Consider the following 52,735-nt stretch of genomic DNA (forward strand, 5'->3'; position numbering starts at 1 on the left):
CTCCTGGCGCGGCCGGAAACCAACGCTCCGGTCTTTTCGGCCGGCAGTGCCGGAGGCAGCGCCGCGTCCCGCCGATTGGCGCTTGCGTTCGATCTCGACGCCGACGCCGCCAGGGCCGAGCTCGAGCTTCTCCACCCTTACCGTGACACGCACGACACGCTGGTTCTCCAAGACGTGCGCTGCCACCTGCTCGGCCAAAGCCTCGCTGAGCTGGATATGTCCCCGCGCGACGATGGTGCGAATGCCGTCCATGATGATGTCATAAGAGAACACATGGCGCATGTCCTCGGGATGGTCGGTGATTTGCAGCACGTCGGCGGCCACATCAAAGCGCACTTTTTGAGTATGGCCATGCTCGAAGCTGTAGGCACCGATCTGGACCGGCAGAACAAAATCCCGCACAAAAATCCTGTCCGTGCCCAATGTCGGGTCGGTGTCCGGCGAATAGCCTCTCGCCGCCAACAGGCGATAGTCGATACTCGATTGATCGCCGGTCCCGGATTCCGCCGGGATCAACTCTCGAATCTGCGAGACCGCCTCGGCGCTGATCGAACTCGTGCGACCGGAATGGCCACACAGCGCCCCCCGAAAGCCGAGAAAATCGGGAGCGAAAGGCAATAGGCGCGGAATATCCGGAGCTTCCAGCGATCCACTCAGGCCGACCATCAGACCGAGCGATTTCGTTCGGTCGACGAATCCCGGAATACGCTCCGGCGGCAGATGATCGAGCAGCCGGCCCTTCCCCTTTTGCGCGGTATCGACCATCACGCCATGGAAGCGATACCTGGCGAATATCGGCAGAAGCTCGAAGTCCGGCGCCAGATCGGCAAACAGCACGGCAATCAGCTTCGTTCGTGCGGCGAGCGGTTCGAGCGCCTGTGCGCAGGCAGAGATATTCGCCGAAGGAAAAAATCCGATCTTCACATAGTCGACGCCGGTCGCCGCGATCTCTTCGGCCTTGATGCGGATCGTTTCGGGCTCCGTCGGTAGGTCGCCGCAGACCGCGCTGACCGGAGCCCGACCAGCGATGAACGAAATCGTTCGGCGCATGGTTTCCGTGGACACCGCGCCCAGAGCTCCCGCCTTCGGGTCCTTCAGGTCGACGATGTCGACACCTCCAGAAAGAGCGATCTCCGCCTCTTCGATGCCGGTGACGCTTGCCAGCATTCTGGTCATTTGAACAGTTTCTCCAGTTTGGAGGACAAGACGTTTTTTAAGAGGCAGTCGGTGTTGCCATGCGAATCGACGCCGGCGACCTTCCGCACCGTTCTGGCAGGCGCGAAAAGTCTTCCGATAGGGTTTGATAAATTTTGCGGGTCGGCTAAGTTGATCATGGGCACCTTGACTTGGCGCGGGTCCGGCAACCGTCGAACCTTTGCGCAAGAATGGGTAATTACTATCGATGACGAGCGCGGTGCCAGGCACTCTCGCTGCCTTTTTGTGCTTTTTTTCCCTGACCGTCAACGTTTCCGACGCGACAGGCCAGGAAACGGTGGCGAAGCCGGAAAAAAAGACAACCGAAATCAAGATAGGCTATTTGCGGGCCTACGCACCGCAATTGACGCTTTCCATGCTCGACCTGCCGCCACGTGACCAAGGTGTCGCCGGCGCCGAGGTGGCGATCGGCGACAACAATACGACCGGAAAGTTCACCAACCAGAAATTCAGCCTCGACGTGACCGAGATCAAGCCCGACGGCGACGCGGTTCAGGCATTCGAAGGCATGATCGCCAAGGGCGACCGCTATGTGGTCGCCGATCTTTCAGCCAAACAATTGCTGTCGATCGCCGACATCGCCCGCGACAAAGGCGTGCTGATCTTCAACGTCGGCGCCACCGACGACAGCCTTCGCGAGGAGGACTGCCGCATCAACGTTTTCCATATCGCGCCGACGCGCAGCATGCTGGCCGATGCGCTGGCGCAGTATCTCATGGTGAAGAAGTGGCCGAATTGGGTGCTGCTCTATGGATCGCATGAGCAGGATCGTCTCTACGCCGATGCGTTGCGCCGCGCGGCAACCCGCTTCGGCGGCCAGATCGTCGCCGAGAAGGAATTCAAGGATACCGGCACAGCCAGGCGCACCGACACCGGCGCCACGCAGATACAGCAGCAGATTTCCGTGTTCACGCAAGATCTCCCGGAGCATGACGTGGTGCTTGTCGCCGACGAAAGCGAGGTTTTCGGGACCTACGTGCCCTATCGCACCTGGACGCCGCGGCTGGTCGCCGGCACGGCCGGTCTGGTTGCATCGTCATGGCATCCCGCCAGCGAACAATGGGGCGGCATCCAGATGCAGAGCCGCTTCTTGAAGACGGCGAGCCGGCGGATGCTTTCAAAGGACATGTCGGCCTGGACGGCGGTGCGTGCCGTCGGCGAGGCCACCACGCGCACCAAGGGCGACGATGCGAAAAAGATCAGTGACTACATGCGCTCGGACGACTTTTCGGTTGCTGCTTTCAAGGGGCAGAAGCTGACCTTCCGCAAATGGAACCTCCAGCTTCGCCAGCCGATCTTGCTTGGCGATACCAAGTCCGTCGTCTCGACATCGCCACAAGAGGGCTATCTTCACCAAGTCTCCGAACTCGACACGCTCGGTGTCGATCAGCCGGAAACGAAATGCGCTCTCAAGTAGAGTCAATCGGGAGGAATTTGCGTGCAGAAACGAGCTTGCGCATTCGCCATTCTCGCGGCCGGCCTGACGGCCAGTCCGGCATCGGCCTATACGGCCTACGTTTCCAACGAGAAGGACAACACGATGACCGTCGTGGACACGGCGACGATGCAGGTGGTGAAGACAGTTGAAGTCGGCCAGAGACCTCGCGGCATCACCATCTCGCATGACGGCAAGTTCGTCTACCTATGCGCCAGCGATGACGATACGGTCCAGATCATCGATACCGCGACCCTTGAAATCGTCGGTACGCTGCCATCCGGCCCCGATCCCGAATTGTTCGTGCTCTCGCCGGACGGCAAGACGCTTTATGTCGCCAATGAGGACGATAATCTCGTCACCGCCATCGACGTCGAAAGCAAGCAGGTCCTGGCCGAGATTCCGGTCGGCGTGGAACCGGAAGGCATGGGTGTCAGCCCCGATGGCAAGACCATGGTCAACACCTCGGAAACCACCAGCATGGCGCATTTCATCGACACCGGCACGCATGAGGTGACCGACAACGTGCTGGTCGACACGCGCCCGCGCTTCGCCGACTTCAAGCCCGACGGCTCGCAGGTCTGGGTCAGCGCCGAGGTCGGTGGCACTGTCAGCGTCATCGACAACGCCAAACGCGAAGTGGTGAAGAAGATCCAGTTCGCGATTCAGGGACTGCGGGCCGAAACCATCCAGCCGGTAGGCATCGCCATCACCGCCGATGGTAAGAAAGCCTATGTCGCGCTCGGCCCGGCGAACCATGTCGCGGTGATCAATACCGACACCTACGAGGTGGAGAAATACATCCTCGTCGGCCAGCGCGTCTGGCATCTGGCCTTCACGCCCGACCAAAAAACGCTGATCACCACGAATGGCAATTCCAACGATATCACCTTCATCGACACGGCCACCGACGAGCCGGTCCAATCGCTCACCGTGGGCCAGCAGCCCTGGGGTGTGGTCATTTCGCCCAAATAGCAGACATTGATCATCGGGAGGCTCAAGACATGAAACTTTTCCGCAGGTTTTTCTTCGCCGCCCTCGCCGGATTCGTCCTTGCTCCGACCGGAGCAAGCGCCGACGACGCAACACCAAAACCGTCGCGTGCCAGCAAGAACCTGCCGGAACTGATTATTGGTTCGGCCGATTCCACTTACGCCGTCAATCAGAAGGATTTCGAGCTGATCGCCGGCCAGGGCTATCGCTGGAAGATCACCTCCAAGGGCGGTTTCGAGTACAAGTTCGTCACCGACCTCTTCCGCAATGTCTGGATGGACCAGATCGTCATCAACGATTTGGAAGTGCATATGGACGGCGGACCAGCCTGGCTGGAATTCGACGACGCGGGGACGATCCAGGTGCAGTTCCATACCGTTCGCCCGGGCGAATATACCTGGTCGGTTCCCGACCTTGCCGACAAGGGACTGAAGGGCAAGATTACGATCAAGTGAGACAAAAGGCGATCAAGGCGCCAGAAGCCAACGCGTCCTGAAGGAGCGGCCCGGCATGCAGCATATGAGGAAAAGCGGTCCGGGAGAAGAGGTGGCGGCGCTCGATGTCGGTGCCGTCAGCCATTCCTATGGCCAGAAGCGGGCGCTCAACGACGTCTCCTTCTCGATCGCGCCGGCGACTTTCACCGTTCTGCTCGGCCTCAACGGGGCCGGCAAGACAACGCTGTTCTCACTGATAAGCCACCTCTACGACACGCGTCACGGATCGATCCGCATCTTCGGCCATGACATCCGCCGCGCATCCGGCGGAGCACTCAGACGCGTCGGCATCGTGTTCCAGGCACGCACGCTCGACCTCGACCTCAGCGTCTACCAGAACCTCTCATACCACGCCTCGCTGCATGGCATTGGCGGACGCGAAGCTCGCCAGCGCATTGCCGCGCTGCTTGAAACGGTCGACATGCAGGGCCGCCAGCATGACAAAGCACGCAGCCTCTCCGGCGGTCAGATGCGGCGCATCGAAATCGCCCGGGCGCTGTTGCACCGCCCTTCCCTGCTCCTGCTTGACGAGGCGACCGTAGGCCTCGACATTGAGTCTCGCGCGGGCATCCTCGCCACCATCCGCAAGCTCGTCCAAGCCGAGGGCATCGGCGTGCTCTGGGCCACGCATCTGATCGACGAAGTCGAAGACGCCGACCATGTCGTCATACTGCGGCGGGGTGATCTGGTCGCGAGCGGCAAGGTGTCGGATGTGATCCGTGCGAATGGTGGAAATTCGATTCGCGAAACCTTTTCGAAGCTCAGCCGCGTCGATGCGGCGGGCATGGCGGAGACGTCGCCATGAGCGCTCCTGCGATGCCTGGAAAGCTCGCCGGCATCATGCCGGTGAGGTCTGAGCCATTCGGCCTGCGCCACTATCTCATTTGCCTGAAAGGTGTCGTCCTGCGCGAGTGCCTGCGCTTCCTGCACCAGCGCGAACGCTTCATTTCCTCGCTGGTCCGGCCGCTCATCTGGCTGTTCATCTTCGCCGCCGGCTTTCGCCAGGTGCTCGGCGTGTCGATCATCCCACCCTACAAGACGTATGTGCTCTACGAGGTCTATATCACGCCGGGCCTTTGCGGCATGATCCTGCTGTTTTCCGGCATGCAGTCTTCGCTGTCGATGGTCTACGACCGCGAGATGGGCAACATGCGCATCCTGCTGGTCAGCCCGTTTCCGCGCTGGTTCCTGCTGGTGTCGAAGATGCTCGCGGGCGTGGCCGTATCGATCGTGCAGGTCTACGCGTTCCTGATCGTTGCCTGGTTGTGGGGAGTCAAGGCGCCGCCACTCGGCTACCTCTATGTGCTGCCGGCACTGTTCCTGTCGGGCATGATGCTTTGCGCGCTCGGCATGCTCTTGTCTTCGCTGATCAAGCAGCTCGAAAACTTCGCCGGCATCATGAACTTCGTCATCTTTCCCGGCTATTTCGCGTCTCCGGCGCTCTATCCCTTGTGGCGCATCCAGGAGGCGAGCCCGCTGCTCTACAAGATCTGCCTCTGCAACCCGTTCACCTATGCCGTCGAACTGATCCGCTTTGCCTTTTACGGGCAGATCGAATGGCTGTCGCTGGGCATCGTGGCCGGCTGCACGCTGCTGTTTCTGGGCGGCGCCATCATCGCATACGACCCTTCGCGCGGTTTGGTGATCCGCAAGCAGGACATGGGAGGAAACGCCTGATGGCGCGAATGAGACTTGTTCACACTCTCGTTGTGGTCGCCACGCTTGCCTTCATGGGAGGCGCCGGCGCGGCAAACACCGATCCCGACTGGCCCTGCATACAGCGTAAGGTGCCACGGCTCTCGCTTGGCCAGATCTGGAATGGGCCGGAGCTTCCCGCGACCGCGAAAGATTGGGCGAAGGATGCCCGTGTGTCGGCGCTTGTCGAGGCGGTGGCAGCCCGGCGGACGCCGATTGCCGAAGCCCAGAAAGAGATCAAGGATTTCGCGACTTCCCTGCCGCCCGAACAGGTCGCACCAAAAATGACGATGCTGGTGCAGGGAATGTTCGACCATATGGACGCCGAGCGTTCGCACGTGATCTCCGGCATCTCCCGCTATGCGCACAAACAGCTCGAAATGGCGGCACAGTTGCGCAAGGAAGCATCCGAAGTCGACGCGCTGCGCGCCAAGGCCGATGCGGATCCGGACGAAGTCGAACGGCGAACCGACCAGCTGAATTTCGCGACGCGAATTTTCACCGAACGGGTCCAGTCGCTGACTTATGTCTGCGATGTGCCCACGATAATCGAGCAGCGGCTTTACCAGTTGTCGAAGACCGTCTCGGAAACACTCGTCGTCAAGAAATAGACCTTGGCCGCCTGCCTCATGACCCCCTGCCAGGCAGCACACGCCAGCGCTGCACGAAATAACCGGGATGCGTCTCGATCCACCGAGCCACCAGCGGCTGCGCCTGCATGAAGGCAGTCCCGGGATTCATCGCCAGACCGTCTACCATTTGTTCGCGTTGTTCGCAGGTCCGCGGTACATCCGTCAGACAGACCATCATAACGAGTGTGTAAAGCATTACCCCTTTTCCCCATCGAATTCCCGAACCCTACCCGGGAGGTTTCCGAACAGTCTGCAGGGGTTGCACATACAGATCGCTTACGGGTGTGAAAGGACGTGGCCCCCGCTCTTTCGCACTGCAACATAACATATCGCTTATATAACACCAACGATCGCGGGCGTTCTCCACCGGACTTTCATCCGTTGCGTTCGTAAAATGTCATCCCGCCTTGTCTGGATACAGCTTTCCGAAAAGGGGCAGGTACATCGCGCCCTTGCGCATCAGGAAATCGTTGAACGTGGCCATGGCCGGCGAGATTGCGTGATCGGTTCGCATCACCGAGAACCATTGCCGGCGGATCGGCATGCCGACAACGTCGAGGATGACAAGCCGGCCTGCTTCGGTTTCCGCAGCGATGGTGTGGGCAGAGATGAAGGCGATGCCCAGACCAGCCATCACCGCCTGCTTGATCGTTTCGTTCGAGGCCATCTCGACACCAAGGTCGTCGATGCGCCCAGGCACGTCGCTCAGGAATATTTCCAACGAGATGCGGGTTCCGGAGCCGGGCTCGCGAATAAGGAAATGCTCCTCCGCGATCCGCTCCTTGGAGATATCTCGCGCCGCGACCAACGGATGGTCGGGCGGCGCGATGATGACCAGCGGGTGATCGCCGAAGACCGAAGCACGCACCGGAACCTCTTTCGCCGGGCGCCCCATCAGCGCGATGTCGATGTCGTGGTTCCTGAGGTTGTCGATCGTCTGGGCGCGGTTGCCGATGGCAAGCCGCATGTCGATGTCGGGATGGTCCTTCATGAACGCAGCCATCAGCCGCGGCGCGAAATATTTGGCGGTGGAAACGACGCCGAGCCTCAAGCTGCCGGTGCGTACGCCCTTGATGGCATCCATCTTGTCTTCGAGCAAACCGAGATGCTCCTCGATAGCCTGCGCTGTCTCGACGAAAGCCCGACCTGCGGCAGTGGGACGCATGCCGTCCGACGTTCGGTCGAACAGAGCCAGCTGGAATTCTTCCTCCACTTGCCGCAACTGGATTGTCAGCGCTGGAGGAGACAGGCCTAACATCTTGGCCGCGCTGACAATTTTGCCGCACTTGATGATTGCCTGGACGGTCTTGAAATGCTTGAGCGTGAGGTTCCTCATGCCGCATACTAAATTATTTTTAGTGGCTAGGTAAAGTTATTGAATTTTACTTATCTCGCGACGTTTGTTTCCATTCCTCCAGTCCAGCCGCTCCGAGGAGATGCGGCCGGACCGGGAGGTTACGATGCCAGCGGCAACGCTCGACGCTTTTCTGAACTCCTATCTCGGCCAGCCTGACGAATTCCGCTCGGGAGTTGTGACGACCGTCCGTCAGTTGACACAGGCCGCCATCAAGGTCCGCAACACCATCAATCAAGGGGTGCTCGGCGCCGCCTTTGCCGAAACCCGTGGCGCCAATGCCGATGGCGACGTCCAGAAGGATCTCGACGTCTTCTCCGACGACATCTTCCTCGACGCCATGCGCCGCGCACCGGTCGCGCTTTACGCCTCCGAGGAACTGGAGCAGCCGGTCCTGCTCGACAGGCAAGCGCCACTCGCCATTGCGATCGATCCGCTCGACGGCTCGTCCAACATCGACACCAACGTGTCGATCGGAACGATCTTCTCGCTCCTGACCGCAACTGGCGCGCCGGACGCTGATCCGGCCGCCTCTTTCCTGCAGGCGGGCGTGAACCAGCTAGGCGCCGGTTTCTTCATCTATGGGCCGCAGCTGGCACTCGTCCTGTCGCTCGGCAGCGGCACACATGTCTTCGTCTTCTCGACAAGGCTCGGCACCTTCGTCCAGGCCTATGAAAGCCGGATCATTCCGCAACGCACTCAGGAGTTCGCCATCAACGCCGCCAACTACCGGCACTGGGACGAGGCCGTGCGGCTCTATGTCGACGACTGCCTGGAGGGCACCGAAGGACCGCGCGAGAAGGATTTCAACATGCGCTGGATCGCCTCTCTGGTTGCCGACTGTTACCGCATTTTGATGCGCGGCGGCGTCTTTCTCTACCCCGGCGATCGACGCAAGGGCTATGGTCAGGGACGGTTGCGCCTCGTCTACGAGGCCAACCCGATCGCCTATCTCATAGAACAGGCTGGTGGTGCCGCCACCGATGCGATCAACCGCATCCTGGAAATCGAACCCGAGAGCCTGCATCAGCGCGTGCCGATGATCTTCGGGTCGGCGCGGGAAGTCGCGCGCATCACCCGCTACCACACAGAGCCGAGCAACATCGGTGAGCGTGCGCCGCTGTTCAGCCGCCGCGGCCTGTTCAGAGCCTGAGCAGCACCATGTCAGCCAAGCACCCCATCATCACCATCACCGGGTCGTCGGGCGCCGGCACGACCTCGGTCAAGCGCATCTTCGATCTGATTTTCCGGCGCGAGAACATCGAGGCCGCTTTCATCGAAGGCGACGCCTTCCACCGCTACGATCGCGCGGCGATGAAGGCAAAGGTGGCCGAGGAGGAAAAGGCCGGCAACCCGAACTTCACCCATTTCAATGCCGCGGCCAACGAACTCGGAATTCTCGAAGAGGTGTTCGCGGAATATGGCCGCCGCGGAACGGGCAAGACCCGCACCTATATTCATGATGAGGAAGAGGAAAAGCAGCACGGCACGCCACCGGGAACCTTTACCGAATGGCGCGAATTCGCTCCCAGCGACCTGCTCTTCTACGAGGGGCTGCACGGCTGTGTCGTCACCGACACGATCAATTTGGCCAAGCATGCGGATCTCAAGATCGGCGTCGTGCCGGTCATCAATCTCGAATGGATCCAGAAGATCCATCGCGACCGTTCGACACGCGGCTATTCCACCGAGGCGGTGATGGACGTGATCCTGCGCCGGATGCCCGACTATGTCCGCAACATCGTCCCGCAATTCTCGCAGACCGCCATCAACTTCCAGCGCGTGCCGATCGTCGACACGTCCAACCCGTTCATCGCGCGCTGGATCCCGACGCCCGACGAATCGATGCTGGTTATCCGCTTCGCCAATCCGCGGGGCATCGATTTTCCGTATCTGCTGTCGATGATCCACGACTCGTTCATGTCGCGGCCAAATTCCATTGTGGTGCCAGGCAACAAGCTCGATCTTGCCATGCAGTTGATCCTGACGCCGCTCATCCTGCAATTGATTGAACGCAAGAGCCGTGTGTCGTGAGGAGGATGCAATGACCAGCCAAACAGCACTGAAGCCCGTCACCACAACCGCTCCCGTCTCGGAGCGCGACATGGCGAACGCCATTCGCGCGCTGGCGATGGACAGCGTTCAAAAGGCGAATTCGGGTCACCCTGGCATGCCGATGGGCATGGCCGACGTCGCAACGGTGCTGTTCAACCGCTTCATCGATATCGATCCGTCGAGGCCGGACTGGCCCGACCGTGACCGTTTCGTGCTTTCAGCCGGCCACGGCTCGATGCTGCAATACGCACTGCATCATCTGCTCGGCTATGAAGACATGCAGATCGAGGAATTGCAGCGATTTCGGCAGTTGGGCAGCCGCACCGCCGGACATCCGGAATACGGCCATGCGCTTGGCGTGGAGACCACCACCGGACCGCTCGGACAGGGCATTTCCACGGCGGTCGGCATGGCGCTGGCGGAACGTATGCTTGCCGCCCGCTACGGTGCCGATCTGGTCGATCATCATACCTATGTCATTGCGGGCGACGGCTGCCTTCAGGAGGGCATCAGTCACGAGGCGATAGACCTCGCTGGTCACCTGAAGCTTTCCCGCCTGATTGTTTTCTGGGACGACAATGCGATTTCCATTGACGGGCCGACCTCCCTCTCCACGTCGATGGACCAGCCGGCGCGCTTCAAGGCCGCCGGCTGGGATGTCCAAAGCGTCGCCGGCCACGACATGGAGGCAGTCGCCGCGGCAATCGAGGCGGCGCGGCGGTCGGATCGGCCATCGCTGATTGCCTGCCGCACAGTGATCGGCATGGGTGCCCCCAATCTCGGCGGTTCGGAAAAGACGCACGGCGCACCGCTGGGTGAAGCAGAGATCGCCGCGACACGCGAAAACATCGGCTGGGCCCACGCACCGTTCGATGTGCCAGATGATATCCTTTTCACCTGGCGCGAGATTGCCGGTCGCGGCGAAGCGATGCGGCGCGCCTGGGAGCAGCGGCTTGCCGCCTCGCCGCGGCGCGAGGCCTTCGAGAGCGCCGTCGCCGCCGAACTGCCCGACACGGTCTTCGAAGCGCTCGACGCCTTTCGTCGCGAACATGTCGAGAAGGCAACCAAGGTGGCGACGCGAAAAGCCTCCGAAATGGCGCTGGAGGCCATCAATGGCGCAACGGAGTTGACCGTCGGCGGCTCGGCCGATCTGACGCATTCGAATCTGACGATCACCAAGGACATGAACCGCATTGCACCGGGTGACTATGCCGGCCGCTATATTCACTACGGCATTCGTGAGCACGGCATGGCGGCCGCCATGAACGGCATCGCGCTGCATGGCGGTTTCGTGCCCTATGGCGGGACGTTCCTGTGCTTCGCCGATTATGCGCGCGGCGCGATGCGGCTCTCGGCGCTCATGGGCCAGCGCGTCATCTATGTGATGACACACGATTCCATCGGCCTCGGCGAGGACGGCCCGACGCACCAGCCGGTCGAGCACCTTGCGATGCTGCGTGCCACGCCTAATCTCAACGTCTTCCGCCCGGCGGATGTCATCGAAACGGCGGAGTGCTGGGAACTCGCGCTAAAGAGCAAGGATCGGCCGAGCGTCCTGGTGCTGTCGCGCCAGAACCTGCCGATGCTGCGTCGGTCGCACAGCGACGAGAACCGCTCCTGCCAGGGCGCTTACATCCTGCGGGAGCCGGCAAGGCACCGCGCCGTCACCCTGATCGCCACCGGCTCGGAGGTCGAGATCGCGGTTGCTGCCGCCGAAAGGCTGGAGACTGAGCATGGCGTCGCCGCCGCCGTCGTGTCGATGCCGTGCTGGGAGCTTTTCGAGGAGCAGGAAAGCGCCACCCGCAAGGCCGTCCTCGGCTCGGCGCCGCGCGTCGCGGTCGAAGCAGCAGCCCGGCTGGGCTGGGACCGCTGGATCGGCGAGACCGGTGCTTTCGTCGGCATGACCGGCTTCGGCGCCAGCGCCCCTGCCCCCGACCTCTACCGGCATTTCAACATAACGTCCGAAGCGGTTGCTGCAGCGGCACTGAAGCTCATCATCTAGGAGGATTCACAATGGCTCGCATCACCCTTCGCCAGCTTCTCGACCATGCCGCCGAGCACGGCTACGGCGTACCGGCATTCAACATCAACAACATGGAACAGGGCCTCGCCATCATGGAAGCGGCCAAGGCCTGCGACGCGCCTGTCATCATCCAGGCTTCGCGTGGCGCCCGATCCTATGCCAACGACATCATGCTGGCCAAGATGATGGAGGCGCTGACCGAAATCCACCCGACCATCCCGCTATGCATCCATCAAGACCACGGCAACAGCGAGGCCACCTGCCTTTCCGCGATCCGCCACGGCTTCACCTCGGTGATGATGGACGGATCCTTGATGGCGGACGCCAAGACGCCGGCCAGCTACGACTACAACGTCGCCATAACCGAACGCGTCGCACGCATGGCGCATTGGGTCGGCGCTTCCGTCGAAGGCGAACTGGGTGTGCTCGGCTCGCTGGAAACCGGTCAAAGCGAGGCAGAGGATGGCCACGGCGCCGAAGGCGCGCTTTCCCACGACCAGTTGTTGACCGATCCCGATCAGGCGGTCGACTTTGTGACCGCAACCCAGGTCGACGCGCTGGCGATCGCCTGCGGCACCTCGCACGGCGCCTACAAATTCACCCGCAAGCCGGACGGCGATATCCTGGCCATGCAGGTGATCGAGGCGATCCACGAAAAGCTGCCCAACACGCATCTGGTCATGCACGGCTCGTCCTCGGTGCCGCAGGAGCTGCAGGACATTATCAACAGATACGGCGGCGAGATGCCCCAGACCTTTGGCGTTCCGGTCGAGGAGATCGAGCGCGGCATCCGCTACGGCGTGCGCAAGGTCAACATCGACACCGATTGCCGCATGGCCATGGCCGGGCAGTTCCGCCGCGTCGCGACGGAAGACCCGCGCGAGTTCGATCCCCGTAAATTCCTGAAACCCGCCATGGACGCCTTGCGCGACCTTTGCCGGGACCGGTTCGAGCGTTTCGGCACGGCGTCCAACGCCTCGAAGATCAAGGTCATCGCCATGGACGAGATGGCGAAACGTTACGCCGCGGGAAAACTCGATCCCCATATCGCAATCGCGAAAGCCGCCTGAGCAACAAACAGGAGACCTGTCATGAACAAGATCGACATACTGCCAGCGGGGACGCTCAAGGAAGGCAAGGAACGCTACAAGTCAGGGGTCATCCCCTACAAGAAGATGGGTTACTGGGAGCCGGACTACAGGCCCAAGGAGACCGATCTGATCGCCATGTTCCGGATCACGCCGCAGCCGGGCGTCGACCACGAGGAGGCGGCCGCGGCCATCGCCGGCGAATCCTCCACCGCGACGTGGACCGTGGTGTGGACCGACCGACTGACGGCTTGCGAGCTCTATCGCGCCAAGGCGTTCAGATCCGAGCCGGTGCCGAACACCGGTCCCGGAACCAAGACCGAGCAACAGTACTTCGCCTACATCGCCTACGACCTCGACCTGTTCGAGCCGGGCTCGATCGCCAATCTGACCGCATCGATCATCGGCAATGTGTTCGGCTTCAAGGCAGTCAAGGCGCTGCGGCTGGAAGACATGCGTATCCCGGTGGCGTACCTCAAAACCTTCCAGGGGCCGGCGACCGGTATCGTGGTGGAGCGTGAGCGGCTCGACAAGTTCGGCCGGCCGCTGCTCGGCGCGACGACGAAGCCGAAGCTCGGCCTGTCGGGACGCAATTACGGGCGCGTCGTTTACGAAGCGCTGAAGGGCGGCCTCGACTTCGTCAAGGACGACGAGAACATTAACTCGCAGCCCTTCATGCACTGGCGCGACCGCTTCCTCTACTGCATGGAGGCCGTGAACAAGGCGTCGGCCGCCACCGGCGAGGTCAAAGGACATTATCTCAACGTCACCGCCGGCACGATGGAGGAGATGTACGAGCGCGCCGAATTCGCCAAGCAGCTTGGCTCCTGCATCGTCATGATCGACCTCGTTATCGGCTACACGGCGATCCAGTCGATGGCCAAGTGGGCGCGCCGCAACGACATGATCCTGCACCTGCACCGTGCCGGCAACTCGACCTATTCGCGCCAGAAGAACCACGGCATGAATTTCCGCGTCATCTGCAAATGGATGCGTATGGCCGGCGTCGACCACATCCATGCCGGCACGGTGGTCGGCAAGCTGGAAGGCGACCCGCTCATGATCAAGGGGTTTTATGACACGCTGCGCGAGGAGCGCACGCCGCAGAACCTCGAAACCGGGCTGTTCTTCGATCAGGAATGGGCCTCGCTCAACAAGGTGATGCCCGTCGCCTCGGGCGGTATCCATGCCGGCCAGATGCACCAGTTGATCCACTATCTCGGCGAGGATGTCATCCTGCAGTTCGGCGGTGGCACGATCGGCCATCCGGACGGTATCCAGGCAGGCGCGACGGCCAATCGCGTCGCCTTGGAAGCGATGATCCTGGCCCGCAACGAGGGGCGCGATTATTTGCGCGAAGGAACCAAGATCCTCGAACAGGCGGCCAGATGGTGCACGCCGCTGAAGGCTGCCCTGGAGACCTGGAAGGACGTCACCTTCAACTACGAGTCGACCGACACGGCCGACTTCGTGCCAACCGCAACGCCCAGCTTCTAGACGAAAGGAACCGTCGTCATGATGACCAATCCGGGAAACAAGGTCACGCAGGGACAGTTCTCGTTCCTGCCCGACCTAACCGATGAGCAGATTTCGGCGCAGATCAAATACGCGCTGAAGAACCATTGGGCGGTCAGCGTCGAGTACACGGACGATCCGCATCCGCGAAACACCTATTGGGAAATGTACGGCAACCCGATGTTCGACTTGAAAGATCCGGCGGGCATACTGCTTGAGGTCAACGCTTGCCGGAAAGCCTGTCCGAACATGTATGTGCGGGTAACCGCCTTCGATTCGACCAAGGGCTGGGAAGCCCCGCGCATGTCGTTCATTGTCAACCGGCCGCCCAGCGAACCCGGCTTCCGGCTGCTGCGCCAGGAGCGCGACGGCCGCAGCCAGGGTTATTCGATCGTGCCTTATGCGACCGACAGGCCCGAGGGCGAGCGGAGCTAGCTGAACCATGCTGAACGCGATGACCAAGGACGCTGCCGCACAGGACGCGACGGTTGATCTGCAGGCCGAGTTCGAGGCGTCCAACATCGACGAGGTCATGGACAAGCTCGACCGTGAACTCGTTGGCCTGAAGCCGGTCAAGACCCGCATCCGCGAGATCGCCGCTCTCCTCCTGGTCGACCGGCTTCGCCGCAAGTTCGGGCTGACCTCGGGCGCCCCGACGCTGCACATGAACTTTACGGGAAATCCCGGCACCGGAAAGACCACCGTGGCGCTGAGGATGGCCGAAATCCTGCATCGTCTCGGCTATGTCCGCGAAGGCCACATGGTCGCCGTGACGCGCGACGATCTCGTCGGCCAGTATGTGGGCCACACCGCGCCCAAGACCCGCGAGGTGATCAAGCGTGCCATGGGCGGCGTGCTTTTCATCGACGAGGCCTACTATCTCTACAAGCCCGAGAACGAACGCGACTACGGCCAGGAATCGATCGAAATCCTGCTGCAGTGCATGGAGAACAACCGTGACGATCTGGTTGTGATCCTTGCCGGCTACAAGAACAAGATGGACCGCTTCTTCGACAGCAATCCCGGCATGCGTTCGCGCATCGCCCATCACCTCGATTTCCCCGACTATGGCGTCAGCGAACTGAAATCGATCGCCGAGATTATGCTCGCGGAGCAGAATTATCGCCTCAGCGAGGCGGCGTCCCGTGCGCTCGAAGAGTATCTTCCGATCCGCATGAGGCTGCCGCATTTCTCCAACGCGCGTTCGGTCCGCAATGGGCTCGACCGGGCGCGGCTGCGGCAGGCCAACCGGCTTTTCGCATCGCGCAGCCGGGTGTTGACCAAAGCCGATCTTATCACCATCGAGGAATCCGACATCCGCGGCAGCCGCGTGTTCGCGGAAGGGAAACTCGAAGGCGAACCGGAGACGAAGATGCGCTGACGGGATGGAGCCGGCTGGCGCAGCGACCAACACCCGCAGACAGAATTGGAGACGACGACCATGGTCACCAGGACAATCATCGCACCCTCCGTGCTTTCCGCGGATTTCTCGCGGCTCGGCGACGAGGTCGAAGCTGTCGTGCGAGCGGGTGCCGACTGGATCCATCTCGACGTGATGGACGGCCATTTCGTGCCCAACATCACCTTCGGTCCGCCGGTGATCAAGGCGATCCGCGACCGAACGGACAAAATTTTCGACTGCCATCTGATGATCGCGCCGGCCGACCCCTATCTGGCCGCCTTCGCCGACGCGGGCTGCGACATCATCACGGTGCACGCCGAGGCCGGGCCGCATCTCGATCGTTCCCTGCAGGCGATCAAAAATCTCGGCAAGAAGGCCGGCGTATCGCTGAATCCTTCGACGCCGGAGAGCGCCATCGAATATGTGCTCGACAGGCTCGACCTGGTGCTTCTGATGACGGTCAATCCAGGCTTTGGCGGCCAGGCCTTCATTTCCGCGGTCATCGAGAAGATCAGGCGAATCAAGGCACTGGTTGGCCACCGCCCGATTGACATCGAAATCGATGGCGGCGTCACGGCCGAAACCGCCCCGCTGGTTGCCGCGGCCGGCGCCAATGTGCTGGTCGCCGGGTCGGCCGTGTTCAAGGGGGGCACCGAGGCAGCCTATCGCGCCAACATTGGAGCCATCCGACAGACGGCCGACGGTGCGATCCGGAAAGCCGCATAACCATTCCATCGGAGGCAAGCATGGCGGCCGTCCCCCCTGTGTGCGATTTCGGCTGGCGCGCCATCGATGCCGTTTTGCCTGGCGTCGACGGCAGGTCGCATTCGATCTTCAGCCAGGCCGGCCCGAACGGCCTGGTCGTGGCCTTCATCTGCAATCACTGCCCTTATGTGAAGGCGGTGATTTCACGTATCGTGTGCGATGCCAACGATCTTAAGGCCGAAGGTATCGGCTTTGTCGCGATCAACTCAAACGATGCCGACACCTACCCGGAGGATTCCTTCGACCAAATGAAGCTCTTCGCCACGACGAACGGCTTTAGCTTCCCTTACCTGCACGACCACCGCCAAACTGTGGCGCGCGATTACGCAGCCGTGTGCACTCCCGATTTCTTCGGGTTCAACAGCGAGTTGGGACTGCAATATCGCGGTCGGCTGGACGCCTCGCGACGAGAAGCCGGAGCGCCCGGGCTGAGACGCGACCTGTTCGAGGCGATGAAGCAGGTTGCCCGAACCGGCGACGGGCCGCTAGACCAGATCGCCTCGATCGGCTGCTCGATCAAGTGGAAGGATGCCGCATGAACGTCGGTGCAGGTAGGCCGCTTCGATCGCCGAAGGCGATCCTGTTCGATCTCGACGGCACGCTGGTCGACTCGGCACCGGACATAGCGGCCGCCGTCAACGAACTGCTGGCCAGTCGCGGTCTGCCGCCGCTGCGCCTGGATCAGGTCACGGCCATGATCGGCGGCGGCGTCAGGAAATTGATCGAGCGAGCCTTCGCGGCGTCGGGAGCGCCACTGCTCGGCAACGCTCTCGATGAGGCCAACCGCGTCATGGCGCCTATCTACCGCCGGCATCTGACCGGCCTGACAAGGCTGATGCCTGGCGTCAGGGAGGCTCTCACCCACTTTCATTTGGGCGGAGTAAGCATGGGGGTGGCAACCAACAAACCGCAGTTGGCGACCCGCGAAATCCTGCTTCATTTCGGATTGACGGAATATTTCGGCGCAATCGTTGGCGGAGACGCGGTGACATTCCTGAAACCGGCGCCCGATGCCCTGCTGCTGGCGTTGGCACAGCTTGGGGTCGACCCCGGTGACGCGCTGCTGGTCGGAGACAGTGGCGCCGACCTGGGTGCCGCACGCGCCGCCGGCATGCCCGTCATTCTGTTGCGCGGCGGCTACAGCCACATTCCGGTGGAAGAGCTTGGCGCCGACCTCGTTTGCGACAGCCTTTTCGATCTGCCTTCGGCCATGCAGAGGCTGCAAGCCGATGCGTGATCAAGGCGTCCGCCGGCCGAACGCAAATTCGAACGGCCGGCTGCGCTCTATTTCGAGAATTGCTTCAGATAGGCAATGACATTGGCGATGTCTTCGTCCTGCTTCAGGCCGACAAACGCCATCTTTGTTCCTTTGACCATGGCCTTGGGATCGTGAAGATAGGTCTTCAGCGTGGGTTCATCCCATTTGACGCCGGACTTGCCTGCCGCGACCATCGCCTGAGAATAGCTGAACCCCGGGTGCGTGCCGGCCGTTCGGCCGATGACGCCGTTCAACGACGGGCCGACCTTGTTCTTGTCCTGGTCGGCGGTATGGCAGACCTTGCATTTGGCGAAGACCTTCTCACCAGCCGCCGCATCCTGTGCCTGGGATTGGCTCGCGATGAAGGGCACAACGGACATGACTGCGAAAAATGCGATTGCGCGCATGGTATTTCCTCATTGATCGTCTGGGTGCCCTGGACGATTTGCGCATGCCGATCCTTTGATCCGTCGGTATGCGCCTTACGCGGTGGAGTGGAAATTCCGCTTCTCCCGTGAAGCCGCGCCGCGTGACTCGGAAGCTAATTGGCATGTTGTGAAAGTCAATCGTACAAAGGTTTAGGGGCCTGCGAGCTCAAGAGACCTTTCCATTCGTCTTTGTTGACGGCTATCGGGCGAGCGCGTAGCTTGACCTCAATCCGGTTTCTCCATTGGCACCTCGGGAAATCCGGCAAGTGGCGGTTTGTCCTGGCTCCTGGTTGGGCTGGACTCGCCGAGATGGGCGTTTGGGAACGCGCAAGAGGTGCTGAATGGACATGGTCGATCTCATATTGACGGTTTGCCTCAGCGCCAATCCGAGCAATTGCCGAGACGAACATCTCTATTTCGAGAGCCGCGGCACTCTGTTCCAATGCATGATCCTTGCCCCCAGCGAAATCGCGAAATGGTCTCAAGAACACCCGAACCTCAAGGTCATGCGCTGGAAATGCGCATTTCCGAGCAAGGAACGAGCCATCTGATTTGGCAGCGCGGAACCCTGGGGAGGAGGTGTCATGATGGTTTCACGGCGCATGACGCTGCGTCTGGCGGTTCTCGGGACAGCCGCTGTTCTTGCTACCAGGCCGGTCGTTGCGGCAGCCAGGATTCGCCTCGGTGTGCTGAAGTTCGGAACCGTGAGTTGGGAACTCGATACGCTAAGGCGGCACAAATTCGATGCCGCCAACGGGATCGATCTGGAGATCATCGACTTCGCCGGCGAGGATGCAACCAACGTCGCGCTGCTGGCTGGCGCGATCGACATGATCGTCTCCGACTGGCTGTGGGTCTCGCGCCAGCGCTCCGAAGGCGGCGACCTCACATTGACCCCCTATTCGACCTCCGTGGGGGCGATCATGGTGAAGGAGGATTCGCCGATCCGGACGGTCGCCGATCTCGAGGACAAGAAAATCGGCGTCGCCGGCGGCCCGCTCGACAAGAGTTGGCTGCTTATACAAGCGCTGAGCAGACGCGATCTCGGCGTCGACCTGTCGGCAGCCAGCGACATCGTCTTCGGCGCGCCGCCGCTGATTTCGGAAAAGGCGATACAGGGCGAACTCGATGCGGTGCTGAATTTCTGGCATTTTTGCGCCCGTCTCGAGGCCAATGGCTTCCGTCGACTGATCGGCGTGAACGACGCGGCAAAGGCGCTCGGGGCTCTGGGACCCGTTTCGGCCCTCGGTTACGTCTTCCATGACCAATGGGCAAACGAGAACCCGGATGCCGTCAGGGGTTTCGTGAGGGCGTCCACGCAAGCCAAGGACTTGCTGGCCAGATCCGATGACGAATGGCTGCGCCTGGCGCCGATCATTCGCGCGGAAGGCAAGGAACTGGAAAAGCTGCGCGATCGCTACCGCCAAGGCATTCCCAGACGGTCGGTCGCCGAGGAAGCGGCCGACGCCGGCAGGCTATACCATGTGCTGGCGGCGATCGCCGGCGCGAAACTTGTCGGCAGCGCGCCGGAGATGGCGCCCGGCACGTTCTGGCCGGGACCCGAGAAATGACCGCATTGGGAACCGACGGCACGCGTGACGCCCCGCCGAGCATGTCCGGCCGACGCAGCCTGGCGACGGCACTGGTGCCCGCGCTGACCGTAGCGGTTTCCCTGCTCGCGCTTTGCCTGCTGTGGAACCTTGCGGCAAGCGTCTGGCCAAGCCGTGCCTTTCCAGGACCTGCGCAGGTCTGGCAGGTGCTTCTCAGGGAGGCTGCGGGCGGCGACCTCTTTTACCATCTCGGCGTGACTCTCGGCCGGGTCGCCGCGGCATATATCGTCGCCATGATCATCGGATCCGTCATCGGCGTTTTGCTCGGCAGCCATCGTCGCGTCGACCGTTTTTTCAACCCGTGGGTGATCCTGTTCCTCAACATCCCGGCGCTGGTGGTCATCGTCCTCGGCTACATCTGGTTCGGCCTCAACGAGGCGGCGGCGATCGGCGCGGTGGCGGTGAACAAGATCCCGAATGTCGTGGTGACGATGCGCGAAGGCGCTAGGGCGCTTGATCCAAGTTACGCCGAAATGGCCACCGTCTATCGCTTCGGCCGCCTTGAACGCATCCGCCATATCCTGCTGCCGCAATTGCAGCCCTATCTTGCCGCCGCATCGCGATCCGGCATTGCCCTCATCTGGAAGATCGTCCTGGTCGTCGAACTGCTCGGCCGCTCGAACGGTGTCGGCTTCCAGATCCATCTCTATTTCCAGCTCTTCGATGTCGCCGCCATCCTTGCCTACACGCTGGCTTTCGTGGCGGTGATGCTTGTCATTGAACTTCTCCTGGTGCAGCCCGTTGAACGACATGCAACCCGTTGGCGCCGTCGTCCCGCTTAAGGTCGACATCGCCGAAAAGACCTTCAGGTCCACGCGAGGCGTCTCGATCACGGCGCTTCAGGACCTTTCCTTCGAGGTCCGGCAAGGCGAATTCGCCTGCTTGCTGGGACCGTCGGGCTGCGGCAAAACCACGACGCTGCGTATCCTGCTTGGCTTGGACCAAGACTTTTCCGGCTCCTTTCAGTTGCCGCAAGGAGGTTCGAACCGCATCGCCGCCGTATTCCAGGAACCGACCCTGCTGCCGTGGCGAACGGTGGAACAGAATGTCAGGCTGGCGTTGCCGAAAAGCTTGAGAGCGAAAAATCTGGACGGGCTGTTCGACACGCTCGGCCTCGCCGGCATGCGCTCGCTCTATCCTGCCGAACTGTCGCTCGGCCTTGCGCGCAGGGCAGCACTTGCCAGGGCTTTCGCCACCGAGCCGGCGGTGCTTTTCCTGGACGAACCTTTTGTCTCGCTCGACGAACAGACCGCCGAGCGGCTTCGGCATCTGCTTTTGACCGTGTGGTCGGCACGGCCAACGACCGCCTTGATGGTGACGCATAATCTACGCGAGGCACTGATGCTGTCGGACCGCATCATCGTGCTCGCGCCACGGCCAACCCATGTGCTCGGCGTGTTCGACGTACGGCTGCCACGGCAACATCGCAATTCGCAGGTGATGAGCGACCTCCTGCGGTCGTTCCATCAAAGATTTCCGGACGTCACCTGATCGCCTGCAGGCGAGATGCATATCGGAGACCTTCATGTCGATCGATCGGCTAAGACGCAGGCTTGTGAGTGGCTTCACCTGCACCGCTGCCAGCGCCGCCTTGCTGCCATGCTGCCTCGGACGAGCCGTTCTGGCCGCAGGCGGCAGCTTGCGGTTCTCGACCAGGCAAATCGCCGACGGCGTCTTCGCCTTCCAGGGCGCGGATGAATTGATGACCGCCGCCAACAACGGTGCGATCTGCAATCTGGGCGCCGTCATCGGCACCGATGCGGTTGCCGTCATCGACAGCGGTGGCAGCCTGATCGAGGCGCACGCCTTTCTCGCCGCGATCGGAAAGCTGACAGCAAAGCCGGTTCGCTTCCTGGTCAACACCCACATGCATCCCGACCATATCTTCGGCAATGCGGCATTCCGGAAGATCGGCGCGACCATCGTCGGTCACCGCAATCTGCCGCGTGCTCTCGAGGCGCGTGGAGCGTTCTATCTGCACAACTATCGCGAACAGCTTGGCGAGGCGTTGATGGAGGGGATCGAGATCGTGCCGCCGACCATGCTGGTCGACGATCGCCTGCAACTCGACCTCGGCGGGCGCATGATCGAACTGCGGGCATGGAAGGCGGCGCACACCGACAACGACCTGACCGTATTCGATACCGCGACGAGAACGCTCTTTGCCGGCGATCTCGTGTTCATGGGCTCCTTGCCGACGCTCGACGGATCACTGCTTGGATGGCTCCGCCAGATGGATGCGCTCACCGCGATCGACGCCGCGCGCGTCGTTCCAGGTCATGGTCCTGTAACGGCCGACTGGCCACAAGCGCTGGCGGGGGAGCGACGCTATTTCGAGATTCTGGCGCGCGATATCCGCAAGGCGATCGCCGACGGAACGCCGCTGCGCGAAGCAGTCAAAACCGCTGGCGAAACCGAACGGGATAATTGGCACCTGTTCGACGATTACAACGAGCGCAACGCAACGGCCGCATTTGCCGAACTCGAGTGGGAATAGACGATGCCGACATGCGTCCAGCACCTGTAAGGCACGGCGATTTGCCAAGGCGTCGCCAAAGGCTTATCCTCAACGCCAGCCTGGGCACCACCTCTCTGCATTGGTGGAGGCATCGAAATGCAAAATCACGCTTACTCGAGCCGGCAGCTCGCTTTGCCGCTCGCATCCGTTTTTGTCGCGATCATCTTGGCCATCGGCACGCTGCTCGGCTCCTCGGGAACCGCCAGCGCACAGCAAACAACCGCGTCCTCGGACAGAATCTGGCATGACTTGAAGGGCGACGTGTTCGGCGATCGGGCAATTCTGGTCGATACCGGCGTCGTCAGGATCGAAGCGCCGAAGCGGGCGCAGGATGCCGCCATCGTGCCCGTCGACATCCATCTCGATCCAGCCAAGGCGCCGGACGGCATCAAATCCGTTACCTTGATCATCGATGCCAACCCTGCACCGGTGGCGGCAACGTTCCAGCTCGGCAAGGATGCCGGCGTGACGCATCTGTCGACGCGCGTGCGCGTCAACGACTATTCCTATCTGCGTGCCATCGCTGAGACGCAGAGCGGCCAGCTCCATATGATGCAGACCTTCGTCAAGGCATCAGGCGGATGCTCCGCCCCTGCGGTCAAGAACCAGGACGAGGCCAACGCGACGATGGGTCAGATGAAGCTGCGCCAGTTCCCGCCCAAAGAGACGATGACCAAGACTGAGGAACTGCAGTTGATGATCCGGCATCCTAACAATTCGGGCCTGCAGCGGGATCCGCTGACCCAGTATTTCATACCGGCGCATTTTGTTCAGAAACTGTCGATCTCGCAAGCCGGCCGGCCGATCCTCTCCATGGAAGGTGGAATATCGATTTCGGAAGACCCCAATTTCCGGTTCGATTTCACCGTGCATGGCAACGGCGAAATCCAGGTGGAAGCGACCGACACGGATGGCAAAACATTCCGCAATCAGTGGCCCCTGGAGACAGCAGGTCTCTGAAGTATCCCTCTTGCGCCGTAATGCCGGATGCTTGCCAGCTCGATCCCCGAAGTGAAGCTCATTTCGGGAGGATCATGTCCAGGCAAAGGATGGAACTCCATCCGGCTTGCGGAGGGAGCAGGCTCTAAAAGCAGCGCACGTCGGCTTCCGACTGCGCGCGCTTCAATTCGGTACGGGCGGCCTTCGCCGGTGCGCTTTCGCGAAACAGCCCAGCGTTTTCGCCTGTGGTCAAAGACATACTCTTGAAAGTCTCGGCCCTCTCATAGTGGTCGTACGGAAGGATCGAGGCGATGACGTCGATCGAGCAGGAACAGCTTTCCAGCGCCTTACGTGTCTGGCCGTTCGTCTGCATGCAGCCGAGCACGTAATCGGCAATCGTTGCTGTCGGGTAATCTCCCGCGGCGCCCGCCGGGTTTGCGAAGGCCAGCGGCGCGGCCAGGAGCAGCGGCAAGGTCGAAAATCCAACATATCTGATCATGGGAAAACCTCCGGTTAGCCTGGGCGCGATGTGCCAAGTCGGGATCACCGTGGCAGTTGGCAACGAGCCGCAGAGTCAGTCAAGCGCCCATGGCTTCCGTATACGACCAAAGGAGGAATGCGGTACTCATCGACCGTGGTTCCGCATGGCGGCCTGATGGCCCGCTCCACACCCCAACTCCAACGATCATCTCATGCTTGGCCCACTATCGATTCCCCATGCAGCACGTAGATGGCTAGGTCGGGACCTCGAAGTGAATACCGCTAAATAAAATCCTTGCTTAGGTGAAATGTAAAACTCAAAAAATAATCAAATTTTATGCGGCCAACCGTTACTTAGCTAGTAGAAATACTTTATATAACAAATACCGTCCTAGTTATTTCCTTATATTGCACCGCATCATTTACGATATTGCGGTGCAAAAAGACACCCAGGCTTTTTTGCTTGCCTAGCGTTTTGCGATGACATAGCCTCACCCTGTTTCCGGCTTCAAGGGCGTCACCGTCATTAGGGAGCGGCGACAGTCTTTCGTAGGCCAAGGTGAGGTGGGCAGTAACGGTGCCCTCTGCACATCTGGCTTAGGTCGTGACACGCTGCCGGAAATATTTCCCCCCCGTGAATCGCTTGGGCAAGCCCTTGTGGGCTCAGCAAATGATTCATCACTATGAACCTCGGGAGGAATTCGGATGCGTGTACTTACGAAAGCTACCTATATTCTAACCACTGCGGCGTTTCTGTCGCTCGGCGCGGCCTATACGGCGTCGGCTAACGAGGACCTTGCAAAGCTGGCTTCGGATTCGAAGAACTGGGCAATGCAGACGGGTGACTACGCCAACACCCGCTATTCCAAACTCAACCAGATTACTGCGGACAATGTGAAGAACCTGCAGGTCAAGTGGACCTTTTCCACCGGCGTGCTGCGAGGCCACGAGGGTGGACCGCTTATCATCGGCGATGTGATGTATGTCCACACGCCTTTCCCGAACAATGTCTTTGCGCTCGACCTCAAGAATGACGGGAAGATCCTCTGGAAATACGAACCCAAGCAGGATCCCAACGTCATTCCGATCATGTGTTGCGATACGGTCAATCGCGGTGTTGCCTATGGTGACGGCAAGATCATTCTCAATCAGGCCGACACCACGGTCGTCGCCCTCGACGCGAAGACCGGCAAGGTCGTCTGGTCGGTCAAGAACGGTGACCAGACCGATGGCGGCAAAGGCGAATCCGGTACGGCTGCCCCCGTCGTCGTCAAGGACAAGGTGCTCATCGGCGTCTCCGGCGCCGAATTCGGCGTTCGCGGCTGGCTGGCCGCCTACAATCTGAAAGATGGCAAACTCGCCTGGAAAGCCTATTCGGAAGGTCCGGACGCAGACACCCTGATCGATCCCGAAAAGACCACGCATCTCGGCAAGCCGGTGGGCAAGGACTCCGGCACGAACACCTGGGAAGGCGAGCAGTGGAAGACAGGCGGCGGCACGACATGGGGATGGTATTCCTATGATCCCAAGCTGAACCTGGTCTACTATGGCACCGGCAATCCCTCGACGTGGAACCCCGTACAACGCCCCGGCGACAATCGCTGGTCGATGACGATCATGGCCCGCGATGCGGACACGGGTGTTGCCAAATGGCTCTACCAGATGACCCCGCATGACGAATGGGACTATGACGGCATCAACGAGATGATCCTCGTCGATGGCATGGACGTCAACGGCGCCAAGCACGACGTGCTGGTGCATTTCGATCGCAATGGCTTTGCCTACACCATGGATCGCGCCAGCGGCGAACTTCTCGTCGCCAAAAAATACGATCCGGCTGTGAACTGGGCGACCGAAGTCAACATGGACCCAAAGAGCGATCAGTATGGCCGCCCGCAGGTCGTGGCGAAATATTCGACCCAGCAAAACGGCGAAGACACCAACTCGACCGGCATCTGCCCGGCCGCGCTTGGAACCAAAGACCAGCAGCCGGCCGCCTACTCGCCGAAGACTGGGCTGTTCTATGTCCCGACCAACCATGTCTGCATGGACTATGAGCCTTACAAGGTAAGCTACACCGCCGGTCAGCCCTATGTTGGCGCCACCGTGTCGATGTACCCGGCCCCTGGCGGCGACGGCAACATGGGCAACTTCATTGCCTGGGATGCAGCCAAGGGTGAGATCGTCTGGTCGAAGCCCGAGATGTTCTCGGTGTGGTCTGGCGCGTTGGCCACGGATGGCGACGTCGTCTTCTACGGCACGCTCGAAGGCTACATCAAGGCGGTCGATAAGGACGGCAAGGAACTCTACAAGTTCAAGACCCCGTCCGGCATCATCGGCAACATCACGACCTACGAGCAGGGCGGCAAGCAGTACATCGCCGTTCTGTCGGGTGTTGGCGGTTGGGCAGGTATTGGCCTGGCAGGCGGCCTGCTTTCGCCTGATAACGCCGCTGCCTGGCATGGCGCCGTCGATCAGGGCCGTGCCCAAGGCGATGAGGCCGCCGTCGTTGGCACCGCTGGTCTTGGTGCCGTCGGTGGCTACGCGGCACTTGCCGACTACACGACGCTGGGCGGTCAGCTCACCGTCTTCGGTCTCCCGGATTGATGCGCTGGGAACCTTGAGAACGCCTCAGGTCTTGTGAGACCAAAGGCTTGAAGAACGAGAGCCCGGATCATCCGGAAGCCATGGCCGGGCTCTCGATTCGGTTACGCACCCAAAACACCGATCAATGCCGGTCGCGCCAGCAAAACCGTGTCCATTGGCAAATGAAGGAAGTTTGAATGTCCGTTCGCATTGTAATTTCGGCTTTGGTCCTGGCTCTGCTGCCTCTGGCAAGCTCAGGCGTCGCCCAGGCCGACGACAGCATGGAAAAAGCCAAGGCGGTGAAGGAAGAAGGCGGCAAGTATTTGGATGCGGATGGAAATCCGACCTACAAGATCGAAAACGGAACCGTCGATTGGTACACGTTCAGCGGCTACCGCCGGTATCACTCCGATTGCCATGTCTGCCACGGACAGGATGCAACAGGTTCGAGCTATGCGCCGGCTTTGGTCAACAGCCTGAAAAACATGGATTACGGCACGTTCCTCTCGATCGTCGCCGAGGGCCGCAAGAATGTCGGCGGCGGCAAGGAAAACGTCATGCCTGCCTTTGGCGACAACAAGAATGTCTATTGCTACATGGACGACCTCTACATCTACCTGCGCGCGCGCGCAGATGGCGCGGCGCCCCGCGGACGGCCGCCCAAGCACGAAGACAAGGCCCAGGCGGCGAAGGATGCCGAAGCATCCTGCATGGGTGGGTGACATGATTGGCCGCGATGCATTGAAGCTGCGCGTCGTTCTGCCGATCCTCGGCACGCTCGCCTTGCTGCCGTCGAATGCGCATGCGCAAAGCGCCGGCCTTGGTGCGGCGGGAGAACTGGTCGACCCCGACATCTTGCGCGTCTGCGCCGATCCCTCGAATATGCCCTTCACCGACAAGAGCGGCGAAGGATTCGAAAACAAGCTGGCAGAGCTGGTTGCCGCGAAAACCGGGCGCAAGTCCGTCTCCTACACCTGGTTTCCCACGATCACCGGCTTCGTGCGCAATACGTTGGGGGCCAACCGATGCGACATCATCATGGGCTATGCCCAGGGCGATGAGCTGGTGCAGAACACCAACGCCTACTATCGCTCCGCCTATGTGCTGGTGCATCCGAAAAGCAAAGATATGGAAGGCGTGGAAACGATCGAGGATTCCAGACTCACGGGCAAGACGATCGGCGTCGTTGAAAGCACGCCGCCAACCGCCAACATGGCCGCCAACAAGCTCCTGCGGACCGCCAAGATCTATCCGCTTGCGGTGGATACGCGCGTCACCCCATCCATGGGGGAGGTCATGATCAAGGACATGCTGGCACACAAGATCGATGCGGCGGTGCTGTGGGGACCGATGGCAGGTTACTATGCCAAGGAACTCGGAGCTGATGTGACGATCGTTCCACTGGTGAAGGAAAAAACCGGCTCGCGCATGTCTTACCGCATTACCATGGGCGTACGTCCGTCCGACCAGGAATGGAAGCGGACGCTCAACCGGGTGATCAGGGAAAACCAGGCGGAGATCACCAGGATCCTGCTGAGCTATAACGTGCCGCTGATCGACGAACACGACAACCTGATTACCCAATGAATGGAAGGGAGACTATTTTCTTGCTGGTCGCCGCGAGCCTTCTGGGTCTGACCGAGCCGACATGGGCTGGCGATGTCGCCGAACCCAGCGGTTTCCGGATGGACGACTATCGGGCGCCGGTGCCGCGGACGCTGCAAGGCGCGAGGGTGGTGACGACGGTGGAAGCGGAAGCGCTGTGGCGGGCGAAAAAGGCGATCTTCTTCGACGTGATGCCGGACACGCCCAAACCGACCAATTTGCCGGCAGGGACCATATGGAGGGACAAGGTCAGAAAGGACATCCCCGGCAGCATATGGCTGGCCAATGTGGGATACGGCGCTATTTCGCAGGAGACCGCCAGCTATTTTCGCCAAGGCCTCGAGGCCAAAGCCGGGACGGACAAGTCGCGCGCGATTCTGTTCTACTGCATGACGAATTGCTGGATGTCGTGGAATGCGGCGAAACGGGCCGTCGAGTGGGGCTACAGTTCGGTAATCTGGTATCCGCTAGGCGCTGATGGGTGGGAAGATGCAAACCTTCCACTGGAGGAGAAAAAACCCTACACAACGAACAATTAAAGTAAGGACTGCAATTATTCTCGATAGTTTGTTTTCAACTTTTCAAAACCTATTGTTTCATTTGTCCATTTTGAGACTTGATGGACGAGCCATTGCGTCGGTGCCCTGCAATGGTTGGCTAACGACAGGATCGGTCCCTTCGGGCTGGTATAAGAGGAGAAATGTCATGAAGAAGAACTGGAAAAAACCGACCATGTGTCAGGTTGCCGCTGGCTTCGAAATTTCACGGTATCTGCCTGCTGAAATTACTCCCAAGAAGTAGGCCGCAGAGGTGCGCGTCCCTGGCGACAGGGGCGCGCATCCCCTCGCCCCATGGATTTTCGTGAAAGATTTTGACGCACGCAAAGCGCGCGAAGCGTTTTTTGTGACTGCAAATTGCCTGCAGGTCAGAGAAGCCGGCGCGCGGGCATTTTCATGCATTTGAGGATCATCGGATCGGCGGCGGGCGGCGGCTTTCCGCAATGGAACTGCAACTACAGTCTGAGTCGTGCGGCTCGCACCGGCATGGCCGGCGTGCATTCACGAACCCAGTCAAGTGTCGCCGCCTCGGCGGACGGGTTCGGCTGGGTTCTTTTCAATGCCTCGCCCGACATTCGCCAGCAAATCGCTGCAACACCTGAACTGCAGCCTGCGGGCGATGCGCCGCTGCGCTCGACGCCTATTCGCGCGGTGGTGCTGACCAACGCCGATGTCGATCATATCGCCGGACTGCTCAGCCTGCGCGAGCGGCAGCCTTTCGCCATCTATGCAACGGCGCAGGTTCTGGCGACGCTGGAGGCGAATTCGATTTTCAACGTTCTCGATCCAGCGCTTGTGCCGCGGCGCATCCTGCCGCCGGCGAAAGAATTGGCCATTTGCGACGCAGAAGGCCGCGAGACCGGCGTAATGATCGAGCCCTTTCCAGTGCCCGGGAAGATAGCACTCTATCTGGAGGATAGAGACCATCCGGATGCCAATTTCAGCTCCGACGCAGGTAATACGATCGGAGTCCGAATTGCCGGCGTCGGCAGCCGCGGCTCCGTCTTCTATATCCCAGGCTGCGCGCGCATCGATGCGGCCTTGCGCGCGCGTCTCGCCGATGCCGCCTGTCTTCTGTTCGACGGCACGGTCTATACCGACGACGAGATGATCGTTGCCGGCGTCGGTCAGAAAACCGGCGCGCGCATGGGGCATCTGGCAATCTCGGGAGAATCGGGTTCGATCGCCGGCTTGGCCGATGTGAAGGTCGGCCGCCGTGTCTTCGTCCACATCAACAACACCAACCCCATCCTTGACGAGAACTCCGCCGAGCACGCGGCGGTCAAGGCGGCAGGCTGGGAAATCGCAAGCGACGGTATTGAGGTGGAATTTTGAGCGACTTCCGCGATGCAGCCAAAGGCGGACTCTCCACGAACGCTCTCGAAGCCGTGCTGAGGCAGGTTGGCGCCGAGCGCTATCACAATCGCCATCCCTTTCACCACAGGATGACCAGCGGCGCATTGTCGAAGGCCGAGATGAAGGCCTGGGCGCTGAACCGCTATTGCTATCAGGCGGTCATCCCCCGCAAGGATGCCATGATCCTCGTGCATGCCGAGGATCCAGCGTTTCGCGCCGCGTGGCGCAAGCGGATCGAGGATCATGACGGCGAGGACGGCTGGAGCGGCGGCATCGCGCGCTGGCTGCATCTGGCAACTTCGCTCGGCCTGGACGCCGAGGCCGTGAAGAGCGAAAGGCTGGCACTGCCGGCGACGCGCTTCGCGGTGGGCGCTTACCTTTCCTTTTGCACAAACCGGACGTTGTTCGAGGCGGTCGCGTCCTCGCTGACCGAGATGTTCTCGCCACTCATCATCGGCGAGCGGGTGCCGGCAATGCTGGCCAAATACGACTACATCACCGAGGATACACTGGCCTATTTCAGGCAACGGCCCGAACAGGCCTCGCGTGACGCCGACTTCGCCCTCGCCTACGTGCTCAGCCATGCCGATACGGCGGAGCGCCAGCAGCAGGCAATCGATGCACTGGTGTTCAAATGCGATATACTCTGGGCCATGCTTGATGCGCTTCAACACGCCTATGGCGAGCAGGGAAACATACCGCCCGGCGCCTTCCAGCCCGAGGCAGCCCTATGATGGCGCTGCGCGAAAGAGCCGTGGTGTCGCTGCAGTCGATACCTTCGCTGCCGAAGCACGTGCGCATACAGTACGATTCCGTGCGGCAGGCATTCGCCGTGCTTTCACCCGAAAAGATATTCTGGCCGAACGATGTCAGTCTCGATATTTTGCGCCGCTGCGATGGACGGTCAACGGCAGGCGATATCATTGCTGGCCTTGCCGCGGATTATGAGGCCGAACAGGAGGCCGTGGCGACCGACGTCATCGCCTTCCTGCAGGAATGGTCGGACAAGCTGCTGGTGAGGCTATGAGCACGCCCCTCCTCCCTCCAATCGGCATGCTGGCGGAACTGACGCATCGCTGCCCGCTGCAATGCCCTTATTGCTCCAATCCGCTGGAACTGCTGAAGGCCAATCGCGAACTCGACACAGAGACCTGGCTCGCCCTGTTCTCGGAGGCCGCCGATCTGGGAGTGCTCCAGGTGCATCTGTCCGGTGGCGAGCCGACACTGCGCCGCGACCTCGAGCAATTGATCGCAGGGCTTGCGGGGCGCGGCGTCTACACCAATCTGATTACCGCGGGCGTTGGCATCGTCGAGGGCCGTATCGAGGCATTTGCCGAAGCCGGCCTCGACCATCTGCAACTGAGCTTTCAGGGCGCGCGGCCGGCGACCACCGATCGCATCGGCAACCACAAGGGCGCTCACGAAAAGAAGCTGGAAACGGCACGCCGCGCACGCGCTGCCGGTCTGCCTCTTACCATCAACGCACCGATCCATCGCCATAACATCGAGGAAGTGCCGGAATTCATCGATCTCGCCCTTTCGCTGGGCGCGGAGAGGCTCGAGATCGCCAATGTGCAGTATGCCGGCTGGGCGTTGACCAATCGCGACCAACTGATGCCCGAGCGTGAAGCGGTCGACAGGCAGGCGGAGATCGTTGCGGAGGCACAGGAGCGACTGGCCGGCATCATCAACATCGATTTTGTGACGCCGGACTATTTCGCGATCTATCCCAAGCCGTGCATGGGCGGCTGGGCGCGGGACGCCTTCATGGTGACGCCTGACGGCACCGTACTGCCCTGCCATGCCGCACAGACGATCCCGTCGCTCAGCTTCGAGCGTTTCGAACCACGCAGGCTGTCCTCGATCTGGGCCGATTCACCGGGGTTCAATGCCTTTCGCGGCACGGACTGGATGCAGGAACCCTGTCGCGGCTGTGAGCGGCGCGAGATCGACTGGGGCGGCTGCCGCTGCCAGGCGATGGCGATCGCCGGCGATGCCGCTGCAACGGACCCGGCTTGCGCGAAATCGCCGGTCCATGCTCGCATGGCAATGCTGATCGACGAAGCCAAGCGCATTGCCACAGCCCCTTCGAGAGAAGAACCATTCGTCTACCGGCGGATCGGCGCCATGACCGAATCCGCCTGACCTGGCGAGAAAGCGCGTCTCACCCCCTCCGCAAAACGCGAAGCGTCTGCTCGTCAAACAATGGCTCGTCCTGGCCGATGCGCACAAACAGCAGGCTGTGCCCCTCATCCGCCGGCACCTCGAAATACTGGACGCCGTCAGGCATTTCGCCCCAGACGCCGCAGGGCGGCTCCGGAATCTCGTTGGGATCGGCAAGTGCTTTCAGCTCTTTCGCATAGGCGGCGTCGGGGCTGAATGTGTAGCGTTTGACGCCGGCGGGTACTGTGCTCTCGGTGTAAGGCGTCAGCACGCAGCGGGCGCTGACAGTCTTGTCGGTTTTTTCCAGGAACAGGCGGCGCAATGCAGCCTCGGCAGTTTCACCTGATATGATGTCGAACAGTTCGACGAGAGGATCGGCCGCGCCGCCGTCGCTGTATTTGATGGCAAGCGCGTTGTCGGCGAATTCGAAATGGATCTGGCGGAAGCCGAAGTCGCAGCGTTGCGCCCAGGCGGCCAGCCCGATATCAGACAACCTTTCCCAGACGCATTTGTCGATCGGCGGGCGCGACGGTGCCGGTTCGTCTGCCATCGCGGACATTGTCGCGGATGCAAGCAGGGCGCTGGCCCAGATGATCGATCTCATGGCGCTATTCATCGCTGCATCCTGTTTAGGTAAAGGCATCCCATGAGGAGCCGTCTGGATTGGCATTGGGGAAGTCGGCTGGCACGCTCAAACCAGCCCGAGCAGAAAGGCCGCGCCACCGAGAAAGCCTGCCGAGCAGAGCCATAGCAGCCAAAGCCCCCGGACCCGGCATTCGAGCACCGCCGAGCCGGGGTTGGCGGGGTCATAGTGCACGTCGACCTTGCTGCCTTCGACATACTGCCGTGCCTGGCCGCCGACGAGGCCCGGCAGCGAGGCAGTCACGGTGGCGCCGAAGGCCACACGATCGGCGCTGTAGCGCTGGCCGGCGACGCCATAGGAGTAGACGATTCGGGATTTGAAGACGGTGCGCCAGCGGCCATAGCCTGAATGGTTTCGGAGCGCCTGCAGACCTGAAGTGTCGATGCAGCCAACCACGATCGGCCATTTTGCCGCCTGCTCGGCCAACGCTTTCTGGGCGAAACCCATGCTCAGGATGAACAAGCCCATAAAAAGCAGCAACGCCGCGGCACCGAGATTCTGCGGCTTGGGCAAATGCGGCCCGATCGCTTCCAGAACACCGCCGACGGAAAACACCAGCACAACCGCGCCGAACACTAGGCCGGCCGAGAGTTGGACCATGAACTTGAAGGCGCCGTCCGGCAGGGTGCGCTCGATCACCGCTTTGCTCGGATCGGCCGGATTGTAGAAGACAGTCACCTCCGCGCCGCGGGGAAACTGGGCAAGGGTTTCAGCGACTTCGAAATTCCCCAAATTCTCTTTCACGCTGTAGCGCGAGCTTTGAAATTTCTTGCCGCCGACCTTGTATTCGAAGGTTATCGCCGGAAAATTGCGCATTTCGGTGGTGTCAGTGCTGTCCGAACCAACGCCCGAGTTTCTGACCTCACGTGCCTCGACGCGCGACGAGATGATCTTTCCCGGCGTCGGCAGCCAGCGGCTGAGCGCTTTCACCTCTCGCCATTTCATGAAGGTGATGAACGACAGCGCGCCCGCGACCACGCACGCAAAGCCGACAAGCATGATCTTGAGTTCCAACTCGTCTCCCCCCAGGAGTGCAGGAACTCGCACATAGACAGCATGGCGGCGGCAATGTCTTGTATTTTCGCAAATCTGAAAAGGCTGAGCAGCGCAAACGGCAACAGCCCACGCCGCGTCATGCAGGCTTCACGGCCAGGAACGTGTTCCATTCTTCGCTATCGCGGCCGACGTTGAAATCGTCCCTGATGAGGACGAGCCCGGCGCCTTCGAGACGGGCCGCGAAGTCGTCCCTGCACCAGTAGACCGTATGATATTCGCCTGATGTCTCGCCGTCGCCATTGCGCATCGAGACGAGGAAGGCGCCGCCCGGGCGCAGCGACCCGGCTATCTTGGCAAGCACCTGGTCGGTCTCAACGCGAGGCACATGGATGAGGACGCACAGGGCCAGGACCGCGTCGTAGGGGCCGCCGAGATCATCGGTGATGAGATCGAGCAACTCGCCATGCTTGCCACGCGCGGCCTGCAGTTCCAGAAACCGCTTGGTCGCGTCGGTGCGCCGGACTTTGACACCCAAAGTCTCCAGAAAATCCGCGTCGTATCCGGCTCCGGACCCGACTTCCAGAATCCGGCCGCCTGTACCGGCGATTGCCACCAGGCGCTTGAGCGATGCCTGCTCCCTCTCGTTGGGAGCATGGCGCACGATGGCATCATATTGTTCCGCATAATCCTCGTAAGCGCTGATCGTTTGACGGCTCTGTGCCAGAGCCTCCGATGACACACCCATCTTTTCCTCCCATGCGTCCATGTCGGTCAAAGAGCCGGACACTTTCCTCAGCCAATGCTGCCGGCGGAAGCGTGTCCATCGAGCAGCCCGATGTCGCGTTGCCCAGACCGCGGACATCAGGCAGAGCGAAGTGCGCCGGGACTGACGACTGTCTCAGTTGGCGTCGGCTACCGTCTGCCGGCCGCCGGCCCAGGCGCGCCATTGCCGTTCGTCGCCATGGAAGACATTGAGGTCTATGCGGCCGGTGACGCCGTGCGACAGGCCGGAGCCGGAATACTGCCAGAACAGCCATTTGCGGCCGGGATAGACCTTTGACGGATGCTGGGCCACGGCACGCAGCCAGAACGGATAGTCGAGGAATTCGCCTCTGAGATTGTCGCGGTAGAAATCGGGCGCGGTGTAGATGATGGGCCGCTGGCCGTAATGCCGCTCCAGCTTGTCCATGAACACCTGCATCTTTTCCAGCACCTTTTCGCGCGACGGCCGCCGCTTGCAGCTGGACTCGCCGTTCCACTCGACGTCGATCACCGGCGGTAGCGCGCCTTCGACCCTGGGCACGTTGCGGATGAACCAGTCCGCCTGCTCGCCGGCCGTGCGGCACCAGTAGAAGAAATGATAGGCGCCGCGCTTCAAGCCGGCGGCGTCGGCGCTGCGCCAGTTTTTCATGAACATCGGATCGAGGTGGTCACCTCCGTCGGTCGCCTTGATGTAGGCGAAGTTGGCGCCCTGGGCCCGCAATTTGTCCCAGTTGACGTTGCCTTGCCAACGCGAGACGTCGACGCCGTGCACTGCAAGGCGGCGAGGCGAACCCTTGCCGAAATTGATCGGCTTGGCGTCGCGAAATCCGTAACGGGTGAGCGGCCCGGCCAGCATGGCCGGTGCCGCGCGGGTCAACAGCTTGGGCGGCGACACCAAGGCTGCCGGCTCGACCGGCAGCCCGCCGACATCAGGCACTTGGGGATCAGGCACGTCGGGCGCGGCAAACACCCCCGTCTCTTCCTCCTCCGCCAAGCCGAACGGGCGCGTTTTTTCCCCCGGACCGTTGTCAGACATGGGAGCCAATCCGGCCCTTGCCGCCCTGTTGCCCCTTGCCGCCGGAGCAGCGGCGATCGGTGCCGGCGGCCGGATCACGGAACTGGTGGTCTCGTTGGACGGTTTCTGCAAATCCAGCGCATCGACGCCGGCCGTTGACGAGCAGCCGGCAAGGCATAGCGATGCGACCAAAAAACTGACGACGCCCGGAATCCGCATCTGGACCTGTACTCAAAACACAACAGACCGAGGGCAAAACGACAGCCGACGGACAAACCAGATCAGTTATGAATGAGAAATTACCAATAAAGTTTGAATCAAGTTTTTTTCGCCCATACCGCGTGCGGGCAAGCGCGATGGAAACCGGCTAGGATTTTTTGAAAACGCCGATCATCGGCCCGAGATTCCAATAGTCGTCTTTGCGGCCGATGGCAGGCGCAAACAAGCTTGATATCGTGCCGTCGAGGAACAGCGCGTTGTCGCAGCCGAGCGCATCGCGGAACAGACGGGCGAAGGCATGGAAGGTCACCGAGCCATTCGAAATCGCAAAAACCGCGACGCCGTCCTTTCGCACCCCGACACCGTCGCGGGTTTTCCGTGAAGTGCCGTCAGCCTGGAATTTTGGATGCAGCTTGCCGTCGATCACCAGCATCGGCCCCGATTGCGTCGCATAGTCGACTGTCGGGCGCCTTTTCACGAAATCCCTGGTGGCACGGACTGCGGCCTTGCCGTTTCGCATGTAGAAAATGCCGTTCGGCTGCAGGGAAAAATTGCCGCTTCCCGATCCCGTTTTCACCGAGGCCATCTCCTGGCCACGCTCGACATAGAGGCCGACCGGCGCGAGGTTCGGGTGATACATACCGGCATTGATGCCGAACAGCATGGTGCGCCCTGCCGCCTGTTGCGTGGCATGCAGATTGTGCAGCGACTGAAACGGCTTGCCCGCCGCATCCTTCCAGAACAGCTCGAGCTGATATCGTTTTGGATCGACCTCGCAAACGAGATAGCTGGTCGCCTCGAAGGTGAAGTCCCGGCATGGCGGCAGTGAAGCGGTCCACTGGCCAAATCCCATGCCAAATGCCGCCACCGACGGCAGTGCGCCCTTGGCCAATGCCAGCAGCAACGGCAATGATTGCAGGAGGGTCAGGAAATCCATGCGCTTACCGGAATCGAAGTTCGTGGTCCGGTACGGATATAACCTGTTTCAAGCGAGACTGTGAAAGGCTCTGGACTTAGGCAAGCCATCCCATGGCGACGCTCAACAACAAGACGATGCCGAGCAGGCCGCGATAGATGACGAACGGCCAAGCCGAGAAACGCTCCAGCACGTGCATCAGCCCCCATATGGCGAAGAAGGCGGAGATCGACGCAACGACCAGCCCGACAGCAAGCACCGACCAGCCATGGGCGTCGAGATGGACCTTGTGCAGTTCCCAGAGTTCCTTGAGGCCGGCGAGCGCGATGGCAGGCAGCCCGAGCAGGAATGAGAAGCGCGCCGCCTCGGCCCGCTTGAAGCCGAGCCCCAATGCCGCCGTCAGGGTCGAGCCCGAGCGCGACACGCCGGGAACAAGCGCGCCGATCTGGGCAACACCGACGAGCAGCGCATCGGTCAGCGACGCGCCCCCCATGCTGCGCCGGTGACGAGCAAAGATCTCGGCCAGCGCCAGCAGGATCGCCATTGCGATGCAGGCCCAGCCGATCACCGTCAGGCTGCGTAGCGGCGAATTGCAGGCGTTGAGCACGCCAGACAGCGCCACGCCGGCGATGACGATCGGGATCGTCGCCAGCACGATCCAGAGCGCCAGCTTGAAATGCCGGTCGGCGAAATCGCGTCGCGCCAGAGCGTTGAAAGAACCAAACAGGATATTCCTGACATCACTCCAGAAATAGCTGACCACCGCGGCAAGAGCCGCGAGTTGCATGGCGGCGGAGAAGGCGGAGCCGGGATCCTGCCAGCCGAGCACGGCCGGCACGATGCGCATATGGGCGGTCGAGGAAATCGGCAACAGTTCGGTGATGCCTTGCACCACGCCGAGGAACGCCACCTTGGCGAACCCCAGGCCGACGAAGCCCGTATCCAGGCCTTGTGTGCAGATATCGGCCAAAATCGAATTCCGTGCATGAGAGATCGGAGTTGCGTGGACCGACCATCGGTCAATCCTGGGCAAGCCTTATCGTCATGGGCCGGATAATCAATTTACGGATTTGTAAGCTGGCGTGCCGAAGTGCACGCCGTTCGAAACCGGCCCACCTTGGAGCCGGCTTGAGATACACAGCGAAAATCGCAAAGCGACTACGGGCAGAGCCAGAGTTTCTGGCATGTCCTGGCGATCACATGCGCCGGCGGCACTTCGGGCTCATCGGTCGAAGGCCGGCGAGCCCGTTCGAGCAGCATGCGCACCTGTTCGGGGCGCACACGATCGCGCTCCATCACAAGCAGGACCATCGGATCGCTCAAAAGCTCGTCCAGGGTGCTGATGCTGTCGTTCATCCGTCGTCTCCTCGAATGCCGTACCCGCGACCCATAAATAGGGAGACAATGATGGCCCGCCAATGACGCTTTGCCGGCTATCTCGTGTCGATTTGGATTAAATTTTGGCCATGCTTGCGCTCTCCCCTGGCCCTTGGCGCTGCGCGTCGATCCACTCCTTCCACAACAAGGGGAGAAGGGAAAAATCAGCCTGGCGGAGGGGCGCCTTCGTATTTCGGCAGGCTGTCATCGAGCACCACCCAGGGCTGCTTCGAGCCCGTGAAAATATGCATTTGCGGCTTGAAAACCGTGGGATCGTCGAGCCATGCGAGTGGGGGTGAAGCCATGACGCCGAAAGCCGTCATGGCAGCCACGGAAAGCGGCTGCCCGCTAACAGCCGGCGGCCTTGGCGTTCACTCCGTTTCGCCGACGACCTCGTCCCAGGTTTTGACCTTGGTCTGGCCGTTGAGGAACGGCAGCGCGGCGGCCGTCAGTTCGGGGGCGAAGAAAGTGTCGTAGTGGGTGCGGTTGGGCAGGATCGCCAGGCGGTTTTGCGACAGGTTCTCGCGCATCCAGCCGGCATCCTTCAGCCCGCCGCCGAGCATCTGATAGAACTTGATCTCGTGTTCGGGCTTGTACATATCGCTGTCGCCATAGACCAGCATGACCGGCATCTTCAGCTTGGCGACGTCGGCCGCGTAGTCGCGGTTCTGACGCATGAAGCCGCCCAGCGCATCGAGGAGCTTCGGGAACTCCTCAGGATGCGGCGCCACGGCGACGTAGGATTTGTACATCGGCGTCTCCTTCATGAACTCAGCCGCGGCCGCGCTCACCTGTGCCTGCTGGGGACGCATCTCGTCATAGAAGCCGTCCGTGGCGTAGCCGGTCGATACCAGGACGAGGCGGCGCACCGCTTCGGGATTCTGGACGGCCATGCGGAAGGCGACGCCGCCGCCCAGCGAATAGCCCATGACATCGACCTGATCGTAACCGAGCGCCTTGACGATGGCGGCCATGTCGTCGCCCATCGCCTCCACGGTGAATGGGCGGTCGCCCAGCGCGGTGCGACCGTGACCCTGCAGGTCGACGCCGATGACGGTGCGGTTTTCGGCAAGTTTCGGCAGGATCGGCGCGAACATATCCGTGGTGCCGAGACCGCCATGCAGCAGAAGCAGCGGCTCGCCCTTACCATAGATGGCATAATAATAATTCAGGCCGTTGATCGGCAGCAGGCCGGACTTTTCCGGCTTCGGCAGTGCGTTCGTCTCAGTCGTCATGGCGGGTTTTGTCTCCTCCGCATTGGTGGTGCCTGGGCAGCCAACGAGCGCTGCAACCGAAGCAAGAATGGCGAAAAACAGGGTTTTGGACATATCGATCTCCTCTCGTCATGCCGGTATCAGAGCGTCATGCGGATCAAAGCGTTTTGGCGAGTTCTTCGAGCTGGTCGGCGCACTGTCCCCAACCCTCGTGGAAACCCATCTTCTCATGCTGTTCGCGGTCGGCGACGCTCCAGTGCCTGACCCGAGCGATGTAGCGGGTCTTGCCATTGCCCTCGTCCTCGAAGGTCAGCGCGACGGTCATGAACGGCTTTTCCGAAGGCTGCCAAGCCTCTGTGTAGGCGTCGGTGAGGACGATCTTCCTGCCGGGAACGACTTCGAGGAAGACTCCCGGGTTGGGGAATTCGTTGCCGTCCGGGCTAGCCATGACGACAAGGCTCGAGCCGCCGGTGCGCACATCCATCTCGGCGCGAGGCGTCGTCCACGGCTTTGGCGAGAACCAGCGCGTAATCAGTTTCGGGTCAGTCCAGCAGCGATAGACGTTTTCGCGCGGTGCATCGATGATGCGGGCGAGAACCAGTTCACGGTCGTTGGTGGGGGCGATGTCGAGCTTGATGGTCATGATGGCATCCTGCGTTTGATCTGGCTTCCGTCCCAAGGACGAGCCGATGAACCGCAAACCGACATCGCCCGCAAAGAAAATGTCGACACCGTCTCGATGGGCCGAGACGTCACCCACCTTCGTCATCAATGGGCGAAGCAGGAGCGCAGCGACGCAGCGCAGACCCGAGGATGACGAAGCGATAAAAACCTCTGCGCCGAGAAACCGGACGTGTCAGTGGCGTTTGGCTTGCACCAGATAAGCCTCGATCTCGGTCTCGCCGAGCCACCTTGCCGCCTCCAGCCGGTGCAGGCCTTCGACGAGGATGTGGCGCTTGCCGTCATGGCGGACCTGGATCGGCGTCTTCATGCCGTTTTCCAGGATGTCCTCGGCCAGATGGCGGACGGTCTCGGGATGCAGCGTCTTCTTGCGCGCCGTCGGCACGTAGATCTCGTCGACCTTGACCTTTTGCACTCTGAGCATTCCGACCCCCGTGGCGGAAACGCCGCCTCCCCTGAGATAGTCCGTTTGATGGAGGCGGCCAAGGGTGCGGCTAACGAATGCTGGCCCGATCGTTTCTATTTGACGCGTGACCGGCAGATCGCCGAAATGGCGGCCCTCGACCTTTTCAGGTGTTCATGACCCATCTGCCGACCGAATTCCCCGATTTCGGACTGACACCGGAGCAGCGCCGCCACGCGGTGCGTGGCCATTATTACGAATGGCCGGGGATGGATGGCGAGCGCGGCGAGATCTGGTGCTACAGCGACCGGTTTTCCTATCGCGCCGGAGAGACTGTGGCCTTGCATGTCAGCTCGACAGCTGCGACGTTCGGCATGACAATCATCCGGGATGGCGGCAGCGAAACCAAAGTGTTCGAGAAATCGGGCATCGCAGCACGCTGGCAGGAAAGTCCGGAACAATGTTCGGCTGAAGGCTGCGGCTGGGACGCTTCGCTCGAATTCCGTGTCGAGAACGACTGGCCGTCCGGAGCCTATCGGGTCACGCTGACCGCAGACGGGCGCGACGGCAAGCCGATCCAATACCACCATATTTTCATCGTCAGCCCGCAGCCGGGCCGTAAACCCGGCCGTGTGCTGCAGGTGGCGGCGACGGGCACCTGGCTGGCCTACAACACCTGGGGCGGCTCCAACCACTACCAGGGCATCACCGGGCCGGACCGCAACCAGTATTCGCCCATCGTGTCGACGCAACGCCCCTGGTGCCGCGGCTTCGTCGTGCTGCCGAAAGATGCGCCGCGTGTGCCGCTGGAAGTCGCCGTGCCGCCGAAGACGGTGCCGCGTTATCCGCATATGGAATGGGCGCTCGCCACCGGCCATTCGAAAAAGTACGCCTCGTCGGGCTGGGCGAGCTACGATAGCCACTTCTTCCGCTTTGCCGAGCGGGCCGGCTATCAAGTCGATCTCGCCAGCCAGCATGATCTCCATTTTTCGCCCGAAATTCTCGACGGCTACGACTGCGCCGTCTTCGTCGGCCATGATGAATACTGGACCTGGGAAATGCGCGACGCCGTCGACGCCTATGTCGAGCGCGGCGGCCATGCGGCGCGCTTTGCCGGCAATTTCATGTGGCAGACGCGGCTGGAAGACGAGGCCCGCCGGCAGGTCTGCTACAAATATCGCTCGCGTGCCGAAGACCCCGCCTATCTCCCAGGCGGCGACGTCACCCGCGCCACCAATTCCTGGGAAGCGCCGGAAATCGGCCGGCCGGGTTCGGCGACCTTCGGGCTCAACGCGACGCGCGGGGTCTATACCGGTTGGGGCGGCTGCGCGCCGCGCGGCGTGCGTGGTTTTCCGGTCTATAGGCCCGAGCATTGGGCCTTTGCCGGCACCGGCATCTACTATGGTGACCTGCTGGGCGCCGACAGCCATGTCTATGGCTATGAGGTCGACGGGCTCGACTTCGAGATACGCGGCGGCCTGCCCTACCCGACCGCTACCAGCGGCGCGCCAGACGGCTTGCAGGTTCTCGCCGTCGCCATGGCGAGCCAGGTCGAGGAAAGCGCCGATATCCCGATCGAGGACCAGTTTCTCACCGACGAAGACGGCCGCTTCACCGCCGAGACGCTGTTCGGCGAGGCGAGCGACGCCAATCTGGAAAAGGTCAAACGCGGCAACGGCATGATCGTCAATTTCCCGCGCGGCAAGGGCGAGGTGTTCCACGCCGGAACCTGCGAATGGGTCGCCGGCCTGCTAAGACAGGACCCGATGGTCGAACGCGTCACAAAAAATGTCCTCGATCGTTATCTCGGAAAGTCCTGACATGTCGAAAGTCCAGACCGCCACGCAAGCCACTGACGCCCGGCGAGACTCGCATCTGTTCTATCTGTCCAGCCTGCGCCGGCCGCTGATCGACCGTGCCGAGGGCATCTATATGTGGACGCAGGATGGCCGCCGCTTCATCGACGGCTCGAGCGGCCCGATGGTTGCCAATATCGGCCATTCAAACCGCAATGTGCTGGATGCCATGAAGCGGCAGATGGACCGCGCCACCTTTGCCTATCGGCTGCATTTCGAGAACGAGCCGGCCGAGGAGTTGGCACGCGAACTGGCCGGCAAGCTGCCGGAAGGCATGGACCGAATCTTCTTCGTCTCGGGCGGCTCGGAAGCGACCGAATCCTGCATCAAGCTGGCGCGGCAATGGGCCGTCGCCACCGGCCAGGTCAGCCGCTGGAAGGTGATCACCCGCTTCCCCTCCTATCATGGCGGCACGCTGGGTTCGCTCTCGGTCACCGGCGACGATGCGCTGGCCGAAACGTTCGAGCCGATGATGCGGGCGATGCCGACCGTGCCGGCGCCGAATGCCTGGCGCGACCGCGACAACCTCTCGATGGACCAGCGCGGCATCCGCTATGCCGACATGCTGGAGGAGAAGATTCTTGCGGAAGGTCCAGACAGCGTGGTCGCTTTCATCATGGAGCCGATCGGCGGTGCGGCGACCGCGGCACTGGTCGCGCCGGACAGCTATTACCCGCGCATCCGCGAGATCTGCGACCGCTACGGCATCCTGCTCATCCACGACGAGGTGATGAGCGGCGCCGGCCGCACCGGCAAATTCCTCGGCGGCGACCACTGGAACTGCAAGCCCGACATCGTCGCGCTGTCGAAGGGGCTGGGTTCGGGCTATGCGCCGCTTGGCGCGCTCGCCGCCCCGATGCGGCTGGTGCAGCCGCTGCTTGACTCCGGCGGCTTCCAGCACGGCCACACCTATGCCGGCAATCCGCTGGCCTGCGCCGCCGGGCTTGCCGTGCTCGGTGAAATGGACCGGCTTGGCCTGATCGCCAATGCGGCCGCCATGGGCGACGTGCTGATGGACGAGCTGAAGGGGCTGGCGAAGCGGTTTCCGTTCATCGCCGACGTGCGCGGCAAGGGCCTGCTCACCGGCGCCCAGATGGTTGCTGATCCAGAGACGCTGAGGCCGATCGACCAGACCAAGAAAGCCACGCAGCGGCTGCTCGACCTCGCCTATGAGCGCGGGCTGATCATCTATGGCCGCAGGGTCAAGGGCGGCGTCGACGGCGACAATTTCATGGTCGCGCCGCCGATGATCGTCACCAGCGAACAGGTCGGCGAGATCGTTTCCATCATCGGCGACTCGCTGGAGTCGCTGGCTGCCGAACTCGACCTGCCGGTCGAAGGCTGAGGCGACAAAGATGGCGCCTAGAAAAGTCATCATCACCTGCGCCGTCACCGGCTCGGTGCACACGCCGTCGATGTCGCCCTATCTGCCGGTGACGCCGGACCAGATTGCCACTGAGGCGATCGCCGCTGCGGAAGCCGGGGCCTCGATCCTGCATCTGCACGCCCGCGACCCGAGGGATGGCCGCCCGACCGCCGATCCGGACGTCTACATGCAGTTTTTGCCGCGCATCAAGCAGGCGACCGATGCGGTGATCAACATCACCACCGGTGGCTCGTCGCTGATGACGCTCGATCAGCGGCTGGCAGCCCCTTTGCGGGCCGAACCCGAAATGTGCTCGCTCAACATGGGCTCGATGAATTTCGCGCTGTTCCCGATGCTCGACAGGCCGAGGGAATGGCAGCACGAATGGGAGCCGAAGCTGCTCGAAGCGACGCGCGACACCATCTTCAAGAACACGTTTGCCGATATGGAGGGCGTGCTGGAGAGGCTGGGCAAGGGCTGCGGCACGCGCTTCGAATTCGAATGCTACGATGTTGGCCATCTCTACTCGCTGGCGCATTTCCGCGACCGAGGGCTGGTGTCTGGCCCATTGTTCATCCAGTTCGTGCTGGGCATTCTGGGCGGCATCGGCGCCGATCCCGACAATCTCGTCCATATGAAGCGGATCGCCGACAAATTGTTCGGCGACAGCTACCAGTTCTCCGTGCTGGCCGCCGGCCGTCAGCAGATGCCGCTGATCTCGATCGCGGCGGCCATGGGCGGCAATGTCCGTGTCGGGCTGGAGGACAGTCTCTATGACGGCCGCCAGCTGGCGAAATCCAATGCCGATCAGGTGCGCCGCATCCGTGGCATTCTCGACGGGCTGTCGCTGGAGGTTGCAACGCCAACCGAAGCACGCGACATGCTGGCGCTCAAGGGCGGCTACCGGGTGGCGTTTTGAGAGACGACCGTGATCAATCCAACATCCAATGACGTCCTCTTACGCCCCGGCCGGATCGAAGACGTCGAAACCATCCACGCGGCGATCCTGAAGCTCGGCACGCATATCGGTGCGCCGGAGGAAATCATCTCCACACCCGACGATCTCAGAATGTACGGCTTTGGCGAAAAACCCGCCTTTTCGACCCTGATCGCCGAAGTCGGCGGGGAATTTGCCGGGCTTTGCCTGCATTTTCCGATCTTTTCAACCTGGATGGGGCGGCCTGGAGTCTATGTGCAGGACCTCTATGTCGAGGATCGTTTTCGCGGCCGCAAGATCGGCGAGCGGCTGCTGCGGCACGTTGCGGCGCAGTGCCGGAACGAAGGCGGCGTTTATCTCCGACTGTCGGTCGACACCGACAATGAAGGTGCCAAGACCTTCTATGAAAGGCTGGGCATCGCCTGGTCGAGCTATGAGCAGACCCAAAAAATCATCGGCGAGGCGTTCTTTGCCTTCGCCGATGCGCCCCAAAACGAGGATCCGGAATGAAAGCCTTCTATGCCGAGGAACAGAAGCGTCACGACCCCAAGGCCTTTCTGTCAAGCGGTGCGGCACAGCCCAATCCGGAAAAGCCGGAGCGCGTGGAGAGATTGTTAGCCGGCGCAAAATATGCTGGCTGCACGATCGAGCGGCCTCGGGATCATGGGCTCGGCCCGGTCGCAGCTGTGCATACGCCCGAATACCTTGATTTCCTCGAGCATATCTACACGCGCTGGCAGCGCATCGAGGGCGCTTCGGCCGAAGTGATCCCCAACATCCATCCGATCGCGCGCAACGGCTCCTACCCGGCCTCGGCAGTCGGCCAGGCCGGCTACCACATGGCCGATACTGCTTGCCCGATCTCGGGCGAGACTTGGCAAAGCGCGCTGTGGAGCGCCTGGAGCGCGGTCGACGCGGCCGAGGCGGTGATGTCAGGCGCGCCGGCCGCCTATGCGCTATGCCGCCCGCCCGGCCACCACGCCTTTGCCGATGTCGCCGGCGGCTTCTGTTTCATCAACAACTCGGCCGTCGCGGCGCAGGTTCTGCGTAAGCAGGCCGCACGGGTGGCGATCCTCGATGTCGACCTGCATCACGGCAACGGCACGCAAGGCATCTTCTACGCACGGCCGGATGTGCTGACCGTCTCGCTGCATGCCGATCCGGTGCGCTTCTATCCGTTCTTCTGGGGTCATGCCGACGAGCGCGGCGAAGGCCCCGGCCTCGGCTACAATTTCAACCTGCCGCTGCCGCGCAAATCCGCCGACGCGGCGTTTCTCGAGGCGCTCGAGGTGGCGTTCCAGCGCATCCGGGCCTTTTCGCCGGACGCGCTGGTCGTTGCGCTCGGCCTCGACGCGTTCGAGGGCGATCCGTTCGGCGGACTTTCGGTGACGACGCCTGGCTTCTCGCGCATCGGCGAGGCTATCGCCAAGCTCGATCTGCCGACGGTCATCGTCCAGGAAGGCGGCTATCTCTGCGACGAACTCGGCGACAATCTGACTGCGTTCCTCACCGGCTTCGGCGGCAAGACGCGGTGAATGCTCAAGCCAGCGTCAGGAGCGCTGCTGCCTGAGCATGGCGATCACACGGTGTACGCTCTCCAGCGTCTCGTCGATTTCGGCTGCAGTGTTGTAGTGGGCGATGCCGATACGCACGACGCCATGCTCGGCTGGAATGCCGAGCTGGTGGACGATCTCCCAGGCGTAGTTATGGCCGGACCACAGGAAGATGTTTTCGGCATTCATCTGCCGCACGATCGTTTCGGGCACGATGCCATCGACGGTGAAGGAAACCGTCGGCACGCGCTCGCCGAGCCGCTTCGGATCGGTAATGCCCCGGATGGTCAGGCCCTCGATATCGGACAGGCCATCGATCAGCTGTTGCGCCAGCGGGTTTTCATAGGCGATCGAAACCGCAAACGCCTTGGCAATCTTCTGCCTTCTTGAACCGCCCTCGCCCGCCGCCGCGCCAAGGTCGGCAAAGTAATCGACCGCGGCCGTGAGGCCGGCCATCAGCTCGATCTGCGGCGTGCCGAGTTCGAACCGCTCCGGCAAGCCGTTGGACGAGCAGCGGCATTTGTATGGCTGCAGGTCGTCGATGACGTCGCGCCGGCCCCACAATATGCCCATATGGGGGCCGAAGAATTTGTAGGCCGAACAGATCAGGAAATCGCAGCCGAGTTCCTGCACGTCGATCAGGCCATGCGGCGCGAACTGGACGGCGTCGACATAGACAAGGGCCCCGGCATTCCTGGCTATGGCGGTCAGCGCCTTCACCCGGTTGATCGAGCCGGTCAAATTGCTGGCGTAGTTCAACGCGACCAGCCGTGTCTTCTCGGAAAGCAGACCAGCCAGCGTCGCCTCTTCGACCTGCCAGCTCTTTTCGTCGAACGGCAGCCAGCGCACGACGAGCCCGAGATCCTCGGCCAGCTGCAGCCAGGGCGACACATTGCCCTCATGGTCCATGCGGGTGAGGATGATCTCGTCGCCGGGCTGCATCGTGCGGCCGAGCGTGCGCGACATGTGATAGGTCAGCGTCGTCATGTTGGCGCCGATGATGATTTCCTCAGGGCTCGCCGAGCCAAGGAAATCGGCCATGGCCTGGTGCGCTTCATCAACGACCTGCTGTGCGGCAAGCGTCGTTTCGAAATAGCCGCCAAGGTTGGCATTGGTGGTCAAAAGGCAGCGCGACACGGCGTCCGCGACCGCCTGTGGCACCTGCGTGCCGGCAGGGTTATCGAGATAGATGCGGCGGCGGCCCTTGTCGGTCAGGAAGAGAGCCGGAAATTTTTCACGCACTGCCTCGACTGGAAAATTCATTGCTGCCCGCTCCCATTGTGCTCATTCAATATTCGGAGACTGACGACCTGTTCAAGGACAGGGATTGCCGACCCGCTGGTGGATCGCGTCCACCGCCTTCTGCATTTCTTCGGTCCAGGTGACGTCGACGGAAGACAGCGCCATGTCGAGCTGCGAAAGCGTCGTTGCGCCGACGATGTTGGAGGCTACGAACGGCCGGCTCGAGACATAGGCATTGGCAAACAGTGCCGGCTCCAGGCCAAAGGAGCGCGCCAGCTCATTGTACTCAAGTTGCGCTTCAGCGGCACCTGGCGTCTCGTAGCGCTGGCCGCGATTGAACAGCTGCGAGCGGGACCCCTGCGGTCGCGCGCCATGGTCGTATTTGCCGGTGAGATAGCCCTGGGCCAGCGGCGAATAGGGCAGCAACGACACTTGCTCGCGCTCACAGACCTCGGCGAGGTTTACCTCGAAAGTGCGGTTGACGAGATTGTAAGCGTTCTGGATCGACGCGACGCGCGGGCCGATGCCCTTGTCGGCTTCGGCAAGGAACCGCATCACGCCCCAGGAACTCTCGTTCGACAGCCCGAAATGGCGGATCTTTCCAGCCTTCACCAGTTCGTCGAAGACGCCAAGCGTCTCGGCGATCGGTGTTTCGTCGGCCGGTGCGCCGACGGAATCGGCGCGCGGCGACACGGCGCCGACGCGCGTCGGATTGGCACCCCAGGGGATATCCCGCTCCGGCCAGTGGATCTGATAGAGGTCGATATAGTCGGTGCCGAGCTTGGCCAGCGACTTGTCGATGGCGTCAAAGATATCGGCGCGCACCAGTTGCGACGGCCTGTCGCCGCGAAACCATGCGTTGGCCGTGCGGCCGACGACCTTCGAGGCCAGGATCACCTTGTCGCGGTTGCCCTTGGCCTTCATCCAGCTGCCGATGATCCTTTCGGTCCGTCCCTGCGTCTCCGCCTTGGGCGGGATCGGATAGAGCTCAGCGGTGTCGATGAAATTGACGCCACGCGAGAAAGCCAGGTCCATCTGGGCGTGGCCTTCGGCCTCGGTGTTCTGCTGGCCCCAGGTCATGGAGCCCAGGCAGATCTGGGTCACAAGAAGATCGGTCCGACCGAGACGGCGTTTGTGCATGAAATTCGGCTCCGGAGGAAGGCTGGCGCGACTGCGCGGAGGAAGCCGCATCTATAGGCAAAGCAGAGCCGCTCTCCAAGCCTCGCCAGACCGACTTTTGCGTGAACCAGCCGGGTTAGCGGCGAGCACCGGCTAGTGCACGGCGCTTGGCCTCGTCGATCAGCATGTTGGCCACTTGCATTCGGATCATGGCGCGCTGGCGCAAATGCGGGGCGACACGGTCGGGATGGTTGGCAAAGGCAAAGCGGCGGCGCATGCGGCTGAAGTCGGCGATTTGCTCGGGCTGATCGAGGCCAAGTTCGACGGCGATGGCTTCGGGATCGATCGGCGGCAGCTTTTCCTCGGGCTTTGGCTCTTCGCCGGCGAGAGCCAGCTTGGCATGATCGAGCAAGGCGGCGAATTCCGTCGCCAGATCCGCGCCCGCCTCGCGATATTCGGCAGCGGAAACCTTGATGCGGCCGGAATGGAGTTCATCGGCCACCGAAAGATAGTCAAACGGGATGGATGGACGAGCGCCGGCCTCTTCGCCCTCGCCATTCTTGTCGGGGGCGATGAAGAGGTCGTCGAGCAACGAAGCGAAATCCCGCTTGGCGCCAGTAGCGATGTCAGCCTCCCCCTCGCCCGACCATTCGGGTATCAAAGCATAGAACCGGCTCGTTAAAAATGCATGGCACCGATCTTAACGAATTTAGCCTTCGCCTCGTCTACCGCTTCACCCACCGCAATCCCAAAAACAAAAGCCGGACTGCATTTTCACGCAGTCCGGAATTCGCCAGGAGTGGCGAGGAAAAACCGGCCATGTAGCCAGCATTCGAGGCTACGATACGCACCGGCCAAAAGTTTCGCCGGGTTGCAGAAAATGGCGAAAAAATTCGCCAAGACAAAAATTCGCCAAGACATGGCAGGTATGCAAATGCTGCACTGCACAATTGTCACGATTCACCTATATTGGCTGGCGTGGAGGACCAATTTGGGGCTTGAATCATGGGTTTCTTCACTGAAATGTTCGCCCGGCCGCGGCCGCAGGAGCATCTGAGATACCGCTCGGCGCTCGCGCTGCTTCATTCGATGAGCAATGCCGACCGTGCCGACATCGGTATCACGCCGGCCGACTTCCCCCGCATCGCCCGCGAAATGTCCGTTCGCTAGGTACTTCCGGAGATGTCCCGGATCGATCCGGGACATCTCCAAAAAACTCAATTCCCTAGCGCGATCCCAGGAACGTCGCCTTGCCCAACGGCACGCCATTGTGGCGAAGAATGTCGTAGGCCGTGGTGAGGTGGAAATAGAAGTTGGGCATGGCCACATGCAGCAGATACTGCAGGCCGGGCATCGAACTTTCCCGTCCGCCAAGCTTCAGCTCGATGATCTTGTCGTCGGAGCCGTCGAACTCGGCAGCCGAAAAAGTCGCCAGAAGGTCGAGCGTCTTCGTGATGCGAGCCTGGACATCGGCAAAACTCGCCTCGTTGTCCTCATATTTCGGCACTTCGCGGCCGGCGAGCCGTGACGGCGCGCCCTTGGCATGATCGGTGGCGATCTGCACCTGCCTGGTCAAGGCGAACATGTCTGGCGCGAGCCGCGCCGTCAGAAACACCTGCGGGTCGATCTTGCGGTCAAGCGCATTCTGTTCGGCGGTCGCCAGCACATCGGAAAGCGCTTTCAGCCTGGCCGAAAACACCGGCACGGACGCCTCATACATCGATATCGTCACGTCAAATCTCCTGTCCGGCCGAACGCCGGCGGACGCGACGTAGCGCCTTCGCGCGCGATTCTTCAAGTCCGTCGAGCCTGCGTCACCACGTTGCCGCAATCGCCGTCGTAGAATCCTCTATCGAGCGGAGGTTCCCGATGAGACGCGCCCTTTTCGCAGCGACTGCCTTTCTCTCCCTGGCACCGATCGGCCAGACGGTATTGGCTGCCGACGATGCCCCCGAAGCACCCTATATCGACGATCGGTCGAGCGCCGACGCGGTTGTCCGTTCGCTGTACAGCGCCATCAGCCGGCACGAATTCGCCCGCGCATGGGGGTATTTCGGCGATACAAAGCCGGCAAAGGATTTCGATAGTTTCGTCAAGGGCTATGATGGGACGGACAAGGTCGAAGTCCAGACCGGGACGGTTTCCGACGAAGGCGCGGCTGGCAGCATTTTTTACAACGTCCCCGTCGCCATCCGCGCGACGGACAAGGCTGGCGGCGAAAAGGTCTTTGCCGGGTGCTATACGCTGCGCCAGGTGAATGCCCAGATCCAGGCGGGGCCGCCCTTCGATCCAATCCATATCGAAAAAGGCGCGCTAAAACCCTCCACCGCCGATTTCGAAGAGGCGATGCCACCAAGCTGCGGCGACGGGCCGCCACCGCCAAAGAAAGACACCGCACTGGAGCAGGCCAAGAAGGCCTTTCTGGCAACCTATGGCGACCAGTGCGACAAGCAGTTCCTTGCCAATGAGCCGACCGTTTTTTCGATTAAATACAAGGACAAGGATGCGCAGCCCGGCGATCCCGACAAGGAGACGCGGCTGTTCCATTTTTCCTGCTCGGCCGCGGCCTACAATGAAAGCTCGATCTACTACATGACCGACGACGTGTCGGGCGTGCAGCAGTTGCAGTTCGCCGAGCCCAAGATGGACATCCGCTACGAGAACAATGACAGCAACGGCAAATTGCTGGGCATGAGTATCGTCGGTTTCCAGACGTCGGGCTGGGCAGTCAATTCCGCCTATGACGAGGCTGCCCACACGATCACCACGTTCAACAAGTGGCGCGGCATCGGCGATGCGTCCGACGCAGGGACGTATCTGTTCCGCAATGGCAATTTCTCGCTGGTCCAGTATGACGTCGATGCGTCCTATGACGGCGAGCAAAATCCCGAGACTGTCATCGACTACAACACGGCGCCCTGAGCGTCACACGAGCTTGCAGGCTGCGTCGATCAGGGCGCCTTCGACAGCATCCAGTTGAGCGTGCCGCGCCAGTCGGTCATGCGGATCGGAGTGCCATGGGTGCCGGTCTCGAAGCGGACGAAGCGGGTCGGATAGGTCTTCGATTTGGTCAGGATCGAGCGAAAGAACGCCTCCTGCTTTGCCACGGGGTAGACCACGTCATGGCTGCCCTGGCCGAAGAAGACCGGCACGCGGCGCTTGAAGGCCGGGCTGGTGAAAAAGCTCTCATCCCACAGCGAACCGAGCAGCAGCAGGCCGTTGATGCGGCCGCCCATGTCCTTGCGCGCGGCCAGCTTCCAGCACAGCGCGCCGCCCATAGAGCCGCAGGCGACGAAGATCTTCGCGCCTGGCGACTGTTCGGCATAATGACCGATCAGCGCCGCCACCTGCGCCGCTCCCGTATCGCCGAAATCGGGGAAATCAGGACTGAGATAGAGGCCGCCATTGCCGGCCATCAGGTTCTTGAGCCGGTTGAAATTGCCGCCGAATGTGAAGTCGTCGACACCCTGCTTGCGGCTGCCGCCCTGCCCGTGCAGATAAAGCACGATGATGCCGGCGCCCTCGGTCTTGCCGACGGCGACATGCCTGACATCGCCGGCATCGGTCTTCAGCAACAGATCCTGCTGCATCTTGCGGACGCTGGTGTCGGTGTATTGGGCGTTCACCCGCCGCTCCGGCACCTGGTCACGCTGGTTGATGTCGCGCATCTCGCGGTAGTCGATGACCGTGTAGGTGCCGTTGATGTCAGACGACAGCGTGGGCGGATAGGCGAAGAGATCGTCCTTGAAGGGTTTTAGGGACAGCGTCTGGCTTTGCGCGGCCGAAGACAGCAACGCGGTCGCGACTGCAAAGGCACAGAAAATTTGGCAGCGAATAGACATGCCCAAGGCATGCGTAATTCGCCTTGGGTTTGTCAATCCTGCAGCACGCCGCCGGCGCCTTCGAGTGCCTCGCGTGTGTCGACATCGACTGACGCCGCCGCGCCGATTTCGACATCGATGACATCGAGCCCTTCGGTCTCGACCAGATGGCGCGCGCCGGTGTCGCCTTCGAGATGGGCGATCGCCGGAAACAGCGAGCGCGGCAAAAGCACAGGGTTGCCGCGCTTGCCGTCATGCGAGGCGCGGACCACCGCATTGCCGCCGGCCTTGCGGAAAGCATCGATCAATCTGTCGAGATCATCGGACGTGATATCAGGCATGTCACCGAGAACGATCATCACGCAGGCGGAATCTTCCGGCAGATAGGCGATGCCGGCTTTCAGCGAGGTGGACAGGCCCTCGGCAAAATCGGGATTGTCAGCGAAGGT

59 protein-coding genes and 1 pseudogene are annotated in these 52,735 nt (G+C 61.5%); 38 read left to right on the forward strand and 22 right to left on the reverse strand.

Going from position 1 to position 52,735, the window contains the following annotated elements; genetic code table 11:
- The coding region (locus EOB59_RS14565) for a (5-formylfuran-3-yl)methyl phosphate synthase (RefSeq protein WP_128288642.1) at positions 1-1,176 on the reverse strand (1,176 nt) is incomplete at its 3' end.
- Positions 1,177-1,402: 226 nt separating this feature from the next.
- On the opposite strand from EOB59_RS14565, the gene EOB59_RS14575 reads away from it, so the two are divergent.
- From EOB59_RS14575 to EOB59_RS14600, 6 genes are read left to right on the forward strand one after another with little or no spacing between them, the layout of a single operon-like run.
- The gene (locus EOB59_RS14575) at positions 1,403-2,632 is read left to right on the forward strand and encodes an ABC transporter substrate-binding protein (protein ID WP_128288644.1); all 1,230 of its coding nucleotides are present in this window, start codon (positions 1,403-1,405) and stop codon (positions 2,630-2,632) included.
- A 21-nt stretch (positions 2,633-2,653) separates the two neighbouring features.
- A complete protein-coding gene (locus tag EOB59_RS14580) occupies positions 2,654-3,625 on the forward strand; it encodes a YVTN family beta-propeller repeat protein (protein WP_127319306.1) in 972 nt (323 codons plus the stop codon).
- A gap of 29 nt (positions 3,626-3,654) precedes the next feature.
- Positions 3,655-4,098, forward strand: a complete 444-nt coding sequence (locus EOB59_RS14585; RefSeq protein WP_127269840.1) for a hypothetical protein — start codon at positions 3,655-3,657, stop codon at positions 4,096-4,098.
- Positions 4,099-4,153: 55 nt separating this feature from the next.
- Positions 4,154-4,942, forward strand: coding sequence for an ATP-binding cassette domain-containing protein (locus EOB59_RS14590; protein ID WP_127810604.1), 789 nt, complete (start codon positions 4,154-4,156; stop codon positions 4,940-4,942).
- A gap of 35 nt (positions 4,943-4,977) precedes the next feature.
- Positions 4,978-5,814, forward strand: coding sequence for an ABC transporter permease (locus EOB59_RS14595; RefSeq protein WP_164895652.1), 837 nt, complete (start codon positions 4,978-4,980; stop codon positions 5,812-5,814).
- Positions 5,814-6,443, forward strand: a complete 630-nt coding sequence (locus EOB59_RS14600) for a hypothetical protein (protein ID WP_127810606.1) — start codon at positions 5,814-5,816, stop codon at positions 6,441-6,443. Before EOB59_RS14595 ends, EOB59_RS14600 begins: the two co-directional genes overlap by 1 nt.
- Before the next feature lie 16 nt (positions 6,444-6,459).
- Here the strand turns inward: EOB59_RS14600 and EOB59_RS14605 are convergent, their stop codons facing one another.
- Complete coding sequence (locus EOB59_RS14605; RefSeq protein WP_023810407.1) at positions 6,460-6,660, reverse strand: hypothetical protein; 201 nt, start codon at positions 6,658-6,660, stop codon at positions 6,460-6,462.
- A 201-nt stretch (positions 6,661-6,861) separates the two neighbouring features.
- Positions 6,862-7,800: a LysR family transcriptional regulator gene (locus tag EOB59_RS14610; RefSeq protein ID WP_127810607.1), complete on the reverse strand. Its 939-nt coding sequence runs from the start codon at positions 7,798-7,800 to the stop codon at positions 6,862-6,864.
- 124 nt (positions 7,801-7,924) lie between these two features.
- On the opposite strand from EOB59_RS14610, the gene EOB59_RS14615 reads away from it, so the two are divergent.
- Genes EOB59_RS14615 through gph form a run of 10 tightly spaced genes read left to right on the forward strand, consistent with a single transcriptional unit; the run spans position 7,925 to position 17,903 of the window.
- Entirely contained in the window at positions 7,925-8,971 is a 1,047-nt protein-coding gene (locus EOB59_RS14615; RefSeq protein ID WP_127810608.1) for a class 1 fructose-bisphosphatase, read from the forward strand.
- A gap of 8 nt (positions 8,972-8,979) precedes the next feature.
- Positions 8,980-9,852, forward strand: coding sequence for a phosphoribulokinase (locus EOB59_RS14620; protein ID WP_127395372.1), 873 nt, complete (start codon positions 8,980-8,982; stop codon positions 9,850-9,852).
- A 10-nt stretch (positions 9,853-9,862) separates the two neighbouring features.
- Positions 9,863-11,875 carry a transketolase gene (tkt, locus tag EOB59_RS14625; RefSeq protein ID WP_128288646.1) on the forward strand — a complete coding sequence of 671 codons (2,013 nt, stop codon included), beginning with the start codon at positions 9,863-9,865 and terminating at the stop codon, positions 11,873-11,875.
- A gap of 11 nt (positions 11,876-11,886) precedes the next feature.
- Positions 11,887-12,966: a class II fructose-bisphosphate aldolase gene (fba, locus tag EOB59_RS14630; RefSeq protein ID WP_127395374.1), complete on the forward strand. Its 1,080-nt coding sequence runs from the start codon at positions 11,887-11,889 to the stop codon at positions 12,964-12,966.
- Positions 12,967-12,987: 21 nt separating this feature from the next.
- Positions 12,988-14,481, forward strand: coding sequence for a ribulose-bisphosphate carboxylase large subunit (locus EOB59_RS14635; RefSeq protein WP_013532056.1), 1,494 nt, complete (start codon positions 12,988-12,990; stop codon positions 14,479-14,481).
- 18 nt (positions 14,482-14,499) lie between these two features.
- Complete coding sequence (locus tag EOB59_RS14640) at positions 14,500-14,934, forward strand: ribulose bisphosphate carboxylase small subunit (protein WP_013532057.1); 435 nt, start codon at positions 14,500-14,502, stop codon at positions 14,932-14,934.
- Between the two features lie 7 nt (positions 14,935-14,941).
- On the forward strand, positions 14,942-15,880 hold the full coding sequence (gene cbbX / locus EOB59_RS14645) for a CbbX protein (RefSeq protein WP_128288647.1): 939 nt from the start codon (positions 14,942-14,944) through the stop codon (positions 15,878-15,880).
- A gap of 60 nt (positions 15,881-15,940) precedes the next feature.
- Complete coding sequence (gene rpe / locus EOB59_RS14650) at positions 15,941-16,627, forward strand: ribulose-phosphate 3-epimerase (protein WP_127395377.1); 687 nt, start codon at positions 15,941-15,943, stop codon at positions 16,625-16,627.
- Positions 16,628-16,647: 20 nt separating this feature from the next.
- The gene (locus EOB59_RS14655) at positions 16,648-17,205 is read left to right on the forward strand and encodes a thioredoxin family protein (protein WP_127395378.1); all 558 of its coding nucleotides are present in this window, start codon (positions 16,648-16,650) and stop codon (positions 17,203-17,205) included.
- The gene (gene gph, locus EOB59_RS14660) at positions 17,202-17,903 is read left to right on the forward strand and encodes a phosphoglycolate phosphatase (RefSeq protein ID WP_127395379.1); all 702 of its coding nucleotides are present in this window, start codon (positions 17,202-17,204) and stop codon (positions 17,901-17,903) included. Before EOB59_RS14655 ends, gph begins: the two co-directional genes overlap by 4 nt.
- Before the next feature lie 47 nt (positions 17,904-17,950).
- Here gph and EOB59_RS14665 read toward each other — a convergent pair whose 3' ends face one another.
- Positions 17,951-18,331, reverse strand: a complete 381-nt coding sequence (locus tag EOB59_RS14665; protein WP_127395380.1) for a cytochrome c family protein — start codon at positions 18,329-18,331, stop codon at positions 17,951-17,953.
- A 362-nt stretch (positions 18,332-18,693) separates the two neighbouring features.
- Between EOB59_RS14665 and EOB59_RS14670 the strand changes: the two genes are divergently transcribed.
- The 6 genes from EOB59_RS14670 to EOB59_RS14695 all read left to right on the forward strand — a co-directional run bounded on the left by EOB59_RS14670 (position 18,694) and on the right by EOB59_RS14695 (position 23,440).
- A complete protein-coding gene (locus EOB59_RS14670) occupies positions 18,694-18,903 on the forward strand; it encodes a hypothetical protein (RefSeq protein WP_127269602.1) in 210 nt (69 codons plus the stop codon).
- A 33-nt stretch (positions 18,904-18,936) separates the two neighbouring features.
- Positions 18,937-19,923 (forward strand): ABC transporter substrate-binding protein, encoded by a 987-nt coding sequence (locus EOB59_RS14675; protein ID WP_128288648.1) that lies wholly within the window; start codon positions 18,937-18,939, stop codon positions 19,921-19,923.
- Positions 19,920-20,744 carry an ABC transporter permease gene (locus EOB59_RS14680; RefSeq protein WP_127810613.1) on the forward strand — a complete coding sequence of 275 codons (825 nt, stop codon included), beginning with the start codon at positions 19,920-19,922 and terminating at the stop codon, positions 20,742-20,744. Before EOB59_RS14675 ends, EOB59_RS14680 begins: the two co-directional genes overlap by 4 nt.
- The gene (locus EOB59_RS14685; RefSeq protein WP_128288661.1) at positions 20,713-21,453 is read left to right on the forward strand and encodes an ATP-binding cassette domain-containing protein; all 741 of its coding nucleotides are present in this window, start codon (positions 20,713-20,715) and stop codon (positions 21,451-21,453) included. The genes EOB59_RS14680 and EOB59_RS14685 overlap by 32 nt, the downstream gene beginning before the upstream one ends.
- Positions 21,454-21,487: 34 nt before the next feature.
- Positions 21,488-22,459 (forward strand): quinoprotein relay system zinc metallohydrolase 2, encoded by a 972-nt coding sequence (locus EOB59_RS14690; RefSeq protein WP_128288649.1) that lies wholly within the window; start codon positions 21,488-21,490, stop codon positions 22,457-22,459.
- A 117-nt stretch (positions 22,460-22,576) separates the two neighbouring features.
- On the forward strand, positions 22,577-23,440 hold the full coding sequence (locus EOB59_RS14695; protein ID WP_128288650.1) for a quinoprotein dehydrogenase-associated SoxYZ-like carrier: 864 nt from the start codon (positions 22,577-22,579) through the stop codon (positions 23,438-23,440).
- 124 nt (positions 23,441-23,564) lie between these two features.
- Here EOB59_RS14695 and EOB59_RS14700 read toward each other — a convergent pair whose 3' ends face one another.
- The gene (locus tag EOB59_RS14700) at positions 23,565-23,918 is read right to left on the reverse strand and encodes a hypothetical protein (RefSeq protein WP_127269861.1); all 354 of its coding nucleotides are present in this window, start codon (positions 23,916-23,918) and stop codon (positions 23,565-23,567) included.
- Positions 23,919-24,604: 686 nt separating this feature from the next.
- On the opposite strand from EOB59_RS14700, the gene EOB59_RS14705 reads away from it, so the two are divergent.
- The 8 genes from EOB59_RS14705 to pqqE all read left to right on the forward strand — a co-directional run bounded on the left by EOB59_RS14705 (position 24,605) and on the right by pqqE (position 32,148).
- A complete protein-coding gene (locus EOB59_RS14705) occupies positions 24,605-26,506 on the forward strand; it encodes a methanol/ethanol family PQQ-dependent dehydrogenase (protein WP_128288651.1) in 1,902 nt (633 codons plus the stop codon).
- 176 nt (positions 26,507-26,682) lie between these two features.
- On the forward strand, positions 26,683-27,207 hold the full coding sequence (locus tag EOB59_RS14710) for a c-type cytochrome, methanol metabolism-related (protein ID WP_127327544.1): 525 nt from the start codon (positions 26,683-26,685) through the stop codon (positions 27,205-27,207).
- On the forward strand, positions 27,179-28,072 hold the full coding sequence (locus EOB59_RS14715) for a quinoprotein dehydrogenase-associated putative ABC transporter substrate-binding protein (RefSeq protein WP_127811403.1): 894 nt from the start codon (positions 27,179-27,181) through the stop codon (positions 28,070-28,072). The genes EOB59_RS14710 and EOB59_RS14715 overlap by 29 nt, the downstream gene beginning before the upstream one ends.
- Complete coding sequence (locus EOB59_RS14720; RefSeq protein ID WP_127267403.1) at positions 28,069-28,629, forward strand: PQQ-dependent catabolism-associated CXXCW motif protein; 561 nt, start codon at positions 28,069-28,071, stop codon at positions 28,627-28,629. Before EOB59_RS14715 ends, EOB59_RS14720 begins: the two co-directional genes overlap by 4 nt.
- A 414-nt stretch (positions 28,630-29,043) precedes the next feature.
- On the forward strand, positions 29,044-29,982 hold the full coding sequence (gene pqqB, locus EOB59_RS14730; protein ID WP_128288652.1) for a pyrroloquinoline quinone biosynthesis protein PqqB: 939 nt from the start codon (positions 29,044-29,046) through the stop codon (positions 29,980-29,982).
- A complete protein-coding gene (gene pqqC / locus EOB59_RS14735) occupies positions 29,979-30,737 on the forward strand; it encodes a pyrroloquinoline-quinone synthase PqqC (RefSeq protein ID WP_127810618.1) in 759 nt (252 codons plus the stop codon). The genes pqqB and pqqC overlap by 4 nt, the downstream gene beginning before the upstream one ends.
- A complete protein-coding gene (gene pqqD / locus EOB59_RS14740; protein ID WP_127810619.1) occupies positions 30,734-31,030 on the forward strand; it encodes a pyrroloquinoline quinone biosynthesis peptide chaperone PqqD in 297 nt (98 codons plus the stop codon). The genes pqqC and pqqD overlap by 4 nt, the downstream gene beginning before the upstream one ends.
- On the forward strand, positions 31,027-32,148 hold the full coding sequence (gene pqqE, locus EOB59_RS14745; protein WP_127810620.1) for a pyrroloquinoline quinone biosynthesis protein PqqE: 1,122 nt from the start codon (positions 31,027-31,029) through the stop codon (positions 32,146-32,148). Before pqqD ends, pqqE begins: the two co-directional genes overlap by 4 nt.
- A 19-nt stretch (positions 32,149-32,167) precedes the next feature.
- Here pqqE and EOB59_RS14750 read toward each other — a convergent pair whose 3' ends face one another.
- The 4 genes from EOB59_RS14750 to EOB59_RS14765 form a co-directional block, all read right to left on the reverse strand.
- Positions 32,168-32,782 (reverse strand): hypothetical protein, encoded by a 615-nt coding sequence (locus tag EOB59_RS14750; RefSeq protein ID WP_128288653.1) that lies wholly within the window; start codon positions 32,780-32,782, stop codon positions 32,168-32,170.
- 75 nt (positions 32,783-32,857) lie between these two features.
- Positions 32,858-33,823, reverse strand: coding sequence for a DUF3592 domain-containing protein (locus tag EOB59_RS14755; protein WP_245481743.1), 966 nt, complete (start codon positions 33,821-33,823; stop codon positions 32,858-32,860).
- Between the two features lie 118 nt (positions 33,824-33,941).
- A complete protein-coding gene (locus EOB59_RS14760; RefSeq protein ID WP_127810622.1) occupies positions 33,942-34,550 on the reverse strand; it encodes a class I SAM-dependent methyltransferase in 609 nt (202 codons plus the stop codon).
- 153 nt (positions 34,551-34,703) lie between these two features.
- Positions 34,704-35,603 carry a glycoside hydrolase family 25 protein gene (locus EOB59_RS14765; RefSeq protein WP_245466321.1) on the reverse strand — a complete coding sequence of 300 codons (900 nt, stop codon included), beginning with the start codon at positions 35,601-35,603 and terminating at the stop codon, positions 34,704-34,706.
- Between EOB59_RS14765 and EOB59_RS36300 the strand changes: the two genes are divergently transcribed.
- A complete protein-coding gene (locus tag EOB59_RS36300) occupies positions 35,602-35,877 on the forward strand; it encodes a hypothetical protein (protein ID WP_245481745.1) in 276 nt (91 codons plus the stop codon). The two genes, EOB59_RS14765 and EOB59_RS36300, sit on opposite strands and share 2 nt — an antisense overlap.
- Positions 35,878-35,949: 72 nt before the next feature.
- Here EOB59_RS36300 and EOB59_RS14770 read toward each other — a convergent pair whose 3' ends face one another.
- From EOB59_RS14770 to EOB59_RS14800, 7 genes and pseudogenes are all read right to left on the reverse strand, one after another.
- Positions 35,950-36,738, reverse strand: a complete 789-nt coding sequence (locus EOB59_RS14770) for a phosphodiester glycosidase family protein (RefSeq protein WP_127327552.1) — start codon at positions 36,736-36,738, stop codon at positions 35,950-35,952.
- 76 nt (positions 36,739-36,814) lie between these two features.
- Positions 36,815-37,687: an undecaprenyl-diphosphate phosphatase gene (locus tag EOB59_RS14775; protein ID WP_127269867.1), complete on the reverse strand. Its 873-nt coding sequence runs from the start codon at positions 37,685-37,687 to the stop codon at positions 36,815-36,817.
- A 188-nt stretch (positions 37,688-37,875) separates the two neighbouring features.
- On the reverse strand, positions 37,876-38,073 hold the full coding sequence (locus tag EOB59_RS14780; RefSeq protein WP_013532087.1) for a hypothetical protein: 198 nt from the start codon (positions 38,071-38,073) through the stop codon (positions 37,876-37,878).
- A 185-nt stretch (positions 38,074-38,258) separates the two neighbouring features.
- A pseudogene (locus EOB59_RS14785) lies at positions 38,259-38,375 on the reverse strand (GFA family protein); the annotation flags it as partial.
- Between the two features lie 90 nt (positions 38,376-38,465).
- Positions 38,466-39,422, reverse strand: coding sequence for an alpha/beta hydrolase (locus EOB59_RS14790; protein WP_127810624.1), 957 nt, complete (start codon positions 39,420-39,422; stop codon positions 38,466-38,468).
- A gap of 43 nt (positions 39,423-39,465) precedes the next feature.
- A complete protein-coding gene (locus EOB59_RS14795; RefSeq protein ID WP_127269871.1) occupies positions 39,466-39,951 on the reverse strand; it encodes an SRPBCC family protein in 486 nt (161 codons plus the stop codon).
- Positions 39,952-40,164: 213 nt separating this feature from the next.
- Positions 40,165-40,413: a ParB N-terminal domain-containing protein gene (locus EOB59_RS14800; protein WP_127269873.1), complete on the reverse strand. Its 249-nt coding sequence runs from the start codon at positions 40,411-40,413 to the stop codon at positions 40,165-40,167.
- Between the two features lie 155 nt (positions 40,414-40,568).
- On the opposite strand from EOB59_RS14800, the gene EOB59_RS14805 reads away from it, so the two are divergent.
- From EOB59_RS14805 to EOB59_RS14825, 5 genes are read left to right on the forward strand one after another with little or no spacing between them, the layout of a single operon-like run.
- On the forward strand, positions 40,569-42,212 hold the full coding sequence (locus EOB59_RS14805) for a N,N-dimethylformamidase beta subunit family domain-containing protein (RefSeq protein ID WP_127810625.1): 1,644 nt from the start codon (positions 40,569-40,571) through the stop codon (positions 42,210-42,212).
- Between the two features lies 1 nt (position 42,213).
- The gene (locus EOB59_RS14810; RefSeq protein ID WP_127810626.1) at positions 42,214-43,593 is read left to right on the forward strand and encodes an aspartate aminotransferase family protein; all 1,380 of its coding nucleotides are present in this window, start codon (positions 42,214-42,216) and stop codon (positions 43,591-43,593) included.
- 10 nt (positions 43,594-43,603) lie between these two features.
- The gene (locus EOB59_RS14815) at positions 43,604-44,533 is read left to right on the forward strand and encodes a 3-keto-5-aminohexanoate cleavage protein (protein ID WP_128288654.1); all 930 of its coding nucleotides are present in this window, start codon (positions 43,604-43,606) and stop codon (positions 44,531-44,533) included.
- Positions 44,534-44,545: 12 nt separating this feature from the next.
- A complete protein-coding gene (locus EOB59_RS14820; RefSeq protein WP_128288662.1) occupies positions 44,546-45,061 on the forward strand; it encodes a GNAT family N-acetyltransferase in 516 nt (171 codons plus the stop codon).
- A complete protein-coding gene (locus tag EOB59_RS14825) occupies positions 45,058-46,086 on the forward strand; it encodes a histone deacetylase family protein (RefSeq protein WP_127810628.1) in 1,029 nt (342 codons plus the stop codon). The genes EOB59_RS14820 and EOB59_RS14825 overlap by 4 nt, the downstream gene beginning before the upstream one ends.
- A 15-nt stretch (positions 46,087-46,101) precedes the next feature.
- Here EOB59_RS14825 and EOB59_RS14830 read toward each other — a convergent pair whose 3' ends face one another.
- The 3 genes from EOB59_RS14830 to EOB59_RS14840 all read right to left on the reverse strand — a co-directional run bounded on the left by EOB59_RS14830 (position 46,102) and on the right by EOB59_RS14840 (position 49,057).
- Positions 46,102-47,367, reverse strand: coding sequence for a cysteine desulfurase-like protein (locus EOB59_RS14830; RefSeq protein ID WP_127810629.1), 1,266 nt, complete (start codon positions 47,365-47,367; stop codon positions 46,102-46,104).
- A gap of 51 nt (positions 47,368-47,418) precedes the next feature.
- Positions 47,419-48,486: an aldo/keto reductase gene (locus tag EOB59_RS14835; protein ID WP_127810630.1), complete on the reverse strand. Its 1,068-nt coding sequence runs from the start codon at positions 48,484-48,486 to the stop codon at positions 47,419-47,421.
- A gap of 115 nt (positions 48,487-48,601) precedes the next feature.
- Positions 48,602-49,057, reverse strand: coding sequence for a hypothetical protein (locus tag EOB59_RS14840; protein WP_128288655.1), 456 nt, complete (start codon positions 49,055-49,057; stop codon positions 48,602-48,604).
- 413 nt (positions 49,058-49,470) lie between these two features.
- On the opposite strand from EOB59_RS14840, the gene EOB59_RS14845 reads away from it, so the two are divergent.
- Positions 49,471-49,635 carry a DUF1127 domain-containing protein gene (locus tag EOB59_RS14845; protein WP_128288656.1) on the forward strand — a complete coding sequence of 55 codons (165 nt, stop codon included), beginning with the start codon at positions 49,471-49,473 and terminating at the stop codon, positions 49,633-49,635.
- 55 nt (positions 49,636-49,690) lie between these two features.
- On the opposite strand, the gene EOB59_RS14850 is transcribed toward EOB59_RS14845, so the two are convergent.
- Positions 49,691-50,197, reverse strand: coding sequence for a DUF1993 family protein (locus EOB59_RS14850; protein WP_127396334.1), 507 nt, complete (start codon positions 50,195-50,197; stop codon positions 49,691-49,693).
- A 137-nt stretch (positions 50,198-50,334) separates the two neighbouring features.
- Here EOB59_RS14850 and EOB59_RS14855 point away from each other — a divergent pair, with 137 nt between their 5' ends.
- Positions 50,335-51,387 carry a DUF1176 domain-containing protein gene (locus EOB59_RS14855; RefSeq protein WP_128288657.1) on the forward strand — a complete coding sequence of 351 codons (1,053 nt, stop codon included), beginning with the start codon at positions 50,335-50,337 and terminating at the stop codon, positions 51,385-51,387.
- Between the two features lie 29 nt (positions 51,388-51,416).
- On the opposite strand, the gene EOB59_RS14860 is transcribed toward EOB59_RS14855, so the two are convergent.
- Positions 51,417-52,307: an alpha/beta fold hydrolase gene (locus tag EOB59_RS14860; RefSeq protein WP_128288658.1), complete on the reverse strand. Its 891-nt coding sequence runs from the start codon at positions 52,305-52,307 to the stop codon at positions 51,417-51,419.
- A 32-nt stretch (positions 52,308-52,339) separates the two neighbouring features.
- Positions 52,340-52,735 (reverse strand): NTP transferase domain-containing protein (locus tag EOB59_RS36305; RefSeq protein ID WP_245486629.1); only part of this gene is annotated, 396 nt, incomplete at its 5' end.

Source organism: Mesorhizobium sp. M7A.F.Ca.MR.176.00.0.0, assembly GCF_004023165.1.
GTDB lineage: Bacteria > Pseudomonadota > Alphaproteobacteria > Rhizobiales > Rhizobiaceae > Mesorhizobium.

What these genes read in the sequence shown, in the direction of transcription:
- EOB59_RS14575 (WP_128288644.1), top strand. Translation starts at nt 1,403, where the DNA reads ATGACGAGCGCGGTGCCAGGCACTCTCGCTGCCTTTTTGTGCTTTTTT.
- EOB59_RS14585 (WP_127269840.1), top strand. Translation starts at nt 3,655, where the DNA reads ATGAAACTTTTCCGCAGGTTTTTCTTCGCCGCCCTCGCCGGATTCGTC.
- EOB59_RS14590 (WP_127810604.1), top strand. Translation starts at nt 4,154, where the DNA reads ATGCAGCATATGAGGAAAAGCGGTCCGGGAGAAGAGGTGGCGGCGCTC.
- EOB59_RS14595 (WP_164895652.1), top strand. Translation starts at nt 4,978, where the DNA reads ATGCCGGTGAGGTCTGAGCCATTCGGCCTGCGCCACTATCTCATTTGC.
- EOB59_RS14600 (WP_127810606.1), top strand. Translation starts at nt 5,814, where the DNA reads ATGGCGCGAATGAGACTTGTTCACACTCTCGTTGTGGTCGCCACGCTT.
- EOB59_RS14605 (WP_023810407.1), bottom strand. Translation starts at nt 6,660, where the DNA reads ATGCTTTACACACTCGTTATGATGGTCTGTCTGACGGATGTACCGCGG.
- EOB59_RS14610 (WP_127810607.1), bottom strand. Translation starts at nt 7,800, where the DNA reads ATGAGGAACCTCACGCTCAAGCATTTCAAGACCGTCCAGGCAATCATC.
- EOB59_RS14615 (WP_127810608.1), top strand. Translation starts at nt 7,925, where the DNA reads ATGCCAGCGGCAACGCTCGACGCTTTTCTGAACTCCTATCTCGGCCAG.
- EOB59_RS14620 (WP_127395372.1), top strand. Translation starts at nt 8,980, where the DNA reads ATGTCAGCCAAGCACCCCATCATCACCATCACCGGGTCGTCGGGCGCC.
- tkt (WP_128288646.1), top strand. Translation starts at nt 9,863, where the DNA reads ATGACCAGCCAAACAGCACTGAAGCCCGTCACCACAACCGCTCCCGTC.
- fba (WP_127395374.1), top strand. Translation starts at nt 11,887, where the DNA reads ATGGCTCGCATCACCCTTCGCCAGCTTCTCGACCATGCCGCCGAGCAC.
- EOB59_RS14635 (WP_013532056.1), top strand. Translation starts at nt 12,988, where the DNA reads ATGAACAAGATCGACATACTGCCAGCGGGGACGCTCAAGGAAGGCAAG.
- EOB59_RS14640 (WP_013532057.1), top strand. Translation starts at nt 14,500, where the DNA reads ATGATGACCAATCCGGGAAACAAGGTCACGCAGGGACAGTTCTCGTTC.
- cbbX (WP_128288647.1), top strand. Translation starts at nt 14,942, where the DNA reads ATGCTGAACGCGATGACCAAGGACGCTGCCGCACAGGACGCGACGGTT.
- rpe (WP_127395377.1), top strand. Translation starts at nt 15,941, where the DNA reads ATGGTCACCAGGACAATCATCGCACCCTCCGTGCTTTCCGCGGATTTC.
- EOB59_RS14655 (WP_127395378.1), top strand. Translation starts at nt 16,648, where the DNA reads ATGGCGGCCGTCCCCCCTGTGTGCGATTTCGGCTGGCGCGCCATCGAT.
- gph (WP_127395379.1), top strand. Translation starts at nt 17,202, where the DNA reads ATGAACGTCGGTGCAGGTAGGCCGCTTCGATCGCCGAAGGCGATCCTG.
- EOB59_RS14665 (WP_127395380.1), bottom strand. Translation starts at nt 18,331, where the DNA reads ATGCGCGCAATCGCATTTTTCGCAGTCATGTCCGTTGTGCCCTTCATC.
- EOB59_RS14670 (WP_127269602.1), top strand. Translation starts at nt 18,694, where the DNA reads ATGGACATGGTCGATCTCATATTGACGGTTTGCCTCAGCGCCAATCCG.
- EOB59_RS14675 (WP_128288648.1), top strand. Translation starts at nt 18,937, where the DNA reads ATGATGGTTTCACGGCGCATGACGCTGCGTCTGGCGGTTCTCGGGACA.
- EOB59_RS14680 (WP_127810613.1), top strand. Translation starts at nt 19,920, where the DNA reads ATGACCGCATTGGGAACCGACGGCACGCGTGACGCCCCGCCGAGCATG.
- EOB59_RS14685 (WP_128288661.1), top strand. Translation starts at nt 20,713, where the DNA reads ATGCAACCCGTTGGCGCCGTCGTCCCGCTTAAGGTCGACATCGCCGAA.
- EOB59_RS14690 (WP_128288649.1), top strand. Translation starts at nt 21,488, where the DNA reads ATGTCGATCGATCGGCTAAGACGCAGGCTTGTGAGTGGCTTCACCTGC.
- EOB59_RS14695 (WP_128288650.1), top strand. Translation starts at nt 22,577, where the DNA reads ATGCAAAATCACGCTTACTCGAGCCGGCAGCTCGCTTTGCCGCTCGCA.
- EOB59_RS14700 (WP_127269861.1), bottom strand. Translation starts at nt 23,918, where the DNA reads ATGATCAGATATGTTGGATTTTCGACCTTGCCGCTGCTCCTGGCCGCG.
- EOB59_RS14705 (WP_128288651.1), top strand. Translation starts at nt 24,605, where the DNA reads ATGCGTGTACTTACGAAAGCTACCTATATTCTAACCACTGCGGCGTTT.
- EOB59_RS14710 (WP_127327544.1), top strand. Translation starts at nt 26,683, where the DNA reads ATGTCCGTTCGCATTGTAATTTCGGCTTTGGTCCTGGCTCTGCTGCCT.
- EOB59_RS14715 (WP_127811403.1), top strand. Translation starts at nt 27,179, where the DNA reads ATGCCGAAGCATCCTGCATGGGTGGGTGACATGATTGGCCGCGATGCA.
- EOB59_RS14720 (WP_127267403.1), top strand. Translation starts at nt 28,069, where the DNA reads ATGAATGGAAGGGAGACTATTTTCTTGCTGGTCGCCGCGAGCCTTCTG.
- pqqB (WP_128288652.1), top strand. Translation starts at nt 29,044, where the DNA reads ATGCATTTGAGGATCATCGGATCGGCGGCGGGCGGCGGCTTTCCGCAA.
- pqqD (WP_127810619.1), top strand. Translation starts at nt 30,734, where the DNA reads ATGATGGCGCTGCGCGAAAGAGCCGTGGTGTCGCTGCAGTCGATACCT.
- pqqE (WP_127810620.1), top strand. Translation starts at nt 31,027, where the DNA reads ATGAGCACGCCCCTCCTCCCTCCAATCGGCATGCTGGCGGAACTGACG.
- EOB59_RS14750 (WP_128288653.1), bottom strand. Translation starts at nt 32,782, where the DNA reads ATGAATAGCGCCATGAGATCGATCATCTGGGCCAGCGCCCTGCTTGCA.
- EOB59_RS14760 (WP_127810622.1), bottom strand. Translation starts at nt 34,550, where the DNA reads ATGGGTGTGTCATCGGAGGCTCTGGCACAGAGCCGTCAAACGATCAGC.
- EOB59_RS36300 (WP_245481745.1), top strand. Translation starts at nt 35,602, where the DNA reads ATGGGAGCCAATCCGGCCCTTGCCGCCCTGTTGCCCCTTGCCGCCGGA.
- EOB59_RS14765 (WP_245466321.1), bottom strand. Translation starts at nt 35,603, where the DNA reads ATGTCTGACAACGGTCCGGGGGAAAAAACGCGCCCGTTCGGCTTGGCG.
- EOB59_RS14770 (WP_127327552.1), bottom strand. Translation starts at nt 36,738, where the DNA reads ATGGATTTCCTGACCCTCCTGCAATCATTGCCGTTGCTGCTGGCATTG.
- EOB59_RS14780 (WP_013532087.1), bottom strand. Translation starts at nt 38,073, where the DNA reads ATGAACGACAGCATCAGCACCCTGGACGAGCTTTTGAGCGATCCGATG.
- EOB59_RS14790 (WP_127810624.1), bottom strand. Translation starts at nt 39,422, where the DNA reads ATGTCCAAAACCCTGTTTTTCGCCATTCTTGCTTCGGTTGCAGCGCTC.
- EOB59_RS14795 (WP_127269871.1), bottom strand. Translation starts at nt 39,951, where the DNA reads ATGACCATCAAGCTCGACATCGCCCCCACCAACGACCGTGAACTGGTT.
- EOB59_RS14800 (WP_127269873.1), bottom strand. Translation starts at nt 40,413, where the DNA reads ATGCTCAGAGTGCAAAAGGTCAAGGTCGACGAGATCTACGTGCCGACG.
- EOB59_RS14805 (WP_127810625.1), top strand. Translation starts at nt 40,569, where the DNA reads ATGACCCATCTGCCGACCGAATTCCCCGATTTCGGACTGACACCGGAG.
- EOB59_RS14810 (WP_127810626.1), top strand. Translation starts at nt 42,214, where the DNA reads ATGTCGAAAGTCCAGACCGCCACGCAAGCCACTGACGCCCGGCGAGAC.
- EOB59_RS14815 (WP_128288654.1), top strand. Translation starts at nt 43,604, where the DNA reads ATGGCGCCTAGAAAAGTCATCATCACCTGCGCCGTCACCGGCTCGGTG.
- EOB59_RS14825 (WP_127810628.1), top strand. Translation starts at nt 45,058, where the DNA reads ATGAAAGCCTTCTATGCCGAGGAACAGAAGCGTCACGACCCCAAGGCC.
- EOB59_RS14830 (WP_127810629.1), bottom strand. Translation starts at nt 47,367, where the DNA reads ATGAATTTTCCAGTCGAGGCAGTGCGTGAAAAATTTCCGGCTCTCTTC.
- EOB59_RS14835 (WP_127810630.1), bottom strand. Translation starts at nt 48,486, where the DNA reads ATGCACAAACGCCGTCTCGGTCGGACCGATCTTCTTGTGACCCAGATC.
- EOB59_RS14845 (WP_128288656.1), top strand. Translation starts at nt 49,471, where the DNA reads ATGGGTTTCTTCACTGAAATGTTCGCCCGGCCGCGGCCGCAGGAGCAT.
- EOB59_RS14855 (WP_128288657.1), top strand. Translation starts at nt 50,335, where the DNA reads ATGAGACGCGCCCTTTTCGCAGCGACTGCCTTTCTCTCCCTGGCACCG.
- EOB59_RS14860 (WP_128288658.1), bottom strand. Translation starts at nt 52,307, where the DNA reads ATGTCTATTCGCTGCCAAATTTTCTGTGCCTTTGCAGTCGCGACCGCG.